The sequence below is a fragment of the Caulobacter sp. LARHSG274 genome, assembly GCF_052871235.1.
On record NZ_JBIXJO010000006.1, the window covers coordinates 57,672 to 113,474 of the forward strand.

Here is a 55,803-nt window from a genome sequence, read left to right on the forward strand (position 1 = left end):
GCCAGCTCGGGCAATCCGATGCTGCGTCCGATCGAGTCCGACAACTATGACCTGACGGCCGAGTGGTACTTCAACGACACCGGCTCGCTGACCGCCGGCGTGTTCTACAAGAAGGTCGACGGTTTCCTGGCCGGCGGCACGGTCCTGGGCTCCTACAACGGCGTGACCTACGACGTCAGCACGGTGGTCAACTCCGGCAAGGGCACTGTCAAGGGCGTCGAGCTCGGCTATCAGCAGTTCTTCGACTTCCTGCCAGGCCTGCTCAGCGGCCTGGGCATCCAGGCCAACTACACCTATGTCGACAGCAGCGTCAGCAACCCGTTCGCGACGGCGGGATCGGCGGCGCCGGCCCAGCTGCCGCTCGAGAAGCTGTCGAAGAACAGCTACAACCTGATCGGGCTCTACGAGAAAGGCCCGGTCAGCGCCCGCGTCGCCTACAACTGGCGTTCGGCCTATCTGGACCAGACCACCGGCAGCGGCGCGAACGGCATCCCGCAATACGCCAAGCCCTACGCCTCGCTGGATGCGTCGCTCAGCGTCGACATCAACGACCACGTGGCGTTCTCGGTGGATGCGGTGAACCTGAACAACCGCATGAACGTGCTCTACATCGGCACGCCCGCCGCGCCGCTGCAGTACCAGCTCAACGACCGCCGTTTCGGCGTCGCGCTGCGCATCACCTACTGATCCTCCCCGGCTGGCCGGCGTGACGCCTCGATGCGCCATGCCGGCCTTTTTTCGACAAAACCCTTCGGTCCGCGAAGCAAGACATGGTTCGATCGATCCGATGCTGACCGAAACTTCGCGCCAGAACGGACCGCTGACCCGCATCGCCATCGTCGGCGGCGGCACGGCCGGCTGGATGACCGCCGCGGCCCTGGCCCGCGTGCTGGGCGCCCAGAACGTCCCCGTCACCCTGGTCGAGTCCGAAGAGATCGGCACGGTCGGGGTGGGCGAGGCGACGATCCCGCTGATCGGCCTGTTCAACGCCATGCTCGGCATCGACGAGGACGACTTCGTCCGCCGCACCCGGGCCACCTTCAAGCTGGGCATCGAATTCGTCGACTGGACCCGCCGCGGGCACAGCTATTTCCACCCGTTCGGGACCTATGGCCTCGACCTGGGGCCGATCTCGTTCCAGGCGCTGTGGCAGAGGCTGCGCCAGGCCGGCAAGGCCGAGGACCTGTCGGCCTATTCGGTCTGCGCCCTGGCCGCCGAGGCCGGGCGGTTCTCGCGTCCGGTCCGGGACCGCGCCTCGCCCCTGTCGCAGCTGGCCTACGCCTTCCATTTCGACGCGGCCCTGTATGCGGACTATCTGCGCGACTACGCCCAGGCCCGCGGCGTGGTGCGGCGGGAGGGGCGGGTCACCGACGTCGTCCTGCGCGAGGGCGGGGGCTTCGTCGAGGCGGTGGTGCTGGCCTCGGGCGAGCGGCTGGAGGCCGACCTGTTCATCGACTGCTCGGGCTTTCGCGGCCTGCTGATCGGCCAGGCCCTGGGCGTCGGCTATGAGGACTGGTCGCACTGGCTGGTCAATGACAGCGCCGTGGCCGTGCCGTCGGTCAATCCGCCAACCCTGGCGCCGTTCACCCGCTCGACCGCCCGCGCCGCCGGCTGGCAGTGGCGCATTCCGCTGCAGCACCGCACCGGCAACGGTTACGTCTATGCCAGCCGGCACGTCTCCGACGACGAGGCCGCCGCGACCCTGATGGCCAATCTGGAAGGCGCGCCCCTGGCCGCGCCGCGCGGCCTGAAGTTCAAGACCGGCCGCCGCGACGCCTTCTGGGTCGGCAACTGCGTGGCCCTGGGCCTGTCGGCCGGGTTCCTCGAGCCGCTGGAGTCGACCAGCATCCACCTGATCCAGACCGGCGTCGCCCGATTGCTGGAAATGCTGCCCGACCGGCGGTTCTGCGCCGCCAATATCGCCCGTTACAATCGGCTGGTGAGCCGCGAATTCGAGGAGATCCGCGACTTTCTCATCCTGCACTACCACGCCACCGAGCGCGACGATTCCCCCTACTGGAACTATGTGCGCACCATGCCGATCCCCGAGACGCTGGCCGAGCGGATCGCGATCTTCGAGGGCACGGGCCGGGTGTTCCGGGACAACGAAGAGCTGTTCAGCAAGAGCAGCTGGCTGGCGGTGATGGAGGGGCAGGGGCTCAAGGCCCGCGGCTTCGATCCGCTGGCGGCCTTCATGCCCGAGGCCGACGCCGTGCGCCGCCTGCAGGCGATCGCCCGCGCCGGCCGCGACGCCGTGGCCGGCCTGCCGACCCACGAGGCCTTCATCCAGAAGTTCTGCGCCGCCCCTTCGGCGGCGACCGCCAGCGCATAGACCACGGGCCTGCGCAACGCTCCCCCGCGTTCGGTGTTTCCTTGATCAATCCTGCGTCGAGGAGCTCTGGCCATGAAACAGGATCACGCGTCGGCGGACGCCAAAGCCTATGGACGGCTGGCCGTCATGATCGGCCTGTCGTTCCTCTGCATGTACGTGCTGATGTACGCCATGGTCGACCGGCTGGGGAACGTCCATCCCAATCTCAACCAGGCCTATATGGCCGGGCTGATGACCGCCCCGATGGCGGTGCTCGAACTGCTGCTGATGGGGATGATGTATCCGCGGCGTGGATGGAACCTGGCCATCCTGCTGGCCAGCATCGTGATCGGCGTCGCCTGCTTCGTCGCGATCCGGCAGCAGTTCCTGATCGGCGATCGCGAGTTCCTGCGCTCGATGATCCCGCACCATTCGGGCGCGATCCTGATGTGCGGCAAGGCGCCGATCACGGATCCGGAGCTGAAGACGCTCTGCGCCTCGATCATCCGCGGCCAGCAGGACGAGATCAACCAGATGGACGCGATGCTGCGGAGGCGTTGAGGACGCCCGAACCCGGGCCGCGTCGCCTTGGAGCGTGATGGGTGAAGACAGGATCCCCTTTTATCCCGTCTCCCCGGCGAAGGCCGGGGCCCAGATTCAGCCGTGGCGCCGGACGCTTATCCCAAACACACAGCCCTACGATCTGGACCCCGGCCTTCGCCGGGGAGACGGAGTGGGACGGATCTTTTCATCCAGGCTCAATCCCACCTCAGAAGAACACCTTGCGGAAGCTCAGTCGGACGCTCCGCCCCAGCGGGTCGAGATAGTCGGGCTGGTAGTTGATCGGCACGGCGCCGGAGGCGTCATGGACGCTCATCTTGCTGTCGAACAGGTTGGTGATCCCGAAGGTCACACGCGAGCCGCGCAGGAACGGATGGGCGGCCACCCAGTCGCGCCGGGCCCCCAGATTGGCGAACAGGCGCAGGTTGATCGTGGTCAGGTCCGAGAACCGCAGGTTCCCGGCCGCCGCGCTGCCGTCGACTCGGGTGGCGCTGCGCCAGCTGGCGGTGAGCCGCGCGCCAAGGCCGTTCTTGGTGATTCCCGCCTGGGCCTCGACCTCGTGCTGCGGCTGGCCGCCGCTGGAATTGAGCGCGTCGCCGTTGAGCAGGTCCAGGGGGAGCGAGCCGTCGCCGATGAACACCCGCTCGCGCAGGTGGACGGTATGGAACAGCGCCAGCTGCAGCCGCGCGGCCCCGCCGCCGGGCGGGCCAAAGCCGCCGAAACCGCCGGGACCGCGTTCGCCGCGCCAGCCGCCCGGGCCGCCTGGCCCATCGGGGCCGCCCGGCGTCTGGCCGGGCCCGGCGTTGGACCTGGTCACGTCGCCGGCGGCCGGAACCGCCGGATCCGGCTGGGCGGAGCGCTCGCCGCCGCCGGGGGGCAGGGCGCCCTGGAGCAGGCCGAGGTTGGGCGTTTGGTCTGTGGCGGCGGCTTGCCCCGGCGTGGGCGTGGGCGCGGGGCGGGTCTGGTCCTGGCCGGACGCCTGGCCGCCGTCGCGCCGTTGCCGCCAGTCGCCGCCGCCGCCGGGCGGCCACGGCCGATCGGGATTGAAGGCCGGGCGCGGCGGGGTCTTGCCGATCTGGCGCGTGAAATTGATCCCCCAGCGCAGCTGGTCGCTTTCCTGGCGGGCGAAGTTCACCGGCCGGGCGTCGACGCGGGTCAGGTCGCCGTCGGCGTCGCGGGTGAAGCGGTCGGGGAAGGCGGCCTTGGTCGCCGCGGTGGCGGCCGGGAACGAGGCGATCGGGTCGTCGATCCGGGTACGGAAATAGTTGGCGTTCAGCGACAGGCCGGTGATGTTCGGCGGCCGCAGGGTCACGCCGATCTTCAGCACGTGGCGCTCCTCGGCCTTGAGGTCGGGGTTGCCGCCGGTGATCCGGGTGACCTGGACGGTCTCGCCGCGCACGAAGTCGAAGATCCGGGAGTCCGGCCGCGCCACGGCCGGCGCGCCCAGCTGCGACATGGTCGGGGCGTTCTCCTGCTGGGTCATCGAGACGATGAAGCTGACCGGCTTGATCGGCGACCAGGTCAGGCCGTAGCCGACGGTGGTCAGGGCGCCGAAGTCCGACAGCCGGTTGACCGCCAGGTTCAGATTGGCCGATAGGTCGCCCATCCCCGCCAGCACGTTGTTCTTGCGGCTGGTGATCGGCAGGTCGAAATTCAGCTGGGCGTTGGCCCCGGTGCGGGAAAGATCGCTGCTGGTCTCGCCGGTCGATCGACGCGACACGGCGTCGAGGCTCGAACCTTCGGCGCCCAGTTTCACCGTCGTCGAAAGGTCTCCCGCCGGCAGGCGCGCCAGAGTCCCGTTGGCCACCAGCTGCAGGTTGCCGCCGTCGGTGATCGTCCGGGCGCGGTCGGTGGTCTCGGCGCTGCGGTCGGTCAGGGTGCGGTCATAGCCGTGATCGTAGTTGCCGGTCAGCGACCAGCGCCAGGTTTTGGCGTCGCCGTCGACGGTGAAGCCCAGGTGTCCGTCGAAGTCGCGGCTGTTCTGCTCCAGCGCGACGTCGTTCCGGGAGCCGAGCAGGGCCGCGCTGCGGCTGAACGAGCCGCTGGCGTTGACCGTCGCCGAGACATTGTGGGGCAGGGCCTTGTTGAACACCGTATTGACCGAGGCCTGGTCGGTGCGGGGCAGCAGGCTCCGGTCGCCGCTGAGGCCGTTGCCGAGATCGGGGTCGGCGATCAGGTCGCGGTCGCTTTCCAGCAGGGCGTCGCTGTGCTGCAGCTTGGCCGCCAGATTGAGCCGGCCGTCGCGGTTCAGGCGCAGGGTGCTGGCGTCCAGCTGCTCGCTGGTCTGGCCGCCGGCGGTCGGCGCCGCCACGCCCAGCTCGCCGGTATTGGCCCGGAAGCGCTGGCGCAGCACGATGTTGACTACCTTCTGCTCGGCCGTATAGCCGTATTTGAGCGCCACCTCCTCGGGCAGGATCTCGACCCGCTGGATCGCTTCGGCGGGGATGTCGCGGATCTCGGCCATGCTGGAGATCCGTCGGCCGTTGAGCAGCACCACCGGCGAGCCGCCGCGGCCGCTCTCGGTCTGCGGCGCCAGTTCGGCCAGCAGCTCGTTGATCGAGCTGACTCCGAAGGCGCGGACGTCGGCGGCGGTGAAGGTCTCCTCCGGCGGGATGTTGCCGATGACCGCCCCGCGCAGGCGCTGGCCGGCGGTCACCACCAGGGCTTCGACCTCGTTGTCGCCGGCGGGATCGGCGGTCTCGGCCGGCGTTGTCGGCCGCGGTTGACGCTCCTGCGCATGCAGGACGGCGGGCGTGATGCAAGCCAGCACGCTCAGCAGCGCCATCTTCCTGGTCATGATGATTCCCGACACCCAGCGCGAATCGATCCCGCGCGGACCCTTGTTTAGCGCAATGATCCTGACCCCAGGCTGAATGAAACCTCCGGGCGTGCCTGAACGCAGAAAGGCGACCGAGGCTGGCGACGCGGCCGCTTTTGCGCTTGAAGGTCATGACGCGGGAGGACGCCGGATGGGATTGATGGGAAGACTTGGCGGCTTTGCGCCCTGGATGGTCATGGCGGCGCTGTCGATGGCCGCGCCGGCCCTGGCCCGCGAACCGCGGCCGGTGCAGTCGCTGAACGCCGACTGGCGGTTCCTGAAGGGCGATCCAGCCGATGCGGCCGCGCCGACCCTGGACGCCAAGGCCTGGCTGAACATCATGCTGCCCCACACCTTCAACGCCGGCGACGGCGAGGACGGCGGCGGCTACTACCGCGGACCGGGCTGGTATCGCCGCGAGCTCGACCTGGCCCCGCAGCCGCCCGGCCGGCGCCTGTTCCTGCAGTTCGACGGCGCGGCGCTCAACGCCGAGGTGTTCCTGAACGGAACCCGGGTCGGCAGCCATGCCGGCGGCTACGCGGCCTTCCGGTTCGACATTACCGACCTGGCCCGGCCCGGCCGCAACCTGCTGGCGGTGCGGGTCGACAACGCGGCCACCCCCAGCGTCGCGCCGCTGGGCGGCGACTTCACGGTGTTCGGCGGGCTCTATCGCGGGGTCTCGATCCTTTCGACCCCGGCCGTGCATATCGACGCCTTGGACCATGGCGGACCGGGCGTCTATGTCACGACGCCCAAGGTCTCAGCCGAACGCGCTGAGGTGGCGGTGCTGACGCGAGTGCGCAACGACGGCGGCAAGGCCCAGCGGGCCAGCGTCACCACGGCGATCCTCGACGCCGAGGGCCGGGAGGTCGCGCGAACCGTCTCACGCGTCGCGGCCCGGCCGGGCGAGGTGGCGCCGCTCACCCAGACCCTGGTCCTGCCGCGGCCCCGGCTGTGGAACGGCCGCAAGGACCCCTATCTCTACCAGGTGCGTACGAAGGTGGCGGCCGTCGGGGCCGCTGGACCGGCCGACGAGGTCAGCGTCCCGCTGGGAGTGCGCACCTTCCGAGTGGACCCGAAGGCCGGCTTCTTCCTCAATGGCCAGCACTTAGCGCTGCACGGCGCCAACCTCTTCCACAGCGGTCGCCCGGGCAAGGGCCTGGCGGTGACCGCCGGCGAGATCGACGAGGACTTCCAGATCCTGGAGGAGATGGGCGCGACCGGCCTGCGCCTGGTCCATTTCCAGCATCCGGCCCACGCCTATGACCGCGCCGATCGCGACGGCCTGGTGCTGTGGACGGAGATCCCGCTCAACAGCAAGGTCGACGCTTCGCTGGCCTTCGAGGTCAATATCGTCGAGCAGCTGCGCGAGCTGATCCGTCAGAACGCCAATCATCCGTCGGTGATGTTCTGGGGACTGGGCAACGAGATCTATGCGTCGGACGCGGCCAGCAACCGCATCCTGGCCCGCCTGCAGGCCGAGGCCAAGGCGGAGGACCCGACGCGGCCCACCGTCTATGCCCACTGCTGCGGGGCCGACGACGCGCCGCACGCGATGCACACCGACCTGATCGCCTACAACAAGTATTTCGGCTGGTACCCCGACCAGGTCGGCGAGATCGGCGACTGGGCCGACCGGGCCCACGCCCTGATCCCCGACCGGGCCATGGCGGTCAGCGAATACGGGGCCGGGGCCAGCATCCAGCAGCAGGAGGACCCGCCCCGTCGTCCCGCCACCGCGTCCGGCTGGCACCCCGAGCAGTACCAGAGCCTGTTCCACGAACGGGCCGGCGCGCAGCTGGCGGCGCGGGACTATCTGTGGGGCCAGTTCGTCTGGGTGGCCTTCGACCTGGCGTCGGACGGCCGCAACGAGGGCGACCGGCCGGGGATCAACGACAAGGGCCTGGTGACCTATGACCGCCGCACCCGCAAGGACGCCTATTACTGGTACCAGGCCCAGTGGTCCGACAGACCCATGGTCCATATCACCAGCCAGCGGATGACCCCGCGCGCCGCGCAGCCGGCGGCGGTCAGGGTCTACAGCAACGCCCCGCGTCTGCGCCTGACGGTCAACGGCGTCGACCAGGGCGAGCGCGAGGTGCTGAACCATGTCGCCACTTGGCCCGGCGTGACGCTGAAGCCCGGCGACAACCAGGTCCAGGCGACCTCGGCCGTCGATCCCGCCGTCCAGGACAGCGTCGTCTGGCGGTATGAACCCTCCAGCGTTCCGCTGCTGACCTCGACCGCAGGACCGCCGACCGCGCCGTGAGGCGTCAGGCCGCCAGCGCTTCGTCCATGGGGCCGAAGACCTCGTAGTGGATGCGGTCAGCCGGCACGCCGGCCCCGACCAGGCCGTCGACCATGGTTCGCAGGAACGGTCTTGGGCCGCACAGATAGACGTCGGCCTCGGCGAGCGGGGTGTTGGCGGCCAGCCAGTCGAGGGTGATGAAGCCGTCGACATCGTGGGTCTCGCCGACCCGGTCGGCGTGCAGCGGATCGCTGTAGAAGGTGGTCACCGACACCCGGCCGTGGTCGTTGGCCAGGGTCCGGACGTGGCTGTCCAGGGCGTGGACGGCGCTGTTGAGCGCCCCATGGACGAAGTGGGCTTCCAGCTCCGGATGAGCCTTGGCGATGTGCTCGACCATGCTGACCATAGGGGTCAAGCCGACCCCGCCGCTGAGCAGCACCACCGGGCGCGGCGGCTGGCTGGCCAGGAAGAAGTCGCCGGCCGGCGGCGTGGCCTGGAGCACGTCGCCCTCCTGGATCTGGTCGTGCAGGAACCGCGAGCTGACGCCGTGGTCCTCGCGCTTGACCGAGATGCGGTAGCTGTCGGCGCTCGGGCCGGCCGAGATCGAGTAGTTGCGCTTGAGGCCCGGCTGGCCCGGAGCGTCGAAGCGGAAGGTCAGGTACTGGCCCGGCTTGTGGGGAATGACCGGCCCGCCGTCCTTGGGACGCAGCACGAACGAGGTGATCACCGCGCTCTCGCGGATCTTTTGGGCGACCACGAAGTCGCGCCAGCCGGTCCAGCCGCCGGCGTCGGCGATGATCTCGTCGCGGATCAGCTTTTCGCGGCCTTGCAGGACGTCGGCCAGGAACCAGTAGGCCGCGCCCCACGCTTCGAGGATCTCGTCGGTCGCCGCCGCGCCCAGCACGTCCTTGATCGCGCCCAGCAGGGCGGTGGCGACGAAGGGATAGTGCTCGGGCAGGATGTGATAGCCGACGTGCTTCTGGGCGATGCGCTCGACCGCCGGGGCCAGGACGGCCAGGTTGTCGATGTTCTGGGCGTAGGCCAGCACCGCGCCGGCCAGGGCCTTGGTCTGCGTACCGCCTTCGCCCTGGTTGGCGTGGTTGAACAGGGCCTTGATGTGGTCGTCCTGGAACAGGCGGGCGTACATCGCCTGGGTGATGGCCGGGCCGTGGGCGGCCAGGGCCGGGACGGTGGCCTTGACGCGCGCGATCACGTCCGCGCTCAGCGCAGCTGCCATTTTCTCTCTCCGTTTCTGGGTTTCGGTCCGGCTAGAGCGCCGCGGCCGTGCGAGGGGCGTCCGTCTCGGGACGATAGTGAAGGGCCAGGTCCAGGCTCTGGGCGATCCGCGCCGCCTTGGCCTGCAGGGCGGCGGCGACCGGCGGCGACAGGATTTCGTCGGTCGCTTGGTTCCACAGCTCCAGCCAGCGGTCGAACATGTCCGGGGTGATGCGGGCGCCGTGGCGCAGGTGGGCTTGAACCGGATGGCCCTTGTAGCGGCCGCTGGCCAGCATCACCGACGACCAGAAGTCGGTCAGGGTTCGCAGGTGGCGGTCCCAGTCCTCCACCGCGTCGTTGAACACCAGACCCAGGCGCCGGTCGGCGCGGACGCGGGCGTAGAAGCGCTTCAGCAGGGTCGGCAGGGCCGCTTCGATCTCGTGGGCGTGGCCGGGGTCCATGGGAGCGCCTAATTGATGCGTTGAAAATGCATCTATTGCGGCGCCCCTAAACATGCAACAGGAATATTGGTTTTACGTAGTCGCCCTTAGGGGCCTGACGGAGCGACGATGCGGCTGACCCGCTACACCGACTACGCCATGCGGGTGCTGCTGCACCTGGCGGCGCGGGACGACGGCCTGGCCTCGATCGGCGAAATCGCCAGCCTCTACCGCATCTCCCAGAACCACCTGATGAAGGTGGTGCAGGACCTGGGCAAGGCCGGCTTCGTGCGCACGGTGCGCGGCCGCGGCGGCGGCGTCGCCCTGGCCAAGCCGGCCGACCAGATCGTCATCGGCCAAGTGGTGCGCCACACCGAGGACGGCTTCCGGCTGGTCGACTGCAGCGACTGCCTGATCGCTCCGGCCTGCAGCCTGCCGCGCGTGCTCAACGAGGCGACGGCGGCGTTCATCGCCGTGCTCGACAAGTACACGGTGGCCGACCTGATGGACCGACGCCACCAGATGCGGCCGCTGTTCGGCATCCTGGAGCCGAGCTAAGCCTGCGCCGAACGCTCCGGCGGATTGATACCGGTTCTCAGCTAGCTCGGCCGGGGGAACTCAGCGAGCGTGGGCCGCCTTAAACCAAGGGTTTCAATCGCTTCAGGAGATTTCCCCATGGTCGCCTCCGCCAAGTCCTCGACCAAGTCCAAGACCAGCGCCAAGTCGCGCCGCACACGCCGCACTGGCCAGCGCGATCCCCTGGCCGTCCGCCTGCTCAAGCAGGATCACCGGGAGGTCGAGGGCTGGTTCGACGAATACGAACAGCTTGAGGACGACGCCGAAAAGCTGGAGCTTTTCAATAAGATCGCCCTGGCGCTCAAGGTCCATACCCAGATCGAGGAAGAGATCTTCTATCCGGAGGAGCGCGGCCAGGTCGAGGACGACATGCTCGACGAGGCCTTCGTCGAACACGACGGCGCCAAGAAGCTGATCGCCGAGATCGAGGCGATGGAGCCGAGCGACGAGTTTTATGACGCCAAGGTCAAGGTGCTGGGCGAGTACATCAAGCACCACGTCAAGGAAGAGGAACAGCCCGGCGGCATCTTCGCCCAGGCCAAGAAGGGCGACGAGGACCTCGACGCCATGGGCGAGCGGCTGAAGATCCGCAAGGAACAACTGATGGCCGAGTTGGAGCCCGAGCGGCCGCACTGACGGCGGCCGCGCGTGGTCCCGGTCTATCCGAACAGGGGCACGGGACCGCGTCCGCCGCCGTTCCAGGTCGACCAGTTGGGGAAGACATAGGGCAGGTCGGCCGAGCTGACGCCGTACCACTGGGCGATGGCGCCGACATATTCCTCGATGGCGATGGTGGGGATCCAGCGACCGTCGCCCGCCGCGTCGTCGGGGCCACCGAAGCTCATGTCCGGATAGAGGCCGTGCACCTTGCGCGAGGCCAGAGCGGCGCCGAGCACCAGGTGGTTCGAGCCCCAGGCGTGGTCGGCGCCGCCATTGGCGTTGGGTTTGAAGACCCGACCGAAGTCGGACATCGTAAAGGCGGTGACGTTGTTGGCCAGACCCAGCGCCTTCATGGCGCTGTAGAAACCGGCCAGGGCCATGGCGAGATCGGCATAGAGGAAGTTGTGCATCCCCAGCTCGTTGGTGTGGGTGTCGTAGCCGCCCTGGCTGACGAAAAAGGTCTGCTTGGCGTGCCCCAGGCTGCCGCGCGCCTCGATCATCCGAGCGGCGCGCAGCAGTTGTCTGGAGATGTCGCTGGTCAGGGCTGCGCCGGTGACGGGATTTTTGAAGTGCTGGTCGACGGTCGAGCTGGCGGCGGTGATGATCGCGTTGGCGGCGCTCGCCTGGGCGTAGGTCGACGACATGCCCCGGCTGGTCAGGTCGGTGACCGCGCCGAACGACGAGGCGTCGGAAAAGGTTTCCAGCGCCGCCTGGCGCGCCACCACCGCGGCGTCGGTGCTGGCGGCGTTGTAGCCGTAGCGGCTGATGGGGCCGGAGGAGGGCAGGACCAGGGGCGACTTCTGGGCGCCGATCAGGGCCAGTTGCGAGCCGGCGATCGAGATCAGCGGCGGCAGGTCGGCTTTCTCTGCCTTGTCGAGGATGCGGCCCATGAAGCCGTCCTTGTTGCTGTCGCGCATGCGCAGGCCCTGCCATTGGTTCTGCTGGTCCTCATGCGACATCAGGTTCAGCGGACGCAGGTCGGGGCGGCTCTGGTAGAGGCTCTTGGTCAGCGGCTGATAGAGCGTTCCGGTGTTGAGCACCGCGCTGAGGGCGCCTTCATCCCAGGCGGTCTTCAGGGGCGCGAAGGCCGGGTGCAGGGCGAAGCCCGTGCCGGTCAGCGGCGTCAGCGTGTCCTGCTTCAGGGCGATGCCGGCGCGCCGGGTCGCATAGGTGGCGTACCGGCCGTCATTGGGCACCACCATGTTCCAGCCGTCGTTGCCGCCGAACAGGAACACGCCGACCATGGCGCGGTAGGTGGAGGTGTCGGCCAGGGCGGCTGAGCGCCCGATCTGGGCGAGGGCGGCGGCGGCCGAGGCGCCGGCGATCAGCCGGCCGAAATCACGACGAGACAGGGACATGGCGGGGCTTACCGGTCGACTTGGAATTGCGGGGAGGTCGCGACGATGTAGAGCGCGGTCTGGGCGCGCTTGTGGGCCTGGACGGTCGGGTCGTTGTTCTTGACCGCGGTGATCGCCGACGACAGGGCGGCGCGCTGGGCCGAAGTCATGGTCTTGTTCAGGAAGACCAGGTCCAGCCGATCGATCAGCTTGTCCGGGTCGGCGGCCAGGGCTTCCCAGTCGGCCCAGGCCAGCTGAGTGCCGGTCGAGCCGGCGAAGAAGGCGGACGGCTGGAACTCGGCGCGGGTCTGCTCGCCGGCCATGGTCCAGTCCCAGACCAGGTTGTGGCGCGCGATCACCGTGGAGGTGGTCATCAGCTTGCTGACCGGGCTGAGCTGGCCGTCGCCGAGCGGCAGGGGGAAGTCATAGGGATAGAAGTTGAAGACCGAAGAGGGGCGGAAGGGCATCTGACCCAGGGCGTTGTCGCGCGTATAGAAGGTGTAACCGTCCGTCTTGAAGCCGAGGGCGCGGCCCAGGCTGGTCAGGAACAGCACTGGTTCCTTGATCTTGCCCGGCGTGGCGGCCGAGCCGCGGGCTTCCGGGTCGGTCAGGATGGCCTTGATCACCGCCTTCAGGTCGCCGCGCACGCCCGCGCCGTTGTTGACGAAGACCGCCGACACCCGCCCGACATAGGCGGGCGACGGATTGCCGATCACCAGCTGCTGGATCAGGCGCTTGGAGACGAAGGGCGCGATGTTGGGGTGATTGAACAGGGCGTCGACCACGGCGTCGACGTTCTGCTGCTGGCTGGCGCCGGCCGGGACCGTGGTTCCCAGGAAACTCTTGGCGCCGGTGTCGAACCGTGCGGCGACCGTCACCATCGGCTTGGAATAGTCGATCTTCTTGTTGTCGGTGGCCGCAGCCCCGTCGAAGCGGGCGTAGGTCCAGCCGCTGAGCGCCCGGGCCACCTCCTTAACGTCGGCGCCGCCATAGGTGGCGATCGGCGCGTTGTCGGCCCCCAGCTGCGGGCTGCTGTCGGGGTTCAGCAACACCGGGCCGACCGAGAACAGCTGCATCAGCTCGCGGGCGTAGTTCTCGTTGGGCGCGCTCTTGTTGCTGTCGGCCATGTCCAGGTAGTCGCCCATGAACGGGCTCAGCGTGGCCTGGGCCAGGATGTCGCGATAGTTGCCGAAGGCGTTGGCCAGCAGGATCTGGTTGAAGGTCGCCAGGCCGGCGGTGGTGTGCACCTCCAGGTCCGAGGCCACCACGATCTGCGACAGGGCGAAGGCGACCCGCTGGCGCAGCTGGTCGTCGGCGCCCAGGGCGTTGGTGTAGAACCGCATCGCCACCGGCGCGGCGCTGAAGTTGTCGCGGTTGCAGTTGGTCAGGTCCTGGCCGGTCAGGCCGCTGGCGCTGCAGAAGTCGGTGGCCACCGGCTTGGCGGCGATGTCGGCATAGCTGCTGTTGCTCAGCGCGAACTGCTCGTCGATCCAGGCCGAGGCGCTCTTGAGCGCCACAATATGGTCGATCAGGGCCGGGGTCGGGCCGAACGTCGCCTGCTTGGCCAGGCGCGCGGCCTCGGCGGCGCTGATGACCACGGGCGCCGGCGGGGGCGCGGCTTCGGGCGTGCCGCCGCCGCCGCCGCCGGAGCTTCCGCCGCCGCCGCCGCCGCCCCCGCCGCAGGCCGCCAGAAACAGGGCGAGAGACAGGCCGGCTCCCGTGCCGAAAGAGTTGATACGCATACGCAAGTCCCCGATCGCGCCCGCCGGGCGGGCGCGCTGTAAAGTCGAAATCAAAGCTGGTGGAGGTCGCCGCTATCGGTCGATGAAGACGATCTCCCTGACGACGCGCGCGCCGCCCTGTCGCTGGAGCTGGACGAAGACATCGACGACGCGCTCGACATGGTCGATGACGTCCTGGCGCCGCAGGTTGGCGCCGGCCTGCAGGGCCATCAGCGCCAGCTGCTCGATCGCCCCGCGCGGATCGTCGGCATGGATCGTGGTCATCGAGCCCGGATGGCCGCTGGCCACCGCGCGCAGGAAGCTGAACGCCTCGGCCCCGCGCAGCTCGCCCAGGATGATCCGGTCGGGCCGCAGCCGCAGCGAAGCCTGCAGCAGGTCCTCGACCCCCACCCGGGCTTCGCCCTGGTCGCCGCGCACGGCCACCAGGCCGACGGCGTTGGCGTGGACCAGTCGGATCTCCGGCGCGTCCTCGATCAGCACCAGGCGCTGGTCGAGCGGGACCTCCTTGAGCAGGGCGTTGAGGAAGGTGGTCTTGCCGGTCGAGGTGCCGCCGCTGACGACGATGTTCTTGCCGGCGCGCACCGCCGCCGCCAGGAAACCCGGCACGTCTCCGGCGTCCAGCTGGGCGCGGAGAGCGGCGTCGGCGCGAAGGCGCGGCTTCAGGACCTCCGCGAAGGCGCCGGCCCGCGCATAGTCGGCCAGCGACAGGTCCGACACCACGTGCTTGCGGATCGCCATGACCACGCCGCCGCGGGTGGCCGGCGCGGCGACGACCTGCACCCGCGCCCCGTCCGGCAGCACGGCCGACAGCAGGGGATGCTCGCGGCTGACGCCCTGGTGCGACAGGGCCGCGACCTGGCGGGCCAGCCGCCAGAGATTGGTCTCGTCAAGAGCTGGGACCTCGATCCGCTCCAGCCCGCCGCCCAGCCGCTCGACCCACAGCTCGCCGGGCCGGTTGACATAGAGGTCGGTGACCGCCGGCTCCTCCAGCCACGGGGCCAGCGGGGCCAGATAGGCCTCCAGATAGACGCCCGTCGCCAGGCTGGATGCGGCCTGGAGGCTCATCGGATGGCGTTCCGCACGCCGGAGAAGTCGAGGTCGCGGGCGACGAACACCGTTACCGGCGCGCCCTGCGCCGTCTGGATGGTCGGCGAGGTCGTGCTCGGCTTGGCCGTGTTGGCGAGGTTGGCGGCCTCGGCGGCCGAGCCGATATAGATCTGCGAATTGGTGCGGACATTGCTGACCGCCGCGACGCCGGCGTTGAGCACCGACATCAGGATCGAGCCGCCGAAGCGGGTGAAGAAGTGGCGGTCGACCTCGCCGGTCAGGCCGCCGCGGCCCAGGGGGTCGGCGGCCGGCGAGCCGATCTGGATCGTCACCCCGTCCGGCCGGATCACCCGCGTCCAGATCACGAAGACGCGCGAGGCCCCCAGGGCGACGCCGGACTTGTACTGGCCGATCACCCGACTGCCGCGCGGAATCAGCACGGTCGAGCCGTCGAAGCTGCGGACGTCGCGGGTGACCATGGCCCGGGCCAGGCCCGGCAGGTCGGAATTGATCGCCGTCTCCATCACCGCCGGGATTACCGCGCCCTGCGGCACGACGGCGTCGAGGTTCTGCAGGGTGGTGGCGCGGGCCGTGGCCGCCTCGTCCAGCGACACCCGGTCGGCGAAGCGTTCGTCGGCGCTGCGGCCGGTATCGGCGGCCGGAACGGCGACGCTGGTTGCCGCCGTGCTGGCCTTGACCAGGACGGCCGATCGTTCGCCGCCGAAGTCGACGACCAGGGCCGGGGCGCGGCGGCGGGCCGACAGGTCGGCGGAGAGGGCGGCGGGCGCAGCGCTCATCGGCGGCAGCGGCGCGGCGACGGGCGTGCTGTTGTCGACGGTGAACTGCGGGGCGGGCACGGCGTAGAGCGGACCCTTGGCGACCGGCGGCGGCGCGGGTGTCGCGACCGGGGCCAGGACGGCGACGGCGGCCCGCTGCGGGCGGTCCTGGGCGTCGGCGCGATGGCTCGACATCCACAGCAACAGGCCTGCGCCCAACACCCCGAAGCCGGCGAGGATGGCGAGATTGGAGACCCCGGCCCCGCGCGCCACCACAGGGCGGGCCTGGGCGTCGGCGGCGGCCAGGTCCTGGACGAGGTCCGGCGCCTGGCGCGGATCGAGATCGGGGGTCATCCGGCCTTCTCCATGCCGTAGCCGCCGTTGACGATGGTGGCGGTGGCCTTGCCGCTGCGCAGCACGAAGCGCGGCGCCAGCTGGTCGACGACCATGTAGCCGTCGCGGACCACGGCGTTGGCCAGGCCCTCGACGCCGTCGGGACCGATCACGAAGACGGCCGGCAGGTCGGCCTGGTCGGGCCAGGCGAAATAGGTGGCGGTCCCGTCGTCGAAGATCCGCACGGGCCGCAGGGCGGCCGCGCCCTGGGTGCTGTAGGCGGTGTTGCGGGCGACCGGCGCGGTCGGCGCCGCCTTGGCGACGACGGCGACCGGGGGCTCGGCCGGATAGCGGAAGCGCACGACATAAGCGGCGTCGGCGGCCGAGGCCTTGGGCTTGGCCACGGCCAGTTCGAACACGTAGCGACCGCGATCGGTGACGACGGTCATGTTGGTGGCCGGAGCCCGGTCGACGGGCTTGAGGAACAGCAGGTTGGCCCGCTTGTTGGGCGTGACCTGCCAGCCCATGGCGTCGCCGATCGAGACGTTCTCGATGCGCTCGTCGGGGCCGAACTCCAGCATGGTCTGGAAGCCCATGAAGCCGGTCAGGCGGATCACCTGGTCGGGACTGTAGGCGAAGGTGCGGATGTGCGGGTCGGTCGGGACCTGCCGGGCCAGGGCCGGGCTGGCCAGGGCCGAGGCGATCGACAGGGCGAGAAGCAGGCGCTTCACGGCGGAAACTCCGGAACGGGAAAACAGGGTCACAGGTCCCTCCGGGCGCCGGCGGCGCCAAGACGCGGGGCGGAAGGGCGGCGGTAGCTGGCGCCGAGCGGCGTCGGTGCGGCGACGGGCGAGGGCTCGAACGACGGCCCCTGGGGGGACGCCACGGCCAGGCGGCGGGCCCCGGCCAGCGAAATCGTCGCCGTCGTGGCGGCGTCGCGGCGCTCCAGCGCCAGGGCCGCGGCGGCGACATGGGCGGCGCGCGAGCGCGGCTCGACCTGGGCGGTTGCATAGCGGCCGGCGGCCGGGGCCTCGGCCGGATCGCTGGAGGCCGGCGCGGGGCGCGGCAGGCGCAGGCCGGCGGCGGTCACGGCGACGGCGATGGCGGCCAGCACCAGCACGGCGGCGAACACCAGGCTGAGCACCAGCACGGTGACGGCCGGGCCGGTGTCGAGCGGCGCGAACTGCTGGGCCTGGCGCATCGCCGCCAGGGCCCTCAGCGACGGCTCCAGCATCGCCAGCTCCAGGGCCAGGGCCAGGGTGGCGACCATCGGCAGGACGGCCAGGGCGATCATCGCCTTCAGCCAACCCTCGACCAGGCCCTTCGTGGTCTCGAACAGCAGCAGGCCTGCGATCAGCGGGGTCAGGGCCAGCAGCACCGCCAGCACCACCTTGCAGGCCAGGACCACGCCCAGGGTCGAGAGCAGCATGACCATGCCGCCGCCATTGACCGCGAAGGCGGCGAAGGCGGGGCCGCCCTGCAGGGCCGAGTCCCGCGCCCCGGCCCGGGACGCGAACGAGGCGGCCGAGGCCTGCAGGGCGTCGAAGACCGATTGCAGGGCGGCGAACGGGTCGGCATGGACGCCGCCCAGCTGGCCCAGCAGCAGGCCGCCGATCTGGGCGGGGGCCTGGAACAGGGCGTCATAGGCGAGGGTCTCGATCAGCGCCCAGTTGGTGGCCAAGGCCACGACCAAGCCCAGCTTGATCACCGAGACGGTGATGTCGCCCATCCGCAGGCCGCCGCGGCCCAGCACCAGCCGGTAGCCGATGAAGGCGACATAGAGGGTCATCAGCACGGTCAGCAGGGTCGCGACCGGCGAGCCCGGGGCGGCCAGGACGGCGTAGCCGGCCTCGGCCAGGCCATGGACCTTGCAGTCGACCGAGCCCATCAGGCCGGCGACGAGGGGAGCGGCGGAGGCGGCGCAGGCGGCGACCATCACGCGGCCTCCTTCAGCAGCCGGGCCATCCAGGCCTCAGGCGCGTCGCCCAGGACCTGGCGCAGGGCGTCCAGTTTCCGCACCGTGCTCTCGCGGCCCGACAGCACGGTCAGCAGCTCGGGCGCGCCGGCCAGGTTCAGGCGGGCGACGACGCTGTCGGTCCCGTGCTTGATCAGGAAGCAGCGGGCGGTGTCGGGCAGGCTTTTGACCAGCTCGAACTCATGCTGGGTCAGGCCGAAGCCGTCGCAATAGTCCCGCGCCTGGGCCTTGGGATTGGCCATGAAGATCTGGGTGGCGGCCTGTTCGATGATGGCGCTGGCGATGCGGCTTTCCAGGGCGTCCTGGGCGCTCTGGGTGGCGAAGCCGACCAGGCCGTTGCGCTTGCGCAGGGTCTTTTCCCAGTCCTTGATCCGGGCCACGAAGACGTCGTCGTCGAGCGCCTTCCAGCCTTCGTCGATGACGATCAGAGTCGGATGGCCGTCCAGGCGCTGCTCGACCCGGTGGAACAGGTACATCATCGCCGGGGTGCGCAGGGTCGGGTCGTCCAGCAGCTGGGTCATGTCGAAGCCGAGCGTGGCCTGGTCGAGGTCGAGCCCGTCCTCGGCGTTGTCGAACAGCCAGGCGTGCTCGCCCGCGCCGTGCCAGGGGGCCAGGCGGGCGGCCAGGTCGGCGGCGTCGGGGCGGCGGGCGCCCTTGAACAGCTCGGCGAAGAACCGCAGCCGGCGCAGCTTGGGCGCCTGGTCGTAATTGGCGTCGACCGCGTCCTTGATCCGGGCCAGGTCGTCGGCCGAGAGGGCCTCGCCGGGCAGGGCGACCAGCCGCGCGGCCCAGTCGGCGAGGAACCGGCGGTTGGCGGCGCTGTCGGCCAGGGCCAGCGGGTTGAAGCCGGTCGGCTGGCCGGGGCGCAGCACCTCGTAGCGGCCGCCGATGGCGCGCAGGAAGATCTCGGCCCCGCGGTCCTTGTCGAAGAACACGGTGCGCGGCCGGTACTTCTGGGCCTGGGCCAGCAGGAAGTTCAGCACCACGGTCTTACCCGAGCCGGACGGGCCGATGATCGTGAAGTTGCCTAGATCGCCCTTGTGGAAGTTGAAGTGGTAGGGACCGGCCGAGGTGGTCTCCAGCAGCGTCACCGCCGGACCCCAGGGGTTGCCGAAGGCCCGTCCGACCGGGAAGTTGTGGCCGCTGGCGAAGCCGGCGAAATTGGCCGTCGAGATCATCGCCCGGCGAGCGATGTCCTTGAAGTTGCCCGGGAACTGGGCCCAGAAGGCCGGCTCCAGATTGATGTCCTCACGCACCGCGATGGCGCCCATCTCGGTGAAGGCCGACAGCACCTCGGCGGTCGACTGGTCCAGGCCCTGAAGGGTCTCGCCGCGCACCAGCACGCTCAGGTGATGCTCGCCGAAGGCGGCGCGGCCGGAGACCACGTCGTCCTTGGCCCGGATCAGGTCGGCGCGCAGGCTCAGGCCGTCGTCATCCGCGGCCCGCATCCGGCGCAGGGCCAGGTTCATCTTCTCCAGGGTCGGCTGGCGGTCGACGAAGCCGAAGCTCTGGGTGACCACCATCTCGCAGGGCAGGCGCAGCAGGTCGTCGAGCAGGCCGGCGCTGGTCTGGGCCGGATAGTCCTTGATCGAGACCAGGGCGCCGAAGCCGCGGGGCAGGGCGCCGGCCCGCGACAGCTCCAGGGTCTCCAGGCCGAAGCTGACCCGGCGATAGGGCAGGTAGTCACCGGCGTCGCCCTGCGGGGCCAGCACTGGGCGCATCTCGCCGTTATAGAGGCAGGACAGGAACTCCAGCGGCTCCGAGCACGGGCCCTGGGCGCCGTCATAGAGTCCCAGCACCCGCGCGCCATAGGGCGCCAGGGCCGAGACCAGGCTGTCGCGGGCTGCGTCGAGTTCGCGGCGGTCCTGGGCGGCGGCCGCCTCGGCCCGGGCCCGGTCGACGCCCTTGAGGACCCGCAGCGCCTTGTCGACCAGGCCGCCATGGCCCTGCAGCGGGCGGCGGACCAGGGTCAGGAACAGGTCGTTGACGTAGAGCTTGCGCGCGCCGAGGCGCTCGCGCCAGGCGGTGTCGAGGTCGCGGGCGAAGCCGGGGCTGAACTGCCCCTCGGCCGCGACCCTGGCCTCGCGGCGGATGACGTGGTGGTAGACGGCGAACCGCGAACTGGACAGGCCGCGCAGCATCACGTCGCGCACCGCCTTGCGATAGTTCAGCTCCTCGCTGTCGGCGGTCTCGAACGGCAGGCCGGCCAGGTGGATGATCTGCAGCAGCTGGCCGTCGCGGGTCTCGAGCGTGCGGGGGTCCAGGTGGCGGGCGTAGGGCAGGCGCTTGCCGGCCGACGCTTCCTTGCGGCGGCTCACGGTCGGTAGCTGTTGCATCGCCAGGCCCTGAAATTGGGAATGCGGGGGCAGCGGCTGACCTTGGTCAGCCACAGGTCGAAGATGCGCGGTTCGCGCAGGCAGGCCGCATAGCCGATCGCGTGGATCACCAGCGCCGCGGCGATCGCCCAGAACGACTTGGTGACCAGGAACAGCTCGGTGGTGACCACGCCGTTGATCACGAAATAGCTGTAGGTCACGCCGGCGAACATCTGCGGGCGGGTCAGCGCCCCGAACACCACGTCGCGATCGAGAGGCGCGGCCATCGGCGGCTACGCCCCCGCCGCGGCGCGGATGCCGCTGACGATGGTGGTGGCGCCGAACAGGATGAAGCAGCCGACGATCACCGTGGCCCCGTAGCGCCAGTTCATCCGGCCGGTCAGCATCATGAAGCCAACGGCGGCCACCGCCATCACCGCCACGACGGTGGCGACATTGCCCAGCAAGGTGCCTTGCAGCCACAGCACGCCGGAAAGGATGGCGCCGGAGCCTTGCGGGTCGGCCTGGGCGACCTGGGCGTGGGCCTGGCTGGCCAGGGCCGTGAGGACGGCGGTCAGGGCGGCGGCCTTGGCGTTGAGGAATTTGCGCATCAGTTCGTGACTCCGAGGGCTGGGGCCGCGAGGACGGCGCCGGTGGCGGCCATGCGGCCGAGGATGGCGGTGACGTAGGCCTGGGTCTCGGCGTAGGGCGGCACGCCGCCGTGTCGGCGGACGGCGGCGGGACCGGCGTTGTAGGCGGCCAGGGCCAGCTTCACGTCGCCGCCGAACTGGCCGAGCATCTGGCGCAGGTAGAGCGCGCCGCCGCGGATGTTCTGGGCCATGTCGCCGGCGTCGACGCCGAGGTCGCGGGCGGTGCCCGGCATCAGCTGCATGACGCCCGTGGCGCCGCGATGGGACCGGGCCGACTGGCGAAAGCCGCTCTCGCGCCAGGCGACGGCCTCGACCAGCCTGGGGTCGAGCGAGAACTCGGTCGCGGCCGCGGAAATGTGTTGGCGGACGTCGCCGCCGTTATCGACCGCTGGGCTGTCCTCCACCGCGGCGAGCGGCTGGGCGCCATCGCGCGTGAAGACGGCCGGGCCGCTGAAGCGGGTCACCTCGCCGTCCTGGCCGATCTCGAGAACCTGGGCCTGGGCGCAGGCCCCGATAGCGAGGACCAAGGCTCCAGCCGCCGCGCCGAGAACGCGAACAAGGATATGCGACAAACCAGCCCCCGACGCTACTGACCAACATGGTTAATCAGTTTCTACGGAGTGATTTCTCCGCCAACGATGTGACAAGTTGGCGCAAATACAATATCGGCCTCAGCAACGCGGCGCGCTGGTTAATTCTTAACAAGCTGGGCCGTTGCGAATTCTGAAGAACAACAATCTTTGAAAAGATAATTTCTTGCTAAGCTGAAGGTCTGGCGGCGACCTTCGCCCCCGGGATTCAGCTCGGGCGGCCATTGGCCATTCGACCGCGACGTCAAAAATGCCCCAAAACATGGGCTCGGTAACTGGCCAGGAATGTCTGGCCCTTTACCGGCAGATCCGATCGAGCGCCGCCAGGTCGACCGGATCGGCGGGAACCGGCAGGCCCTTGGCCCGCAGGGCGTTCTCCAGCGTGGTCGGGGCCGGCGGCAGGCCGGGCTCGACGTCGGTGCGGTAGAAGGGATCGGCCTCGGCCTGGGGCAAGGTCGTGAAGCCAAAGCCCTTGGCGCGATAGAGGGCCAGCAGGCGCGGGGCCATGCGGGCGTCGAAGGCGCCGGCGTGCATCAGCAGCACATAGGGAATGTCGCGGCCGTACAGCGCCTTCGACATCGCCCGCGCGCGATCGGCCGTGGCGGCCGCGCCGTCGAGGAAACGCTGCTCCAGGTCGGCGACGGCGGCCTGGTCGCCCTTGGCCACGCAGCGGGCGTAGGGATCGTTGAAGGCGTAGTCGCCAAAGCCCATGGTGACGCTGGCGATGCGATAGCGGTGGGCCGCCAGCCAGGCGCGGACCTCGGCCCGCTTGGCCGGGGTCTCGCCCTCGGACAAGAACGGATAGCGCAGCCAGCGCCAGTCCTCGTCGCCCATCAGCGCTTGCAGCATCGCCTCGTTGCCGGCGATCTCGGCGGTGAAGTCGGCGGCCGAGAGGCTGGCGATGTTGGGGTGCGACCAGGTGTGGTTGCCCAGGGGCTGGCCGGCGTCGCGCCACAGCTTCAGGGCCGGGGCGGAGGCCGGCTCGCGCAGCGTCTGGACGCCGTTGATGAAGCCGAAGGCGGGAGCCTTGGCCTCGGCGAAGGCGGCGAGCAGGGCCTGGGTGATCCCGACCCGCGTCTCGCCGGGCGGCATCGGGCCGTGGGCCGGCAGGTCGTCGAAGGTCAGGGCGATGACCGGGGCCGGGGCGGCGGCCTGGGCCGAGCCGGCGGCGGCCAGGGCGAGGGCGGCCAGGGGCAGGGCGCGCATGGCGGCTCAGCGTCCGAACAGCGACAGCGGCACGGCGTCGGCCATCGCCTTGTAGCCGGCCATCGACGGATGCAGGCCGTCGCCGGAATCCAGGGCCTTGAGCATGTAGGCGGGCCGTTCAGGATCGCGCATCGCCTGGTCGAAGTCGATCACCGCGTCGAAGTGGCCGGGCGCGCGGATCCAGGCGTTGATCGCCTGGCGATCGGCCTCGCTCTCGGGTCCGGGATGGTAATAGGCCGAGCCGGCATAGGGCAGGATGGTCGCGCCGATGACCTTGACGCCCCGGGCGTGGGCGCGGTCGATCATCTGGCGATAGGCGCCGGTGACATTGGCCACCAGGGCCGCGTGGGCCTCGGCGCTGACCGGCTGGTCGCGGGTCAGGACGCCCAGGTCGTTGACGCCTTCGAGCAGGACCAGGTGGGTGACGCCGGCCTGGGACAGCACGTCGCGCTCGAAGCGAGCCATGGCGTTGGGCCCCGAGCCGTCCTGCAGCACGCGGTTGCCGCCGATGCCCTGGTTCAGCACGCCCAGCGACCGGGTCTTGGAAGAGGCCTGCAGGCGCTGGGCCAGGACGTCGGTCCAGCGCTGGTTGGTGTTGGCGGCCACGCCGTAGCCGTCGGTGATGCTGTCGCCGAGCACGACGATCGCGCCGGCCTTGGCCGCGGCCACGTCGACGCTCGCGATCTGGAACCAGTGGTCGACGGTCCTGGCCCCCGGCAGGTCGGGATCGGCGACATGGTCGCCGGCCAGGACGTAGGAGGTGGCCCGCGATCCGGGGTGGCTGGTCTGGACGGCGGGCGCGGCCTCATAGCGCAGGCTGATCGCCAGGCTGGCCAGCGGCGCGGCCTTCAGGGCGACCGGGTCCGACCAGTAGTCGGCGCCGGCCGGGATCGTCACCTGGGCGCGGCCGGAGAAGGTGAGGGGACGGCTGCTGGCCGGGTCGATCCGGGGGCTGTCGGGCGCGGCCGACAGGGCGACCTGGGCGGCGGCGATGGTCAGGGGCTGGGTTCCGAAGGCGTTCGACAGCCGCACCCGGACGGTGTCGCCGCCGAGGCTGAGCCGCATCACCTGGCGCAGGGTGGCGTCCTGGAAGGCCTCGGCGGGCAGGGCGTTCTTGCTGTCGGCGACCATCTGCGACGAGGCCCATGAGCCGGTCCAGCGCAGGGTTTCGGCCTGGACGGCGCCGGCCAGGGCGGCGGCCAGGGCCAGGGCGATCAGGGTCGGGCGCGCAAGCGATCTCATGGCCATGTCTCTCCCCAGCTCCGTCTTGTTAGATCTCGTTGAGTGTACGGTAGCGGTAACATCTGTAGAGTCGGCGCGCTCCCTTGTAAATCGCCGACCGCGTGACCGGTTGGACCGGAAACAGCGCAGGGCCGGCAGGTCGACATCGCCACAGCCCCCGCGATCGGCGCCGGAAGGCGGCGTGTCCGGGAAACCGGTGTCGCGGGGGCTTGCGCTCGTCATTTGTCCGATTATTGTAGTTATATTATGAGATATATTCCTGACATGTGGGAATATGTCTGTGTAACACAATGGGCCAGACCGGAACAGCCGGCGCTCGGGCGGGAAACAGCGAGGGCCGGCGCACAGACGCGGGCTCATCGTCAGGAGGGATAGGATGTCGTCATTCACGCGTGGCCTGGGCGCCAGTTGCTCGATCATGGCCTTGGCCCTGGGGGCCGCCCTGACGGCGACCGCCGCCAGCGCCCAGACCGCGGCGCCCGCCGCCCCGGCCGGCGACACGGTCGAGGAGGTGGTGGTCACCGGCTTTCGCGAAAGCCTGCGCAGCGCCCTGAACATCAAGCGCCAGTCCTCCGCCGTCGTCGACGTCATCAAGGCCGAGGACATCGCCGACTTCCCCGACGCCAACCTGGCCGAATCGATCCAGCGGGTGCCCGGGGTGTCGATCACCCGGGTGGCGGGGGAGGGGCGCACCATCACCGTGCGCGGCCTGCCGCCGGCCTTCACCCGGGTGCGGATCAACGGCATGGAGGCCCAGTCGACCAGCGGCGCCACCACCAGCGATCGCGGCGCCAATCTGGGCCGCGGCTTCGACTTCAACACCTTCGCCTCGGAGCTGTTCAGCGGCATCACCGTGCGCAAGACCGCCCAGGCCGAGGTCATCGAGGGCTCGCTGGGCGCGACGGTCGACCTGGAGACCGCCAAGCCGCTGGACCGCAAGGGCTTCACCTTGGTGCTCGGCGCCTCGGCCGGCTACAACGACCTGTCCAAGAACTCCGACCCCAAGTTCACCGCCGTGATCGGCGACACCTGGGACACCGGCTGGGGCGAGTTCGGGGCCCAGGCCTCGCTGGCCTACAGCAAGCGCGACTTCCTCGAGGACCAGTGGGGATCGGGCGGCTGGAATCCGGCCACCATCGACGGCGGCTTCTGCACCCCCGTGGGCCGCGCGGCGCAGAACCCGCCCACCAACGCCGCCAATGGCACGGACGCCCTCAACTGCGCGACCGGCGTGGCTCGCCCGGCCGCCAACGACACGGTCTACGACCAGGCCAACCGCGCGACGGTGTTCTTCCCGCGCCTGCCGCGCTACGGTCGCTTCCACCACGACCAGGAGCGCACCGGCGCCACCCTGGCCCTGCAGTGGAAGCCCACCTCGCGCACTTCGCTGAGCTTCGACGCCCTCTATTCCAACTATGACGTCAAGCGCGAGGAGAACTGGCTGGAGGGCTTCTCGTTCGCGCGCCCGATCACCCAGAATGGCAAGCCACAGACGGCGGTGCGTGAGCTGATCCTGCGCGAGGCGGGAACCAGCCACACGGGCGGCGAAAATCTGGGCAAGACGGTCTACGACGTCGACTACGCCCGCTTCGACGGCGTCGACATGCGCTCCGACACCCAGCACGACGAGTTCCAGAACGTTTTCCAGCAATATACCTTGGCCGGAACGCAGGAGCTGACCGACCGTCTGAAGGTCTCCGGCCTGATCGGCTATTCGAAGTCCGACTATGATCAGCCGAAGACGACGACGATCATGTTCCAGCGTCCCAACGCCGGCATGACCATCGACTTCCGCAAGAACCGCGACCAGCCGACCATCACCCACGACTTCGACGTCGCCGACGCCAGCCTCTACAGCTTCGGGGCGCCCAACGCCGAGGTGCGGCTGCAGCAGACCTTCACCACCAACATCTACCGGACCGGCGAACTGAACCTGGCCTGGGCCTATGACGACGCCCTGACGCTCAAGGTCGGTGCGCACTATGACGAGTTCTCGTTCGACACCTCCGCCAAGCAGCGGTCGAACAACTTCCTGGTCCCGACTCTGAGCACGGCCGAACTACAGGCGGTGACCAAGGTGGTCAGCGGTTTCGGCGGCCACGGCATCGACGATGGCGTGTTCCCCACCAGCTGGGCGACCATCGACTACGACAAGTTCGTCGCCAGCCAGAACCTTTACAGCGACACGGGGATGTACGCCCTGATCCCCAACAACGGCGGCATCCGGCGCGTCGACGAGAAGGTCGCCTCGGCCTATTTCGAGGCCGATCTCAAGACCGAGATCGGGGGGCTGCCGGTGCGCGGCGACGTCGGCTTCCGGTTCGCCCAGACCGAGCTGGAGTCGCGCGGCAACCAGATCGGCGGCGTGCAGGTCAACGCCGACAACAAGTATCACGACGTTCTCCCGTCGGTGAACTTCGCGGTCGACATGACCGACGACCTGATGCTGCGCTTCTCGTGGGCCAAGGTCGTCGCCAGGCCGGACCTGGGCTTCCTTACGCCAGGCGGCAGCCTGAACCTGAACGGCACGCCCTCGATCACCTCGGGCAACCCCGACCTGGATCCGATCCGGGCCACGACGGTCGACTTGGGGGCCGAATGGTACTTCGCGCCGGGCGGCCTCCTGGGAGTCGGGGTGTTCTACAAGGACATCGAGACCTACGTTCAGAACCAGTCCCAGCAGATGAGCTTCCGGCAAACGGGGCTGCCGTTGTCGCTGCTCGGATCGTCGCAGCTCGATCCAGACAACAGCTTGTTCACCGTCACCAGACCCGTGAACACGCCGGGCGGGCCGCTGAAGGGTCTTGAGATCAACTACCAGCAGGCGTTCACCTTCCTGCCGGGTCTGCTGCGCCACACCGGCGCGCTGATCAACTACACCTATGTCCATTCCCAGATCGACTACTTCCTGGCCAACGGCCAACTCACCACCAACGACCTCGTCGGCCTGTCCAAGAACGCCTACAACGCCACGCTCTATTACGAGGACGACAAGTTCAGCGCCCGCATTTCGGCCTCCTACCGCGACAAGTCGATCGTCGCCCTGCCGGCCAACAATCCGTTGCAGGACCTGGAGGGCTATTCCCCGAACCTGACCTTCGACTTCGCCGCCTCGTACCAGATCAACGACCACTTCAAGCTGTCGCTGGAAGGGCTGAACATCTTCGACCGCTTCAACCGGCAGTTCATCGACTCCGACCGCGACAGCACTTTCGTCTACACCCACACCGGCCGGCAGTTTAACCTCGGCCTGCAGTACAAGTTTTAGGATGCTTGCCGGATGAGGTTGGTCAGAACTTAAAGGCCGCTCATTCGTTTCTTGTCGTCATCCCGGGCCTTGTGCCCGAGACCCATCTGTCCGCCGCAAGGGCGGTGGGGTGGCGCGCCAGCGCGCCAAGGCGCTTCACGTGTAAGCTGAACCATGGGTCCCGGGCACGAGGCCCGGGATGACGCCGTTGGTGGGGGAACGTCGGAACCAAAGCGGCGTTGACTACCGCCGCTTGCCCCGCCGCACGCCCTTGGGCAGGCCGCCGCGCGGCTTGACCGGGGCGCGGGCCCGGACGCCGAGCCGGGGCCGCGGGGCCTTGGGATCGGCCGGCAGGGCTTCGGTCAGCATCTCGAACAGCAGGCCGCCGGTCACCGGCGTGGCCTCGCGCAGCTTGACCTCGACCGCCAGGCCCAGCGGGAAGCGCTTGCCGGTGCGCTCGCCGACCAGGGCGTGCATGCGGTCGTCATGGACGAAATATTCCTCGCCCAGGGTCGACACCGGCACCAGGCCGTCGGCCCCCGTCTCGTCCAGCTTCACGAACAGGCCAAAGCGCGTGACGCCGGTGATCCGGCCGTTGAAGGTCGCGCCGACCCGGTCGGCCAGGAAGGCGGCGATGTAGCGGTCGGTGGCGTCGCGCTCGGCGGCCATGGCCCGGCGCTCGGCGTGGGTGATGACCTCGGCGGTGTCCTTGATCTGGGCGATGTCCTGGTCGGTCAGGCCGTCGTTCCCCAGGCCGAGGGCCCGGATCAGCGCCCGATGCACGATCAGGTCGGCGTAGCGGCGGATCGGGCTGGTGAAGTGGGCGTAGCGGGCCAGGTTGAGGCCGAAATGGCCCAGGTTATCGCTGGAATAGTGGGCCTGCATCTGGGTGCGCAGGACCACCTCGTTGATGATCGCCGCGTGCGGGCTCTCGCGGGTGTCGTCCAGCAGCTTGTTGAAGCGGGCGGTGGTCGGGGCCTCGCCCTTCGACCACTTGACCTCCAGCGTCTGCAGGAACTCGACCAGGCTCATGACCTTTTCCTGGCTGGGCGTGTCGTGGACCCGGTAGATCAGCGGCGTGCGCTTGGCCTCCAGGCTCTCGGCGGCGCAGACATTGGCCTGGATCATCATCTCCTCGATCAGCTTGTGAGCCTCGAGGCTGGCGCGGCGGGTGATCGACTGGATCTCGCCCTCCTTGATGACGATGCGACGCTCGTCGCTCTCGATGGCCAGGGGCGAGCGCTGCTCGCGGCCCTTGCCCATCAGCCGGAAGGCCGCCCACAGCGGCTGCAGGATCGGATCGAGCAGCGGTCCGGTCTTGTCGTCCGGTTGGCCGTCGATGGCGGCCTGGGCCTGCTCGTAGGACAGCTTGGCGGCGCTGCGCATCAGGCCGCGCACGAACCGGTGGCTCTTCTTGCGGCCCTGGGCGTCGAACACCATCCGCACCGCCAGGGTCGCCCGGTTCTCGCCTTCGCGCAGCGAACACAGGCCGTTGGACAGGGTCTCGGGCAGCATCGGCTCGACCCGGTCGGGGAAGTAGACGCTGTTGCCCTTCTCGCGGGCGTCGCGGTCGAGGGCCGAGCCGGGGCGGACATAGGCGGCGACGTCGGCGATGGCCACCCAGACGACCCAGCCGCCGACATTGCCGGCCTCCGGGTCGGGATGGGCGTAGACGGCGTCGTCGTGGTCGCGGGCGTCGACGGGGTCGATGGTCACGAACGGCAGGTCGCGCAGGTCGTCGCGACCCTCCAGGGTCGGCGGCTGGGCCGCGCCGGCCTCGGCCTCGGCTTCTTCCGAGAAGCCGGTCGGGATGCCGTGGCTATGGATGGCGATCAGCGAGGCGGCGCGCGGGTCATCCTCGCTGCCGACCACCTCCAGCACCTTGCCGAACTTGGGACCGTAGCGGCCCGAGGCCGTGCCCACCTGGGCCAGGACCAGGTCGCCCTCCTTGAGGTCCTTGGCCTCCTGCTCATTGAGCAGCAGGCTTTCCTTGGACTTGCGATCGACGGGCTCGACCCGGCTCTCGCGGCGGTGCTTGCGGATCACGCCCAGAACCTTGTGAGCGCTCTGGCCCAGGCGCTTGATCAGCCGCGCCTCGGTCTCGCCGCTCTCGAGCGTTTCGAACCGGACCAGCAGGCGGTCGCCCAGGCCCGGGGCCCCGCCGGCCGCCACGTCGCCCTTGCCGGGCGCCAGGCGGACCAGCGGCACGTCCTCGGCGGCCTTGGTCAGGCGGACATAGAGATCGCCGTCAGGATCGCGCTCGACCACGTCGGCGACGCCGACGGGGGGCAGGGCGCCGGCTTCGGCGAAGCCGCGCCGTCCGCGCTTGCCCAGGGCCCCCTGGGCCTCCAGCTCGCGCAGCATCTCGCGCAGGCCCCGGCGGTCAGCGCCCTTGAGGCCGAAATGGCGGGCGATGTCGGCCTTGCCCGCCTCGCCGGCGTCGCGAAGGAAGGCGATCAGCGTCTCGCGATCGGGTAGGCCGGCGGGCGGCCTGGCGCCTGCGGCCTTGGCGGCGGCTGGGAATTTCGACGATTTGGGCGAGCGCGGTTTGGCCATGTCCTGGCTTAACCCGGCGAGGGGGCGAATGGCCAAGGGAAAGCGTTCGAGGCGGCCCGCCCCGAGCATCCTTTGAGGCTCGCCTGCGGCTCGCACCTCAGGAAGAGGCGTTTTGTTGCTGAATTCCTCATCCGACCCGCCGGGCAGCTGTCAGCAGGTCTCAGTACAGATCCTCGATCCGCTGCGGGAGCGACTGCGGCGGCGGTTCTTCCTTCTTCTTCTCCGGAGTCGGCGTAGCCGGCGGGGTCTCGATGACCGGCGGCTCGTCGGCGGCGGGGGCCTCGATCGTTTCGACCGGCTTGGGCGGCGGCGCGGCGACGGGCGGCGGGGGCGCGACCTCGACCGGGGCCGGCGTGGCCTCGCGCACCGGCACGCCGGAGACCTCGGCCAGGGGCGCGGTCGAGGCGGTCCGGTCGCGGCTGTCGTCGTGCAGGGCGTTCTTCAGGCCGAAGGCGAAGCCGCCGACGCTGATCGCGGCAAGGATCATCACCACGACAGGCAAGGGCAGGGGGCGTTCGAGCGACGTCATGCGCCTAGCCTAAACCCAGGGGCCGAGGCGCGTCACGCCTCGGCTGTCACTTTCTTGCTGGCGGGCTTCTTGGCCGCCGGTTTCTTGACGGCCGGTTTCTTGGCCGGCGCCTTCTTGGCGGGCGCCGCGCCGTCGGCCGCCGCGGCCTTGGCCGGAGTCTTCTTGGCGGCGGCCTTCTTGGCCGGTTTCTTGCCGCCGCCGCCCTTGGCGACCCTGTCGGCCAGCAGGGCCACGGCCTCGTCCAGGGTCAGGGCGGCCGGATCGGCGCCCTTGGGGACATTGGCGTTGGTGTCGCCGTGCTTGATGTAGGGCCCGAACCGGCCCGACAGCACCCGCACCGGCTTGCCGTCCTCGGGGTGGTTGCCCAGCTCCGCCAGGGCCGCGGCCTGGCCGCGTTGCGGACGCCCGCCGCCGGCCCGCTTGTCGGCCAGCAGGGCCACCGCGCGGTTCAGGCCGATGTCGAAGACGTCCTCAGGGTTTTCCAGGTTGGCGTAGGTGCCCTCGTGCAGCACGAACGGCCCGAAGCGCCCCAGGCCCGCGGTGATGGTCTTGCCGTCATCGGGATGCTTGCCGACCTCGCGGGGCAGGGACAGCAGGCGCAAGGCCTTTTCCAGGTCGAGGCTTGCCGGCGTCCACCCCTTGGGCAGGCTGGAGCGCTTGGGCTTGTCGCCGCTGTCGGCCGCCGCCAGTTCCTCGACATAGGGGCCAAAGCGGCCGTTCTTCAGCCACACCGCGCGACCGGTCGCCGGGTTGATCCCCAGCTCCTTGTCGGCCGCCTCGGCCTCGCCGTCGCCCTCGGCCGTGGCCAACTGGCGGGTGAAACGGCATTCGGGATAGTTGCTGCAGCCGATGAAGGCCCCGAACTTGCCGGTCTTCAGCGACAGCATCCCCGTGCCGCAGGTCGGGCACAGGCGCGGATCGGAGCCGTCGCCCTTGTCGGGGAAGATGTGCGGGCCCAGGGCCTCGTTCAGCGCGTCGAGCACGTTGGTGGTGCGCAGCTCGGCGATCTCGCCGACGGCGGCGTGGAAGTCCTTCCAGAAGTCGCGCAGGAACTGCTTCCAGTCCAGCTTGCCGTCCGACACCAGGTCCAGCTGCTCTTCCAGGGCGGCGGTGAAGTCGTATTCCACATAGCGGCGGAAGAACTGCTCCAGGAAGGCGGTGACCAGGCGGCCCTTGTCCTCGGGGATGAAGCGCTGCTTGTCCATGCGGACATATTCGCGGTCGCGCAGCACGGTCAGCACCGAGGCGTAGGTCGAAGGCCGGCCGATGCCCAGCTCTTCCATCTTCTTGACCAGGCTGGCTTCCGAATAGCGCGGCGGCGGCTCGGTGAAGTGCTGGTCGGCGCGGGCCTCGATGACCTTGGCGGTCGCGCCTTCCTCGATCACCGGCAGGCGGGCGCTGTCTTCGCCCTCCTCGTCGTCGCGGCCTTCCTCGTAGACGGCCAGATAGCCGGGGAACAGCACCACCTGGCCGGTGGCGCGCATCCCGGTCTGGCCGTCGGCGCTTTCCAGGTCGACGGTGGTGCGCTCGATGCGGGCGCTCTCCATCTGCGAGGCGATCATCCGCTTCCAGATCAGCTCGTAGAGGCGGCCAAGATCCGGCTCCAGCCGCAGCGAGCCGGGATTGCGCTTCAGGCTGGTCGGGCGGATGGCTTCGTGGGCCTCCTGGGCGTTCTTGGCCTTGGCCTTGTAGTAGCGCGGGGTCTCGGGGACGTAGGTCTCGCCATAGACATTGCCGATCACGCTGCGCGCCTCGGCGATGCCCTCGGGCTCGACCGACACGCCGTCGGTCCGCATGTAGGTGATCAGGCCGACGGTCTCGCCGCCGATGTCGATGCCTTCGTACAGCTTCTGGGCCGCCTGCATGGTGCGCTGGGCCGAGAAGCCCAGCTTGCGCGAGGCTTCCTGCTGCAGGGTCGAGGTGGTGAAGGGCGGGGCGGGCGAGCGCTTGCCCGGCTTCTTCTCGACGGCGGCGACCTTGAAGGTCGCCTTCTGCACCGCGGCCTTGGCCGCCAGGGCCGAGCCCTCATTGCCCAGGTCGAACTTGGTGAGCTTCTTGCCCTCGTGCTTGACCAGGCGGGCCAGGAACGGGTCGGCGCCGGCCGTGACGTCGGCCTCGACGCTCCAGTATTCCTGGGTCTTGAAGCGCTCGATCTCCAGCTCGCGGTCGACGATCAGCCGCAGGCAGACCGACTGCACGCGGCCGGCCGAGCGGCTGCCCGGCAGCTTGCGCCACAGCACCGGCGACAGGGTGAATCCGACCAGATAGTCCAGGGCGCGGCGGGCCAGATAGGCCTCGACCAGCTCCATGTCGATGTCGCGCGGATGGGCCATCGCCTCGAGCACCGAGATCTTGGTGATGGCGTTGAAGGTGACGCGCTGGACGGTCTTGTCCTTGATCGCCTTCTTCTTCTGCAGCACTTCCAGCACGTGCCAGCTGATGGCTTCCCCTTCGCGGTCGGGGTCGGTGGCCAGGATCACGCCGTCGGCGCCCTTCACGGCGTCGACGATGTCGGTGATCCGCTTGGCGCCCTTGGCGTCGGCTTCCCAGTGCATGGCGAAGTCGTTGTCGGGCTCGACCGAGCCGTCCTTGGACGGCAGGTCGCGGATGTGGCCGTACGAGGCCAGAACCGTGTAGCCGGACCCGAGGTACTTGTTGATGGTCTTGGCCTTGGCCGGGCTCTCGACGACGACGACGATCATTAGGACCTTGATGCCTGGAAATTGGGTTCGTCCCCCGGGCGAACCCCGGCGACGAGGGCCGGAAAGTGGGGGCGGCGCCGGGGGTCTGTCAACGGCGGCCGTTGCGAACGGCGCATTTGGCGCGCGGCTCTCTCTATAGAGAGAGGAAATATGCACCGGCCGGCGGCAGGCGGGGCCCGGCCGGGTGGCGCTCTGCCAGGTCGAGGCTCAGGCGGGCCTCAGGGCCGCGACGAAGAGGTCGGCGTAGTGTTCGCTGATCTCGCGAGGGGACGAGGGACCCGTCTCCTCGAACCACAGGGCGGCGGCGTTGAGGGCGCCGGCGATGGCGAAGGCGGTCATCTTGGTGTCGGTGGGCGCCAGGGTCCCGTCGCGGGCCCCGTCCAGCAGGACGCCCCGGATGCGGTCGTCGACCGTGCGCTTGATGGCCCGAAGCTCCTTGCGCAGCGGCGGCGACAGGCTGTTGTCGGGCACCCGCGTCAGGCAGCGGCCATAGATCGACAGGATCGCCTCGCCATAGGCGACGATCAGAACATGCAGGCGGGTGCGGGCGTCGGCGGCCTCGCCTTCGGAGCGGCGGGTCACGTCGTCGAGGGTTTCCAGGGCGCGGCGATAGCAGGCGGCCAGCAGGGCCTCCTTGCTTTCGCCGTAGTAGTAGATGGTCGGCTTGGTGACCTTGAGGGCCGCGGCCACGTCCTCCAGCGCCGTGTTGTGGAATCCGCGCTCGTTGAAGGCCCGCGCCGCCGCCAGCAGCACGGCCTCGCGCTTGATCTCCCGCTCCTTGAGGCGGTCGTCGGGCGTTTTCCAGGGCGAGGCGGGCGGTGCGGGCATGGACAGGTCTTCACTGACGACGAAGCGGCGTATGCAAAGCTAAAAATCGAGCCGACGCCAAGGGATAAGATCCTAGAGAGCCGCCGCGGGCGATGCATCCGCATTCGCCAATGGGCCGCAGATCCTTTCCAGTCCGTTAGACGGGTCGCGTTCGCGGGACGGGAACCATCGCCCGGTCGCTAACCGGGCCACGCGCGGCGGGAACGCCAAGCCCCGTCTTGGCGGGCCCGAACGCCGTCGGCTAGTTTCGAGGCCCCGTGACGCCCGCTCAAGGAGACTGTTCGTGATGCAGCCGCTGACGTTCGAGGTGGAGGAAGGGGTCGCGATCCTGACGCTCAACCGGCCGGCCCAGGGCAATGCCCTGAATCCCGAGCTGCTGCTGGCGCTTGAGGCGGCCTGGGCCCGGGTCAACCAGGATGCGGCCATCGTCGCGGTCATCCTGACCGGCGCCGGCGAGCGGCATTTCTGCACCGGGGCGGACGTGGGGGCGCTGGAGGTCGGCGTCGGCGGCTTGCAGAACCAGCCCTATGCCGCGGCCAATCGGTTCTCGCCGCGCATGTGCCAGGTGACCAAGCCGGTGATCTGCTGCGTCAACGGCCTGGTCAATGCCGGCGGCCTGCACTTCGTCGCCGACAGCGACATCGTCGTCGCCTGCCAGGGCGCGCAGTTCATGGACACCCATGTCAGCGTCGGCCAGGTCTCGGCCCTGGAATCGATCGGCATCGCCCGGCGGGCCGGCCTCGGCGCGGCCCTGCTGATGGGATTGGCGGGCAAGTCCTATCGGATGCCGGCCGAGCGGGCCTACGCCCTGGGCATGGTCGATCTCCTCGAACCCACCGCCGCCGAAGCCCTGGCCCGGGCCAAGGTCCTGGCGCGGGCCATGTGCGCCAACTCGCCCCAGGCGATGGCCCTGACCAAGCGGGCGATCTGGAGCGCCACCGAACTGAGCGATCCCGCCGCGCCGGTCCATGGCTGGGAACTGCTGAAGTCGCAATGGTCGCATCCCGACTTCGAGGAAGGCCCCAAGGCCTTCGCCGAAAAGCGCGAGCCCCGCTGGAATCCGGATCCCAACGCCCGCCGCTAGGCCTGTACGCAACGCCGTCGCGGTATCGCCGCCGCGATCGGCGACGGGCGATCGCCCCGTGCTAGGACGGGCGAAATCCCCGCCCAGACGGCCGTCGTGCGCGGCCTTGCCAAAGGTGACCAAGCGATGCGGCATCTGTTGAACGATCCGGCCCTGCTGCGCGAGCAATGCTGGATCGGCGGTGCCTGGACGGGCGAGCCCAGCCTTGCCGTCACCGACCCGGCCAGCGGGGAGACGCTGGGCAGGGTTCCCAGTCTGGGCGCCGAGGCGGTGGCCGAGGCCATCGCGGCGGCCGAGGGGGCGCTGGCCGGCTGGCGAGCCAGGACCGCGGGCGATCGCGCCCGCATCCTGCGGCGCTGGTACGAGGCCGTGACCGCGGCCCAGGAGGACCTGGCGCTGATCCTGACCCGCGAGCAGGGCAAGCCCCTGGCCGAGGCGCGCGGCGAGATCGCCTATGCCGCCAGCTACATCGAATGGTTCGCCGAGGAGGGCAAACGTCTCTATGGCGAGGTGATCCCCAGCCACCGCGCCGACAGCCGGCTGGTCGTCATCCGCCAGCCCGTCGGCGTGGTCGCGGCCATCACCCCCTGGAATTTCCCGGCGGCCATGGTGACGCGCAAGATCGCGCCGGCCCTGGCGGCGGGCTGCACCGTCATCCTCAAGCCGGCGTCTCAGACGCCGCTGACGGCCCTGGCCCTGGTGCGGCTGGCCGAGCAGGCCGGTGTCCCCGCGGGCGTCCTCAATGTGGTGACGGGCTCGGCCCGGGTGATCGGGGCGGAACTGACGACCAGCCCCGTGGTGCGCAAGCTCAGCTTCACCGGCTCGACCGAGGTCGGAAAGACCCTGATGGCGCAATGCGCGCCCACCATGAAGAAGATCTCGATGGAACTGGGCGGCAACGCCCCGTTCATCGTCTTCGCCGACGCCGATCTGGACGCCGCGGTCGAGGGCGCGATCGCCTCGAAGTACCGCAACAACGGCCAGACCTGCGTCTGCGTGAACCGCATCCTGGTCCACCAGGATGTCGCCGCGGCCTTCGAAGCCAAGCTGGCCGTGGCGGTGGCAGGGCTGAAGGTCGGCCCCGGCAGCGAGGCCGGCGTCGTTCTCGGCCCGCTGATCGACGAGGCCGCGGTCCTGAAGGTGGAGGAGCACATCGCCGACGCGCTCGACCATGGCGGACGCCTGGTGACGGGAGGCCGCCGCCACGCCCTGGGGCAGGGCTTTTTCGAGCCCACGGTGATCGGCGGCTGCACGCCGGCGATGCTCGTGGCCCGCGAGGAGACCTTCGGCCCCGTCGCCGCCCTGTTCGCCTTCGAGACCGAGGCCCAGGCCCTGGCCATGGCCAACGACACCGACGTCGGCCTGGCCGGCTATTTCTACACCCGCGATCTTGCCCGGGTGTGGCGGGTGGCCGAGGCGCTGGAAGTCGGCATGGTCGGAATCAATACCGGCCTGATTTCCACCGAGGTCGCGCCGTTCGGCGGGATCAAGGCGTCGGGCACGGGCCGCGAAGGCTCGCGCCACGGCCTGGAGGACTATAGCGAACTCAAATACCTGTGCATGGGCGGCCTGTAGAGGACCGTCCGATCGCCTCGGATCCCCCTTGCACAGGGCTGGAGGTTTGGTGAAACCTCTGGCCATGAGGCGGCGTGATGGACGTTAGCGAACGGCTGATCGATCCCGCCAAAGGCTGGCCGGACGCGCATGACTCTTCATGGCCGCTCGGCTTCATCCGTCTGGAGACCTGGCCAGACCCAGCGGCGACTGGCGCGCCGCCGTTTCCGCTGATCGGGCTGGGGTCGCCGATCGATCCGCGGGCGTCCTGGGTCGACGCCGTGCTTGAGCCGCCGGTCTCGGCCGAAGGCTTGATCCGGCAGGTCGCCGCCAATTCCACTGCGGCGGCGGTTGCGGTCCAGTTGCTAAGGGCGCTCGAAGACGTCGGCGTCGAACAGGCGCTGACGCTGGAGTCCCTGGCCTACGGCCTGCTGCAGGGCGGCGCCGAGCATGGCCGCTGGCTGCAGGGGCGCGCCGTCCGCCCTTCGCCGCCGGGACGCGTGCGGTTGACCCGCGACGACGCGGTGTTGCGGATCACGCTCGATCGGCCCTGGGCGCGCAACGCCATCGACCGGACGATACGGGACGGGCTGTTCGAAGCCTTCACGGTCGCGGCCAGCGATCCGGACATCGCCCGGGTCGAACTGCGGTCCGTCGGCCCGGCCTTCAGCATCGGCGGCGATCTCGACGAGTTCGGCGTCACGCGCGACCCGGCCACGGCGCACCGGATCCGAAGCCTGACCCTGCCGGCCCGGCCGCTCTCGCGCCGCGCCGACATCGTCGATGTCCACGTCCAAGGCGCGTGCGTCGGGGCGGGACTGGAGATGGCGGCGTTCGCCGGGCGGGTCACCGCCTCGCCCACGGCCTGGTTCCAGCTGCCAGAACTGGCCATGGGCCTGATCCCCGGGGCCGGCGGCTGCGTGTCGCTCGCCCGGCGGATCGGCCGGAGTCGGACGGCGCTGATGGTGCTGTCGGGTCGCCGGATCAACGCGACCACGGCGCTAGACTGGGGGCTGATCGACGCCATCGAAGATCGTCCGCCCCTCGACCCAGGCGGCGCGGACCCGGACCGCGGCTAGCGCCTGGCGGGCCTGCGCCCACGGACGATCGATCAGGCACAGGTCGGCCGCCGCCCCGACCGCCACGCGTCGCCGCCGCTCCAGCGCCTCCGGCGCGCGCAGATAGAGGTCGAGCGCCTGTTCCGGCGTCAAGGCCTCGGCCTCGCCGATCGGCGCGCCATCCCGGGTCCGCCGCGAGACCGCCGCCGCCATCGCCGCCCACGGATCGGGTCCTCCGAACGGCGCGTCGCTGCCCGCCGCCAGGGTCACACCGGCGTCGCGGAAGGCGCTCAGGCGGTAGAGCAGGGGCTGCAGATCGGGCTCCACGTCGGTGCGATAGATGTCGCCGCGCTCGGCCACGAAATGCGGCTGGCTGACCACCGCCAGGCCGAGGCGGGCGATCTCGTCCACCGCGGAATCGGGCGCGATCGAGGCGTGCTCGATACGGTCGCCGGCCTCGACGCCCGCGGCGTCGAAGGCGGCGAGGGTGAACACCAGCTCGACCTCGGTGGCGCAGTGCACGGCGACGGCGCGGCCGCGGGCGTGGGCGGTGCGGACGAAGCGCACGGCCTCGTCGAAGTCCGGAAGGTCGGCTTCGTGCAGATGCAGCTTTGCGGGACCGAGCCTGACCCGGCCGGCCATGTCGGCCGAGGTCAGGTCCATCCGTCCGGCCAGCAGCACCCGCTGTGGCAGGGATCCGTCGGCGCCCTGGGCGGCGAAGTGGCGGGCCATCACCGCGTCGTTGGCCGGCGACATGTCGGTCAGGCCGGTGACGCCGGCGCGCGCCAGGATCGCGCCCACCGCCGCCAGGCAGGGCGGATGGCTCCCCAGCGCCCGCTTCATCCAGGCGTCCTCGTCGAACAGGCGTCCGGTGAACCGGCCGTCCTGCCGCTCCAGCCCGGGCGGCGGCGCGTGGTCGGCGAGGAGGATGTCCAGCGCCGCGGAGTTGAGGAACCACATCCGCCCCGAACGGTGCTGCACCCGGACCGGGCGGTGGGCGACGAGCGCGTCCAGCCCCGCCGCGTCGAGCAGGCCGGCGACGCTCTCGTGATAGCCTGTTCCCCGCAGCCAGCCGCCGCCGGGCGCGGCTTGCAGCGCGGCGGCGAAGGTCTCGGCGTCGGCGACCTCGGGCGGTCCGCAGCGAACCGAGGTCAGGGACGCGGCCAGGGCGGCGGCATGGATGTGGTGGTCGTGCAGGCCCGGCAGCAGCAGGCCGCCGGCGGCGACCACGGTCTCTTCCGGCAGCGGTTCCAGCGTTCCGATCGCGGTGACCAGGCCCCGCTCGACGCGAACATCGCGCACCTGCCCACCCTCAAGCTCGGCCCGGGCGATCAGCATGGGGCGAGGCTCGCCAGGCGTGAGCTTGTGTCGGCGCCAAGCGCGGGAAGGGGGCCCGCCTCGCGGCGGCGGACGATGGGGAAGGGGCGTCCGGCCGCCCGGCGCCAGGCCTTGAGCTCCGCCGCAAGGCCGAGGGGATCGGCGGTCCGCGCCTGGGTCAGGGCCTCGGCCGCCACGCCGCGCATCGACAGGCCGAAACGGCCGCCCCGCCCCTGGCGCCAGGCGTCCCAGGCGACCTGGGCGGCGAAGATACCGGTCAGCGGATCGGCGATGGCGTCGCCGACGAAGCCGGGGCGACCGCTCGCCGCCCGCAAGGCCGCGCTGAGCCCCGCCGCGACGCCGCAATCGTCGCCGAACCCGATCCAGTCCGCCGCCGGCCCCTCGGCGCCGTGGCCGGTGATGGTGATCCAGACGAGCCCCGGCCGCGCCCGCACCAGCCCGCCGGCCGCGATCCCGAGCTGGGCCAGCGCGCGGGGGCGGGCGGCTTCGATAACGATGTCCGACTGGGCGATCAGGGCCAGCAGCGCCCGGCGGCCCTCGGGCGTACGGAGGTCGAGCCCCACGCTCGCCTTGCCCTGGTTGAGCAGGGCGAACAGGGCCCCGTCGCCGTCGCGCATGGCGTCCGGGCGGGCGAGGCTCTCGACCTTGGTCACCTCGGCGCCGGCCAGCCACAGCAGGTGCCCGGCCAGCGGACCGGCCCACAGGGCCGAGAGATCGAGAACCTTCGGCCGATGCGCGGGGGGCGGCGCGGGAACGGCTTCCGCAAGGGTCGTGCAGGGCGGACCCGGCGGGTCTTCCTCGTCCTCGGCGGCGATCGCCAGGCCCATCAGCCTTCCGCGGGCCACCAGGGATCCGGCGTCGGACCGGGCGATCCGGGCGGCGATCGCCTGATTGTCGCCGGGGTCCAGCCCCTCGGCCTCGAACAGGGCCGGCAGCAGTTCACGGTCGGCGGGACGCGCCAGGTTGAGGGCGACGGCGCCGTCGCGCGCGGCGTAGAGGTGAGATCCGCCGCCGGCCGAGACGTCGCCCGGTATGCGGAAGCCGCCGAGCATGGCGCGTTCGCCCAGCAAGGTCGCGCCGTCGAGCTCGGCCAGGCGCGCGCCGCCGGTCGCCCGGGCCAGCGCCTGGACCCAGAGGTCGGCGACGCGGCTCAGCGGGATCGGGGGGGCGGTCATCGCGCCGGGTTTCAGAAGAGCTTGCGTACCTCGCGCCTCAGCAGTTTGCCCATTTCGTTATAGGGCAGGGCGTCGACGAAGACGATGCGCTCGGGGACCCGCGACGAGCGCAGCCGCCCGCGGATGAGGCCGCGCAGCTCGTCCTCGCTCGGCGCCGCCTGGCCGGCCTTGGCCGCCAGGGCGACGCCGACCGCCTCGCCCCATTCGACCGAGGGGATCGCGACGGCCGCCGCGTCGGCCAAGGCCGGGTGGGTCATCAGCACGTCCTCGATCTCGCCCGGCGAGATGTTCTCGCCGCCGCGGACGATCACGTCGTCGGCCCGGCCGGCCAGGAACAGGTAGCCGTCGGCGTCCAGCCAGCCGGCGTCGCGGGTCGGAAACCAGCCGTCGGCGTCCAGCGCGCTGCGCTCGCGATATTCGCCCGACACCTGGTCGCCGCGGACATAGATCTCGCCGCGCTCGCCGGCCGGCAGCGGCCGCCCGTCCTCGTCGCGAATCTCCAGTTCGATGGTCGGCAGCGGGCGGCCGACCGACGCCAGCCGGGCGCGCACGGCCTCGTCGGCGGACCGGTGCGCCGCACGATGTTCGTCGGGACCCAGCAGGGCGACCGTCGAGCTGGTCTCGGTCAGGCCGTAGGCGTTGGTGAAGCCGCAATCGGGGAACAGGTCGAGCGCCCGATGGATCAGTTCCAGCGGCATGCGCCCGCCGCCATAGGCCAGCGCCTTCAACGAGGCGACGTCGGCCGGGGCGCCGGCGTCCACCCGCGCGATGATCCGCGACAGCATGGTCGGCACCACGAAGGCGTTGGTCGCCCGCTCTGCGGCGACCAGGGCCAGCCAGGCGTCGGGATCGAAGGCCGGCAGCAGCAGGATGCGCCGCAGGGCGTAGATCGAGCTCAGCAAGGCCGCGATCCCGGCGATGTGATAGGGCGGCACGCTGACCAGGACCGCGTCCTCCTCCGGCGCCGAGGCGAACTCGACCGTGCCCAGGATGTAGGACAGCAGGTTCGAATGGCGAAGCACGGCGGCCTTGGGCGCGGCGGTGGTGCCGCTGGTGAACAGCTGGACGGCGATCGTCTCCTCGCCTTCGTCCAACTCCGGTCCTTCGGCCGCGGCCTCGGCTTGGGCGACGAACTCGGCGCGCGAGCGCACGACATGGCCAAGGCCCGGGCTCAGCCGCTCGATCTGCGCGGCGTCGCCGACGACATAGGCCGGCGCGATGCGGCCCAGCAGGGCGGCGAGGTCGGCGCCGGCGAGCCGGTAGTTGAGCGGCACATAGGGCACGCCGGCGATGGCCGCGCCGAACAGGGCGATCGCCGCGGCTTCGCTGCTTTCGTCGAGCAACGCGACATGGCTGCAGCCGCTGTCGCGAATGCGCCACGCCGCGCCTTGGGCCGCGGCGTGCAGCGCGGCGTAGGACCAACGTCGTCCATCGCAAACCAGACCGACGCGATCAGGCTCCGCGTCGGCCGCCATCTGCAGGATGAGCGAGATGTTCATGAAGCGTGACTCAGTCGGAGGAGGGCAGCGGCTTGGCTTCTTTGGTCTGCAGCGCGACGCCGTCGAGCGACAGGGAGCCCTGTCCGGCCTTCACGCACAGGAACTCGACCGTGCCGGCTGCGTCGACATAGCGCTTGCCGATCTGGGACCCGCCGGCGAAGGCCGGATCGACCGCGCCGCGTTCGGCGGGGCGCTTCTCGACCATCGGCGCGCCGCCGCATTCGACCGTTCCCGCGCCGGCGCGGATCACCATCACCTCGGTGTCGCAGACGCTGCTGGCTAGCTTCATTCCGGGTTTCATGGCCATCCTCGATATTGAACAGGCGATCGCGCTGGCGTCGCGGGGCCAAGGTTAGGCTCTTGTTCCTATTATTTCGCCCGAGCGTATCAAGAGCCGCGGCGTTCCTGGTCAAAGGCATCGCCGCGACGATGACAACATCGGCCAGGCGCTCTGGCGATATTACGGCCTTTGCCGAGCATCGGTCGGTGCGAGAAGGATACGCCGTTTGACGCTGAACAGCAGGAGCAAGACATGAGCCGAACAGTCGCGGTTACCGGCGCCGCGGGCGCGCTCGGCCGGAAGACGGCCGAAGTCCTGGGACAGGCCGGGTGGACGGTGGTCGGGATCGACCTCGCCGAGGGGCCGTTCGAGGGCGCGGCCCTGGCGCTGGGGGGCGTCGACCTGACCGACGAAGCAGCAATGACGGCGGCCGCCGGCCGGATCGAGTCGCAGTTCGGCGGTCTCGACGGCCTGGTCAACATCGCCGGCGGCTTCCGCTGGGAGCCGATTCTCGACGGCGATCTGGCGACCTGGGACCGGCTCTATGCGATGAACGTCAAGACCACCCTGGTGGCTTCGCGGGTCCTGACGCCGCTGCTGCTGAAGTCGGCCGGCGCGATCGTCAATGTCGGCGCCGCGGCGGCGACCAAGGCGGCGATGGGCATGGGGGCCTATGCGGCGTCGAAGGCCGGGGTGGCGCGGCTGACCGAGGCCCTGGCCGAGGAGCTGAAGGACGCCGGCGTGCGCGTCAACGCCGTGCTGCCCAGCATCATCGACACGCCGGTCAACCGCCAGGACATGCCCGACGCGGAATTCTCCCGCTGGGTGACCCCGGAGGCCCTGGCCAACGTCGTGGCCTTTCTGCTGTCGCCGCAGGCCTCGGCGGTCACCGGCGCGCTGATCCCGGTCACCGGCCGGGTCTGACCCGCCCTGCGACCGCGAACTGCGGTGTGGCGATATCTTGCCGTTCGAGGCGCCGTTCCCGGGCGGAACCGGCGCTGTCGTCTTGTTTGCGACCTTGGCTTGGTGCATCGGCAAGGGCTGTGCTTGCGTCTGCGGCCGAGGCCGTCGTGTTCCATCGGAGATTTCCATCGTGCCAAAGCTGATCGTCGTCACCCGTGAAGGCGAGGAACGGGAGATCGAGGGGCAAGCCGGGCTGTCGGTCATGGAACTGATCCGCGACGCCGGGTTCGATGAACTGCTGGCCCTGTGCGGCGGGTGCTGCAGCTGCGCGACCTGCCACGTCCATGTCGATCCGGCCTTCGCCGACCAGCTGCCGGCGATGAGCGACGACGAGAACGACCTGCTCGACAGCTCGTCGCATCGCGACGAACGCTCGCGGCTGTCGTGCCAGCTGCGCTTCAGCGCCGCGCTCGACGGCCTGAAGGTGCAGATCGCCGAAGAGGACTAGCGCCAGGCCGGCGTAACCGACGAAGACCATGGGACCGTCGAATGCGTAACGATACGGATGTCTTGATTGTCGGCGCCGGCCACGCCGGGGCGGCGTGCGCGATCGCGCTCCGGCACGGAAAGTTCGACGGCCGCATCCTTGTCGTCGGCGCCGAGCCCGACCTGCCCTATGAGCGTCCCCCGCTTTCGAAGGAATACCTGGCCGGCGACAAGCCGTTCGAGCGGCTGCTGATCCGCCCCGAAGCCTTCTGGACCGAGCGCGACGTCCATTTCCAGCTGGGCGTGACGGTGGCTTCGGTCGACGCCGCCGCCCATTGCGTGACGACGGAGTCCGGCGCGGTGATCGGCTATCGCCATCTGGTCTGGGCGACCGGGGGCGCGCCGCGGCGCCTGGGTTGCGAGGGCCACCATCTCGCCGGCGTCCACACGGTTCGCACCCGCGCCGACGCCGACCGGATGATGGCCGAACTGCCCGAGGTCTCCCGCGTGGTGGTGATCGGCGGCGGCTATATCGGTCTTGAGGCGGCGGCGGTGCTGGCCAAGTTCGGCAAGACGGTCGTGGTCCTCGAAACCCTCGACCGGGTGCTGGCCAGGGTCGCGGGCGAGCCGCTGTCGCGGTTCCTGGAAGCCGAGCATCGCGCGCATGGCGTCGACGTCCGGCTCGGCGACACCGTCGACTGCATCCTGGGCGAGGACCGCGTCACCGGCGTGCGGCTGGCCGACGGCCAGGTGCTGGAGGCCCAGATGGTCATCGTCGGCATCGGCATCATCCCGGCGGTCGAACCCCTGATCGCGGCCGGCGCCGAGGGCGGCAACGGCGTGGCGGTCGACAGCCATTGCCGCACCAGCCTGCCGGACGTCTTCGCGGTCGGAGACTGCGCCCGCCACGCCAACCGTTATGCCGACGGCGCCCAGGTGCGGCTGGAATCCGTCCAGAACGCCAACGACCAGGCGGCGGTGGCGGCCAAGGCGATCCTGGGCCAGCCGGCCGACTACGACGCCACGCCGTGGTTCTGGTCCAACCAGTACGACATCAAGCTGCAGACGGTGGGGCTGTCGATCGGCTACGACCAGACCGTGGTGCGCGGCGACAGCGCCAGCCGCAGCTTTTCCCTGGTCTATCTGAAGGCGGGCCGGGTCATCGCGCTCGATTGCGTCAATGCGGTGAAGGACTATGTCCAGGGCCGCAAGCTGGTCGAGGCCGGCGCGCGCGTCGACGCGGCGCGCCTGGCGGACGCGGCGACGCCGCTCAAGGACCTGGCGCTCGAAGTTCTGGGCTAGGTCCGTTGGGCGGTGATCCCGCGGCCGGTCAGCGGCCTTTCCAGTCCGGCTTGCGCTTGGCGGCGAAGGCGGCGGGGCCTTCGGCCGCGTCCTCGGAGTCCAGCATGCGCCGCACCGCGGGATAGGCCCACTGGGCCTCCAGGGCCGCGGCGAGCGGTTCGTTCAGGCCCTGGAGCGCGATCTGCTTGGTGGCGCGCACCGACATCGGGCTGCAGGCGATGATCTCCTCGGCCCAACGCAGGGCGGCGGCCAGGGCGTCGGTCTCGACCACCTCGTTGACGAAGCCCAGCGCAAGGCCTTCGGCCGCGCTCAGCCGGCGACCGGTCAGCATCAGGCCCATGGCCCGCTTCAGGCCGATCTCGCGCGGCAGCCGCAGGACGCCGCCGCCTAGGGCGGCCAGGCCGACGCGGACCTCGGGCAGGGCGAAGGCGGCGTTCTGCGCAGCGACGACGATGTCGCAGGCCAGGGCGATCTCGAAGCCGCCGCCCATCGCGATACCATTCACCGCTGCGATCACCGGCTTGGTGGGTTGCAAGCGCGAGGTGATCCCGCCGAAGCCGGACGGCGGCAGGTCGGCGCTGCTCAGCGGCATCGGCGACTTGAGGTCATGGCCGGCGCAGAACGCCTTGGGCCCCGCGCCGGTCAGGACGGCGACCCACTGCTCGTCGTCGGCCTCGAAGGCGTCGAAGGCTCGGGCCAGTTCGACCTGGGCCTGCGCGTTGAGCGCGTTGTGGGCCTCGGGTCGGTTGATCGTGACGACGGTCACGCGCCCGGCCTGCGCGACGGTGATGAAGGCGTAGGTCATCAGGCGGCCAGCAAGCCGGCCAGCCGCCCGCGGATGATCGCCTCGGCGTCATGCATGATGCGGCCGATCAGCTGCGCGCAGGTCGGAACGTCGTGGATCAGCCCCTGGACCTGGCCGGCCCAGATCAGCCCGGCGTCGACGTCGCCGGTTTCCAGCGCCGTCCGGCCTCGGGCGCCCGAGACTAGCGGGCGGACGTCCTCGAACACCGCGCCCGGACCGCCGCCGAGCGCCACGACCTGGTCGGAGACCGAGGTCTTGGCCACCCGGCCGGTGTTGCGGAAGGCCCGGAAGATCAGGTTGGTCGCGCGCTCGTCGTTCTGGACCAGCAGCTGCTTGATGTTGTCGTGGATGGGGGCCTCGACCGTGGCGCAGAACCGCGTGCCCATGTTGATGCCCTCGGCGCCCAGCGCCAGGGCCGCGGCCAGGCCGCGCCCGTCGCCGAAGCCGCCGCTGGCGATCATCGGGATCTTGACCTGGTCGGCCGCGGCCGGGATCAGGACCAGGCCGGGAATGTCATCCTCGCCCGGATGCCCCGCGCATTCGAAGCCGTCGATCGAGATCGCGTCGACCCCCATCCGTTCGGCCGACAGCGCATGGCGCACGGCCGTGCATTTGTGGATCACCTTGACGCCATGGGTCTTGAAGTCGTCGACGTGTTCCTGCGGCTTGTGACCCGCGGTCTCGACGATGGTGACGCCGCTGTCGATGACCGCCCGGCGATATTCGGCATAGGGCGGCGGCGACACCGAGGGCAGGATCGTCAGGTTCACGCCGAACGGCTTGTCGGTCAGGGTCCGGCAGCGGGCGATCTCGCGGCGCAGGTCGTCGGGCGTCGGCTGTGTGAGGGCGGTCAGCAGGCCCAGGCCCCCGGCGTTGGAAACCGCCGCCGCCAGCTCGGCCCGGCCGACCCACATCATGCCGCCCTGGACGATGGGATGCTCGATGCCGAGAAGCTCGGTAAAGCGCGTGCGGATCCCCATGTTTCAGTCTTCCCGATTTGCCGTCGCCAGGGCTGGCGGCTCGATCTTGCGCCCTACCCGTGGGTAGGTGATCGGGGCTCGGAATCTTGTCAATATGGTCCTGGGCCAAGCATCGCCGCCTTGATCTTGTCGGACCGGCAGAGGCTTCGCGCCTTGACGAAAGACCCGCAAGACGCGAAATCTACCCTTGAGTAAATTTCAGACTTTCGGGTTTTCATGATCCTCACCGCGACGCAATCGGCCATTCGCGACGCGGTGCGCGACTTCGCGCATGAGCGCATCCGGCCGCACGCGACGGCGTTCGAGGCGGCGGGGGCGTATCCGCAAGCCCTGTTCGAGGAGGTCGCGGGCCTCGGCCTGATGGGCATGACCGCCCCGGAGGAATTCGGCGGCGCGGGCGCCGACTATGTCTCCTACGCCCTGGCCCTGATCGAGATCGCGGCGGGCGACGGCGCGCTGTCGACGATCCTGTCGATCCAGAACAGCCTGATCGTCTCGGCGCTGCTGCGTCTGGGCTCGCCGGAGCAGAAGGCCCGGTTCCTGCCCGACCTCGTCGCCGGCCGCCTGATCGGCGCCTTCGCCTTGACCGAGGCCGACGCCGGTTCGGACGCCGCCGCCATCCGCACCCGGGCGACCCGCGTCGACGGCGGGTGGCGGCTGAACGGCGCCAAGCAGTTCATCACCTCCGGACGCATCGCCGGCCTGGCGATCGTCTTCGCGGTCACCGATCCCGCCGCCGGCAAGAAGGGCCTGTCGGCCTTTCTCGTGCCCACCGATCGTCCCGGCTACGCTGTGGACAAGGTCGAGCACAAGCTGGGCCAGGCCGCCTCGGACACCTGCGCGATCCGCTTCGACGATCTCTTCGTCGAAGATGGCCTGATGCTGGGCGGGGAGGGCGAGGGCTACCGCATCGCGCTCTCCAACCTGGAGGTCGGCCGGATCGGCATCGCGGCCCAATGCGTGGGCATGGCCTGGGCGGCGCTCGACATCGCCGTCGCCTACGCCAAGGACCGCAAGAGTTTCGGCAAGCCGATCATCGAGCATCAGGCGGTCGGCTTCCGGCTGGCCGATCTCGCGACCCGACTGGAGGCCGCGCGCCAGATGGTGCTGGCCGCCGCCGCGCTCAAGGAGGCGGGCGAGCCCTGTCTCACCCAGGCCTCGATGGCCAAGCTGTTCGCCTCCGAAACCGCCGAGGCGGTGGTGTCGGGGGCGATCCAGACCCTGGGCGGATATGGCTATCTCGAGGAATACGGGCTCGCGAAGATCTATCGCGACGTCCGCGTCTGCCAGATCTATGAGGGCACGTCCGACATCCAGCGGATGGTGATCGCCCGTGCCCTTTGAGGAGACCGTCGTGCCCATCACTGACCATGCCGCCGATCCCGTCGTCATCGCCGGCTATGCCCGGACCCCCATGGGCGGGTTCATGGGCGAGCTCTCGGGCCTGAAGTCCACCGAACTGGGCGCGGCGGCCGTCAAGGCGGCGGTCGAGCGCTCGGGGGTGCCTCCGGACGCGGTCCAGCGGATCTTCATGGGCTGCGTGCTGCCCGCCGGCCTTGGCCAGGCCCCCGCCCGCCAGGCGGCGCTGGGTGCGGGCCTGTCGTTGTCGACCCAGGCCACCACGGTCAACAAGATGTGCGGCTCGGGCATGCAGGCGGCGATGATGGCCTATGACGCCCTCGCCGCCGGCAGCGCCGACGTCATCGTCGCCGGCGGCATGGAGAGCATGAGCAACGCGCCCTACGCCCTGCCCAAGCACCGGTCCGGCGCCCGCATCGGCCACGGCCAGGTAATCGACACCATGATGATGGACGGCCTCGAGGACGCCTATACGCCCGGCAAGGCGATGGGCGCCTTCGCCGAGGACGCCGTGCAGGCCTACCAGTTTAGCCGCGAGGACCAGGACGCCTTTGCCATCCGCTCGCTGTCGCGCGCCAATGCGGCGATCGCCAGCGGCGCCTTCGCGCGCGAGATCGTCGCGGTGACCGTCCCCGGCCGCGGCGGCGCGGTGACGGTCGCCGTCGACGAGCAGCCCGGCAAGGCCAAGCCCGAGAAGATCCCGTCGCTGAAGCCCGCCTTCCTCAAGGACGGCACGATCACCGCCGCCAACGCCTCGTCGATCTCCGACGGCGCGGCGGCCCTGGTGATGACCCGCGCCAGCGTGGCCGAGAAGCTGGGGCTGAAGGTCGTGGCTCGCGTCGTCGGCCATGAGGGCCATGCCCACGAGCCGGGTCTGTTCACTACCGCTCCAGTGCCTGCCATGCGCCGGTTGATGGAGCGGATCGGCTGGACGATCGACGATGTCGACCTGTTCGAGGTCAACGAGGCCTTCGCGGTGGTGGCGATGATCGCCGCCCGCGACCTGGGCATTCCCGACGACAAGCTCAACGTCAACGGCGGGGCCACCGCCCTGGGCCATCCGATCGGCGCCAGCGGCGCGCGCATCCTGGCGACCCTGCTGGGCGCGCTGGAAAACCGCGGGCTCAAGCGCGGGGTCGCCAGCCTGTGCATCGGCGGTGGCGAGGCGACGGCGATGGCGGTGGAGCTGGTCTGACCTTCGGTCGAGTCGGGGAACTTGGCTGGACGACGCCTGGGGCGTCGGGCTGACGGCGGTGAAATCGGGCGGGATCCGATTTCGCCGCTTCGCTTGAGGCGACTTGAAGTCGATCTTGCGCAACAAAATGAACGACGGGACGACGTCCTGCGACGGGAGAGGGACAGGCCGATGAACGTGAACGGGATGGGCGCGATCGTGACCGGCGGAGCGTCCGGGCTGGGCGCCGCCACCGCCAGGCTGCTGGCGGCGCAGGGCGCGCGCGTGGCGATCTTCGACCTCAATGAGGAGGTCGGCCTCGCCGCCGCCAAGGACATCGGCGGCGTCTTCGTCAAGGTCAACGTGTCCGACGAAAGCAGCGCCAATGCGGGCTTCGCCGCCGCCGAGGCGGCCCATGGCGTCGCCCGAGTGCTGGTCAACTGCGCCGGCGTCGCCCCCGGCGCGCGCATCGTCGCCAAGGATGGGACGCCGCATTCGCTCGACCTCTATCGCAGGACGATCGAGGTCAATCTGATCGGCACCTTCAACATGATCTCCAAGTTCGCCGCCCGCGTGGTCGCCGCGAGCCTGGACGGCGAGGAGGCCGGGGTGATCGTCAACACCGCCTCGGTCGCCGCCTTTGACGGCCAGATCGGCCAGGCCGCCTATTCCTCGTCGAAGGGCGGCGTGGTGGGCCTGACCCTGACCGCGGCGCGCGACCTGGCCCAGCATCGTATCCGGGTGACGACCATCGCGCCCGGCATCTTCCTGACGCCGATGCTGATGGGGCTGCCGCAGGCGACCCAGGATTCGCTGGGCCAGCAGGTTCCGCATCCCAGCCGGTTGGGCAAGCCGGAGGAATACGCCCAGATGGTCGGATCGATCATCGCCAATCCCATGCTCAACGGCGAAGTGATCCGCCTCGACGGCGCGATCCGCATGGGTCCACGCTAGCCATGACCGACACCGTCCTCCTCGAGCGCGACGGCGCCGTCGCCCGCATCATCCTCAACCGACCCGAGGTCGGCAACGCCCTCGACATGCCGACGGCCCAGGCCCTGATGGCGGCGGTGATCACCTGCGACGAGGACGAGGCGATCCGTTGCGTGCTGCTGACCGGCGCCGGGCGGCTGTTCTGCGTCGGCGGCGACGTCGCCGCCTTCTCCGCGGCGGGCGACCAACTGCCGGCCTTCCTCAAGGAGATCACCGTCTACGTCCATGCGGCGGTGGCGCGGCTGATGCGGATGAACAAGCCGGTGATCACGGCGATCAACGGGGCGGCCGCCGGGGCGGGCGTCGGGCTGGCGATCCTGGGCGACATCGCGCTGGCCGGTCCGCGGGCCCAGTTCGCCCTGGCCTACGGCGCCCTTGGCCTGTCGCCCGACGGCGGCAGCACCTGGCTGCTGCCCCGCCTGATCGGCCTGCGGCGCGCCCAGGAGCTTTGCCTGCGCAACCGGCGGCTCACCGCCGAGGAAGCCGCCGCCATGGGCCTGGTCACCCGGGTGGTCGAGGGCGAGCTGATGGACGAGGCGATGGCGGTCGCGCACGAGCTGGCGCGTTCGGCCACGCCCGCGCTCGGGGTGACCCGCCGGCTGCTGCTCGACAGCGCCACCGCCTCGCTCGAGGCGCAGCTGGACGCCGAGAGCCGGGGCATCGCCGGCCTGGCGCGCACGCCCGAGGGCAAGGAAGGCGTCGCCGCCTTCATCGCCAAGCGCGCCCCTGATTTCACCGGAGACAAGTGACCATGGCCGAAGCCTATATCGTGGAGTCGCTGCGCACCGCCGGCGGCAGGCGCAAGGGCGCGCTGTCGAGCGTCCATCCCGCCGACCTGGGCGCGACCGTGCTCGACGCCCTGGTCGCCCGCACCGGCGTCGATCCGGCCGCGATCGAGGACGTCATCGTCGGCTGCGTGACCCAGGCCGGCGAGCAGGCCTTCGCCTTCGGCCGCAACCTGGTGCTGGCCTCGTCCCTGCCCGACAGCGTGCCGGCGGTGACGATCGACCGCCAATGCGGCTCGTCGCAGCAGGCGATCCAGTTCGCCGCCCAGGCGGTGATGTCGGGCACGCAGGACGTCGTGATCGCGGCCGGGGCCGAGAGCATGACCCGCGTGCCGATGGGCTCGAACTTCGCGCTCCACGCCCAGGCCGGAGTGGGCGAGGGGCCGTGGTCCCGGAAGATCCAGGACCGCTACGGCGTCACCGAGTTCAGCCAGTTCCAGGGCGCCCAGAGGGTCGCCGACAAGTACGGCCTGACCCGTGAGCAGATGGACGCCTTTGCGCTGCAAAGCCACCAGAAGGCCGCCGCGGCGATCAGGGCGGGCGCGTTCAAGGCCGAGATCGTGCCGGTGCAGACGGCGGAGGGCCTTTTCGACCAGGACGAGGGCGTGCGCTTCGACACGTCCCTGGAAGCGATGGCCGGCGTCAAGACGATCCTGGAGGGCGGCACCATCACCGCCGCCAACGCCAGCCAGATGTCGGACGGCGCCTCGGGCGCGCTGATCGTCAGCGAAGCCGCGCTGAAGCGCTTCGACCTGACGCCGATCGCCCGCATCGTGAACCTGACGGTCACCGCCGGCGATCCGGTCATCATGCTGGAAGAGCCGATCGCCGCGACCCGCAGGGCGCTGGAGCGGGCGGGGCTGAAGCTCGATGACATCGACCTGTTCGAGGTCAACGAGGCCTTCGCCTCGATCCCGATGGCCTGGCTGAAGGCGCTGGGGGCCGATCCGGCCAGGCTCAATGTCAATGGCGGCGCGATCGCCCTGGGCCACCCGCTCGGCGCCAGCGGGGCCAAGCTGATGGCCACTCTGCTGCACGCCCTGAAGGCGCGCGGCGGCCGCTATGGCCTGCAGACCATGTGCGAAGGCGGCGGCCTGGCCAATGTGACCATCGTCGAGCGGCTGTAGGGCCGCTAACGCCGGTTCAGCGAAAGATGCCCAGGCTGCGGGGCGGTGGGACACTGGTTCGACGGGTGGTCGAAAGGTTGCGAATCTGGCCGACGGCGTCGATGGCGAGGATCTGGCCGTTGACGACTACGACGCCGTCGTCGGCCCGGCGCAGGCTGGTCGGCCGCGCCGCGCCCTGGGTGCGCAGCCACCGCCCTACGCGCCACAGGACCTGCTGCCGGCGGTCCCCGGGCGCAGCAGCGCCGTCATAGCCGCCCTGCAGCACGGCGATGTCGCCTTCGGCGCGAGGGTCGATGAAGGGGACCGGCCTGCTCATCTCAGGATCTTTTCGCCGGCGATGACCTGCATCTCGGGTCCGGCTTCGGACGCGGCGGCGGCTTCGACGTCCAGATGTTCGGCCAGGCCCTGCAGGGCGGCGTGACGGAGAAGCCGCAGGGCGGCCGCCCGCGAGGCGCGCGACCCGCTCAGCAGACCGCCCGTGCGGCGAACGACCTCTTCCAGGAAGGCCGGGTCGCGCTTGTCGATGCAGTCCTGCACCAGTTTCAGCTCGCGGGCCTCGCCGCCGGTGATCGTTCGGCCGGCCAGGACCAGGTCGGTCGCGCGCGATCGGCCCAGCTTGCGCGACAGGAACCACAAGGCCCCCAGATGGACAGGGCCAGAGGGCTTCAGGGTCGCATGCGGACGGGCGAAGGCGATGTCGCAGGCCAGGACCAGGCCGAGGCCTGGGCCGACCGCTGCGCCATTGACGGCCGCCACCACCGGCACGTTCAGGGACTGGAAGGCCAGCAGGGCTTCGCGAAGGGCGGGCATGGCCAGGACGTCCGCCGCGCTGGGTTCCGGCGCGCAGAAGACGGACCCTGCGCCCGTCAGGATCAGCGCCAGGGCGCGGTTCTCGCCCGCCAGCCTGTGCGCGGCCTCCAGCAACCCCGCCGCCAGGTCCGCCAGCCTGGCGGTCGGCCGCGCCAGCGTCACCACGGCGATGTCGCCCAGATAATCGACGCCGACGGCCGTTTCACGGGCCGCCGAAAGGGTGGGGGGAGAGGAGATCATGGCGTTGCTCCCGGATCCGCCGCCTATTTCATCGTCGGTATGACGAAGGCGTTGTCCTCGACGGCGCCTTCGGGCCAGCGGGCGGTGACGGTCTTGAGCTTGGTGTAGAACTTCACGCCCTCGGTGCCGTACTGGTTGGTGTCGCCAAAGCCCGAGCGCTTCCAGCCGCCGAAGCTGTGATAGGCCACCGGCACGGGGATGGGCACATTGATGCCGACCATGCCGACATTGACGCGGGATGCGAACTCGCGGGCGGCGCGGCCGTTGCGGGTGAAGATCGCCACGCCGTTGCCGTAGGGGTGCTCGGACGGCAGGGCCAGCGCCTCCTCGAAGCTGTCGGCCCGGACGATCTGCAGCACCGGGCCGAAGATCTCCTCCTGGTAGGTCTTCATGGTCCGGGTGACGCCGTCGAACAGCGACGGGCCGATGAAGAAGCCCTGCTCGAAGCCCTGCAGCGCGAAGTCGCGGCCGTCGACCACCAGCTCCGCGCCCTCGTCGATCCCGATCTGGATGTAGTCGGCGATCTTGCCGCGATGGGCGGCGCTGACCACCGGGCCGTAATGGGCGGCCGCGTCGGTGGAGATCCCCACCTTCAGGGTCTCGATCTCGGCCACCAGCCGCTCGCGCAGGTCGTCGGCGGTCTTGCGGCCGACCGGCACCACCACCGGCAGGGCCATGCAGCGCTCGCCGGCCGAGCCGAAGGCCGCCCCCGACAGGTCCTTGACCACCTGGTCAAGATCCGCGTCCGGCAGCACGATCCCGTGGTTCTTGGCCCCGCCCATGGCCTGGACGCGTTTGCCGTGCGCCGTGCCCGTTTGATAGACGTACTGGGCGATGTCGGAGCTGCCCACGAAGCTGACGGCCCTGATCAGCGGGTGGGCCAGGATGGCGTCGACGCAGGCCTTGTCGCCATGGACGACGTTCAGCACCCCGGCCGGCGCGCCGGCCTCCATGAACAGCTGGGCCAGCATCACCGGCACGGTCGGATCCTTCTCCGACGGCTTGAGGATGAAGCTGTTGCCGACCGCGATCGCAATCCCGAACATCCACATCGGGATCATGGCCGGGAAGTTGAACGGGGTGATCCCCGCGCAGACCCCCAGCGGCTGGCGCATCGAATAGACGTCGATGCCCGGGCCGGCGCTTTCGGTGTAGTCGCCCTTCAGCACGTGCGGGATCCCGCAGGCGAACTCGATGACCTCCAGGCCGCGCTGGATGTCGCCCTTGCTGTCGGCGACGACCTTGCCGTGCTCGGACGACAACACCTCGGCCAGGGCGTTCATGTCGCGCTCGATCAGCCGCTTGAACTCGAACATCACCCGCGCCCGGCGCTGAGGATTGGTCGCCGCCCAGCCGAGCTGGGCCCGGGCGGCGACCTGCACCGCCGCGTCCAGCTCCGCTTCGGTGGCCAGCTGCACGCGGGCCTGCACCTGGCCGGTGTTGGGGTTGAAGACGTCGCCGAAACGGCCGGAGGCGCCGGGCGACGATGCGCCCGCTATGAAATGGTCAATGGCCCGCACTGGGTCCTCGTCTATTGTTCAGAGCGACCCGCGCGCCAACTGCGCGACAAGGCCCGGCCGACTATGCAAAGCCTGGCGGCAAGTTCCCATAGCGATCAGGCGCTTATCGCCGGAGCGATGCGGCCGGAGGCCTATCGCCGCAGCGATGGTTGACGGGGCGGGCTTGCGTGTTCGCCGACCCAAATGGCGTGATCACACCTCGAAGCGGCGACCCGATGCAGGCGCCCGGGCGCCGTTGGGACGCCGTTGGGGAGACGCGATGTACCGGCGGATTGTTCTGGCGTTCGACAGCACCGTGGCGGGGCGCTCGACCTTGCGCGAGGGCGCCTTGCTGGCCAAGCGCTGCGGCGCCGAGGTCTTCCTGCTGTCGGTGGTGGCCGACAGTTCCGGCGTGACGCTGGTGGAGGGCTTCCAGGCCGGCGTGACCGAGATGCACCTGGACGCCCATCGGCTGATCCTCAAGGAAGGGCTCGAAAAGCTCGAACAACTGGGCTTCCAGCCGGTCGGCCGGCTGGTGCGCGGCGATCCCGCCCAGCAGATCGGCGACTTCGCCCGGGAGATGAAGGCCGACCTGGTGGTGGTCGGCCACCGCAGGCGAAGCTTCCTCGAACGCTGGTGGACCGGCGGCGGCTACATCGTCGACAACCTCGACTGCAGCCTGCTGGTGGCGCGCACCGAGATCAGCGACGCGGCGTTCGAAGCGGCGTTCGCACAGCTGGCGTGACGCCAGGATCGACCGTCCCCTGACCAGGAGAATGATCCGATGACTGATTTTATCGCCGCCGACTGCGGCATCCGCCAATTGCATGCGCGCTTCGTCGACGCCGTCTGGCGCCAGGACGCCAGGAGCTTTTCCGAATGCTTCGCCGCGCAAGGCGAATGGAAGATCGCCGGCCTGCGCCTGCGCGGCCGCGACGAGATCGCCGAGGGCTGCCGCAACCTGCTGGGCCGTTGCGAGCGGATCCAACTGGTCTCGGGCCAGCCGATCCTCGAGGTCGGCGACGGCGCGGCGATCGGACGGTTGCAGATGACCGAATTCGCCAAGAAGAAGGACGGCGGCACGGCCATCACCTTCGGCGTCTATTACGACCGCTATGTCGAGGAGGACGGCGCCTGGCGGTTCCTGTGGCGTCACTGGAGCATGGCCTATCACGGGCCCACCGACCTGACCGGAACCTTCATCGAACCCGTCGACTACGGCGCCTTTCCGGGCATGCCGGGCGCGGACGATCCGACCTTCGTGCGCAAGGCCTGAGCGGCGTTTTCAGCTCGCGCGAAGGCCGCGGACGACCCGCCGCCGCACTCATCGCTCCGGCGGATTCTTGCGCCCGCCCCGGCGTGCTAGACGCTCGGACAAGCGAATAGACGGCCCTGTTGATTAAGGGGCGGCGAGAAGATTGCGGGAGTGGAAATGAGCTGCGAGCCGA

At 70.1% G+C, this 55,803-nt stretch carries 49 protein-coding genes (2 of these 49 running past the window's edge); 21 read left to right on the forward strand and 28 right to left on the reverse strand.

Translation table 11 applies throughout. The features are described 5' to 3' along the window. The 3 genes from ACIPQB_RS12850 to ACIPQB_RS12860 form a co-directional block, all read left to right on the forward strand. Positions 1-687, forward strand: the end of a protein-coding gene (locus ACIPQB_RS12850; RefSeq protein ID WP_446485629.1) for a TonB-dependent receptor. The gene continues 2,109 nt to the left of window position 1, outside the view; 687 of the gene's 2,796 nt are visible here — the last part of the coding sequence; the start codon falls outside the window, past its left edge; it ends in the stop codon at positions 685-687. 100 nt (positions 688-787) lie between these two features. After that, positions 788-2,332 carry a tryptophan halogenase family protein gene (locus tag ACIPQB_RS12855; protein WP_446485630.1) on the forward strand — a complete coding sequence of 515 codons (1,545 nt, stop codon included), beginning with the start codon at positions 788-790 and terminating at the stop codon, positions 2,330-2,332. Positions 2,333-2,404: 72 nt separating this feature from the next. Further along, positions 2,405-2,872 (forward strand): DUF305 domain-containing protein, encoded by a 468-nt coding sequence (locus tag ACIPQB_RS12860; protein ID WP_446485631.1) that lies wholly within the window; start codon positions 2,405-2,407, stop codon positions 2,870-2,872. A 208-nt stretch (positions 2,873-3,080) separates the two neighbouring features. Here the strand turns inward: ACIPQB_RS12860 and ACIPQB_RS12865 are convergent, their stop codons facing one another. After that, complete coding sequence (locus ACIPQB_RS12865; protein ID WP_446485632.1) at positions 3,081-5,669, reverse strand: TonB-dependent receptor plug domain-containing protein; 2,589 nt, start codon at positions 5,667-5,669, stop codon at positions 3,081-3,083. A 181-nt stretch (positions 5,670-5,850) separates the two neighbouring features. Here ACIPQB_RS12865 and ACIPQB_RS12870 point away from each other — a divergent pair, with 181 nt between their 5' ends. Continuing rightward, positions 5,851-7,959, forward strand: coding sequence for a glycoside hydrolase family 2 protein (locus ACIPQB_RS12870; protein WP_446485633.1), 2,109 nt, complete (start codon positions 5,851-5,853; stop codon positions 7,957-7,959). A 4-nt stretch (positions 7,960-7,963) separates the two neighbouring features. On the opposite strand, the gene hmpA is transcribed toward ACIPQB_RS12870, so the two are convergent. Both hmpA and ACIPQB_RS12880 read right to left on the reverse strand, forming a co-directional pair. After that, the gene (gene hmpA / locus ACIPQB_RS12875; protein WP_446485634.1) at positions 7,964-9,175 is read right to left on the reverse strand and encodes an NO-inducible flavohemoprotein; all 1,212 of its coding nucleotides are present in this window, start codon (positions 9,173-9,175) and stop codon (positions 7,964-7,966) included. A gap of 31 nt (positions 9,176-9,206) precedes the next feature. Further along, positions 9,207-9,614, reverse strand: coding sequence for a group III truncated hemoglobin (locus ACIPQB_RS12880; protein WP_446485635.1), 408 nt, complete (start codon positions 9,612-9,614; stop codon positions 9,207-9,209). 108 nt (positions 9,615-9,722) lie between these two features. On the opposite strand from ACIPQB_RS12880, the gene ACIPQB_RS12885 reads away from it, so the two are divergent. Next, the gene (locus ACIPQB_RS12885; protein ID WP_446485636.1) at positions 9,723-10,151 is read left to right on the forward strand and encodes an Rrf2 family transcriptional regulator; all 429 of its coding nucleotides are present in this window, start codon (positions 9,723-9,725) and stop codon (positions 10,149-10,151) included. A 117-nt stretch (positions 10,152-10,268) separates the two neighbouring features. Continuing rightward, the gene (locus ACIPQB_RS12890) at positions 10,269-10,805 is read left to right on the forward strand and encodes a hemerythrin domain-containing protein (protein ID WP_446485637.1); all 537 of its coding nucleotides are present in this window, start codon (positions 10,269-10,271) and stop codon (positions 10,803-10,805) included. Between the two features lie 23 nt (positions 10,806-10,828). Here the strand turns inward: ACIPQB_RS12890 and ACIPQB_RS12895 are convergent, their stop codons facing one another. The 12 genes from ACIPQB_RS12895 to ACIPQB_RS12950 all read right to left on the reverse strand — a co-directional run bounded on the left by ACIPQB_RS12895 (position 10,829) and on the right by ACIPQB_RS12950 (position 24,042). After that, a complete protein-coding gene (locus ACIPQB_RS12895) occupies positions 10,829-12,187 on the reverse strand; it encodes a DUF1501 domain-containing protein (protein WP_446485638.1) in 1,359 nt (452 codons plus the stop codon). An 8-nt stretch (positions 12,188-12,195) separates the two neighbouring features. Continuing rightward, positions 12,196-13,908, reverse strand: coding sequence for a DUF1800 domain-containing protein (locus ACIPQB_RS12900; RefSeq protein WP_446485639.1), 1,713 nt, complete (start codon positions 13,906-13,908; stop codon positions 12,196-12,198). Positions 13,909-13,980: 72 nt separating this feature from the next. Beyond that, on the reverse strand, positions 13,981-14,973 hold the full coding sequence (gene virB11, locus ACIPQB_RS12905) for a P-type DNA transfer ATPase VirB11 (protein WP_446485640.1): 993 nt from the start codon (positions 14,971-14,973) through the stop codon (positions 13,981-13,983). Beyond that, complete coding sequence (locus tag ACIPQB_RS12910; RefSeq protein WP_446485641.1) at positions 14,970-16,085, reverse strand: TrbI/VirB10 family protein; 1,116 nt, start codon at positions 16,083-16,085, stop codon at positions 14,970-14,972. The genes virB11 and ACIPQB_RS12910 overlap by 4 nt, the downstream gene beginning before the upstream one ends. Beyond that, positions 16,082-16,795, reverse strand: a complete 714-nt coding sequence (locus ACIPQB_RS12915; protein ID WP_446485642.1) for a TrbG/VirB9 family P-type conjugative transfer protein — start codon at positions 16,793-16,795, stop codon at positions 16,082-16,084. The genes ACIPQB_RS12910 and ACIPQB_RS12915 overlap by 4 nt, the downstream gene beginning before the upstream one ends. A 29-nt stretch (positions 16,796-16,824) precedes the next feature. Next, positions 16,825-18,000, reverse strand: a complete 1,176-nt coding sequence (locus tag ACIPQB_RS12920) for a type IV secretion system protein (protein ID WP_446485775.1) — start codon at positions 17,998-18,000, stop codon at positions 16,825-16,827. After that, positions 18,000-20,375, reverse strand: a complete 2,376-nt coding sequence (locus tag ACIPQB_RS12925) for a VirB4 family type IV secretion/conjugal transfer ATPase (protein WP_446485643.1) — start codon at positions 20,373-20,375, stop codon at positions 18,000-18,002. Before ACIPQB_RS12925 ends, ACIPQB_RS12920 begins: the two co-directional genes overlap by 1 nt. Continuing rightward, positions 20,354-20,641 carry a type IV secretion system protein VirB3 gene (locus ACIPQB_RS12930; protein ID WP_446485644.1) on the reverse strand — a complete coding sequence of 96 codons (288 nt, stop codon included), beginning with the start codon at positions 20,639-20,641 and terminating at the stop codon, positions 20,354-20,356. The genes ACIPQB_RS12925 and ACIPQB_RS12930 overlap by 22 nt, the downstream gene beginning before the upstream one ends. Before the next feature lie 6 nt (positions 20,642-20,647). Next, complete coding sequence (locus tag ACIPQB_RS12935; RefSeq protein WP_446485645.1) at positions 20,648-20,965, reverse strand: TrbC/VirB2 family protein; 318 nt, start codon at positions 20,963-20,965, stop codon at positions 20,648-20,650. Beyond that, the gene (locus tag ACIPQB_RS12940; protein ID WP_446485646.1) at positions 20,965-21,531 is read right to left on the reverse strand and encodes a lytic transglycosylase domain-containing protein; all 567 of its coding nucleotides are present in this window, start codon (positions 21,529-21,531) and stop codon (positions 20,965-20,967) included. Before ACIPQB_RS12940 ends, ACIPQB_RS12935 begins: the two co-directional genes overlap by 1 nt. A gap of 360 nt (positions 21,532-21,891) precedes the next feature. Then, complete coding sequence (locus ACIPQB_RS12945) at positions 21,892-22,800, reverse strand: polysaccharide deacetylase family protein (protein ID WP_446485647.1); 909 nt, start codon at positions 22,798-22,800, stop codon at positions 21,892-21,894. 6 nt (positions 22,801-22,806) lie between these two features. Next, positions 22,807-24,042 (reverse strand): SGNH/GDSL hydrolase family protein, encoded by a 1,236-nt coding sequence (locus tag ACIPQB_RS12950; protein WP_446485648.1) that lies wholly within the window; start codon positions 24,040-24,042, stop codon positions 22,807-22,809. Positions 24,043-24,418: 376 nt separating this feature from the next. On the opposite strand from ACIPQB_RS12950, the gene ACIPQB_RS12955 reads away from it, so the two are divergent. After that, entirely contained in the window at positions 24,419-27,310 is a 2,892-nt protein-coding gene (locus ACIPQB_RS12955) for a TonB-dependent receptor (RefSeq protein WP_446485649.1), read from the forward strand. Between the two features lie 222 nt (positions 27,311-27,532). On the opposite strand, the gene rnr is transcribed toward ACIPQB_RS12955, so the two are convergent. The 4 genes from rnr to ACIPQB_RS12975 all read right to left on the reverse strand — a co-directional run bounded on the left by rnr (position 27,533) and on the right by ACIPQB_RS12975 (position 33,904). Further along, the gene (gene rnr, locus ACIPQB_RS12960; RefSeq protein ID WP_446485650.1) at positions 27,533-29,845 is read right to left on the reverse strand and encodes a ribonuclease R; all 2,313 of its coding nucleotides are present in this window, start codon (positions 29,843-29,845) and stop codon (positions 27,533-27,535) included. A gap of 160 nt (positions 29,846-30,005) precedes the next feature. Continuing rightward, positions 30,006-30,374 (reverse strand): hypothetical protein, encoded by a 369-nt coding sequence (locus ACIPQB_RS12965; protein WP_446485651.1) that lies wholly within the window; start codon positions 30,372-30,374, stop codon positions 30,006-30,008. Positions 30,375-30,406: 32 nt separating this feature from the next. Then, positions 30,407-33,076 carry a type I DNA topoisomerase gene (topA, locus tag ACIPQB_RS12970; RefSeq protein ID WP_446485652.1) on the reverse strand — a complete coding sequence of 890 codons (2,670 nt, stop codon included), beginning with the start codon at positions 33,074-33,076 and terminating at the stop codon, positions 30,407-30,409. 207 nt (positions 33,077-33,283) lie between these two features. After that, entirely contained in the window at positions 33,284-33,904 is a 621-nt protein-coding gene (locus ACIPQB_RS12975; RefSeq protein WP_446485653.1) for a TetR/AcrR family transcriptional regulator, read from the reverse strand. Positions 33,905-34,190: 286 nt separating this feature from the next. Between ACIPQB_RS12975 and ACIPQB_RS12980 the strand changes: the two genes are divergently transcribed. The 3 genes from ACIPQB_RS12980 (at position 34,191) to ACIPQB_RS12990 (ending at position 37,621) form a co-directional block, all read left to right on the forward strand. Next, complete coding sequence (locus ACIPQB_RS12980; protein WP_446485654.1) at positions 34,191-34,988, forward strand: enoyl-CoA hydratase/isomerase family protein; 798 nt, start codon at positions 34,191-34,193, stop codon at positions 34,986-34,988. A 126-nt stretch (positions 34,989-35,114) separates the two neighbouring features. After that, entirely contained in the window at positions 35,115-36,563 is a 1,449-nt protein-coding gene (locus ACIPQB_RS12985; protein WP_446485655.1) for an NAD-dependent succinate-semialdehyde dehydrogenase, read from the forward strand. A 77-nt stretch (positions 36,564-36,640) separates the two neighbouring features. Beyond that, positions 36,641-37,621 (forward strand): enoyl-CoA hydratase/isomerase family protein, encoded by a 981-nt coding sequence (locus tag ACIPQB_RS12990; RefSeq protein WP_446485656.1) that lies wholly within the window; start codon positions 36,641-36,643, stop codon positions 37,619-37,621. Here the strand turns inward: ACIPQB_RS12990 and ACIPQB_RS12995 are convergent. Genes ACIPQB_RS12995 through ACIPQB_RS13010 form a run of 4 tightly spaced genes read right to left on the reverse strand, consistent with a single transcriptional unit; the run spans position 37,544 to position 41,901 of the window. Beyond that, on the reverse strand, positions 37,544-38,938 hold the full coding sequence (locus ACIPQB_RS12995; RefSeq protein WP_446485657.1) for an amidohydrolase family protein: 1,395 nt from the start codon (positions 38,936-38,938) through the stop codon (positions 37,544-37,546). The genes ACIPQB_RS12990 and ACIPQB_RS12995 overlap by 78 nt on opposite strands. Beyond that, entirely contained in the window at positions 38,932-40,113 is a 1,182-nt protein-coding gene (locus ACIPQB_RS13000; protein ID WP_446485658.1) for a CoA transferase, read from the reverse strand. The genes ACIPQB_RS12995 and ACIPQB_RS13000 overlap by 7 nt, the downstream gene beginning before the upstream one ends. Before the next feature lie 11 nt (positions 40,114-40,124). Continuing rightward, on the reverse strand, positions 40,125-41,612 hold the full coding sequence (locus tag ACIPQB_RS13005; protein ID WP_446485659.1) for a class I adenylate-forming enzyme family protein: 1,488 nt from the start codon (positions 41,610-41,612) through the stop codon (positions 40,125-40,127). A 10-nt stretch (positions 41,613-41,622) separates the two neighbouring features. Beyond that, positions 41,623-41,901, reverse strand: a complete 279-nt coding sequence (locus tag ACIPQB_RS13010) for a hypothetical protein (RefSeq protein WP_446485660.1) — start codon at positions 41,899-41,901, stop codon at positions 41,623-41,625. Positions 41,902-42,144: 243 nt separating this feature from the next. Between ACIPQB_RS13010 and ACIPQB_RS13015 the strand changes: the two genes are divergently transcribed. From ACIPQB_RS13015 to ACIPQB_RS13025, 3 genes are all read left to right on the forward strand, one after another. Further along, positions 42,145-42,816 (forward strand): SDR family oxidoreductase, encoded by a 672-nt coding sequence (locus tag ACIPQB_RS13015; RefSeq protein WP_446485661.1) that lies wholly within the window; start codon positions 42,145-42,147, stop codon positions 42,814-42,816. 169 nt (positions 42,817-42,985) lie between these two features. Then, complete coding sequence (locus ACIPQB_RS13020) at positions 42,986-43,303, forward strand: 2Fe-2S iron-sulfur cluster-binding protein (RefSeq protein ID WP_446485662.1); 318 nt, start codon at positions 42,986-42,988, stop codon at positions 43,301-43,303. 41 nt (positions 43,304-43,344) lie between these two features. Beyond that, entirely contained in the window at positions 43,345-44,583 is a 1,239-nt protein-coding gene (locus ACIPQB_RS13025) for an NAD(P)/FAD-dependent oxidoreductase (RefSeq protein WP_446485663.1), read from the forward strand. A gap of 28 nt (positions 44,584-44,611) precedes the next feature. Here the strand turns inward: ACIPQB_RS13025 and ACIPQB_RS13030 are convergent, their stop codons facing one another. Both ACIPQB_RS13030 and ACIPQB_RS13035 read right to left on the reverse strand, forming a co-directional pair. Then, positions 44,612-45,388 carry an enoyl-CoA hydratase-related protein gene (locus tag ACIPQB_RS13030; RefSeq protein ID WP_446485664.1) on the reverse strand — a complete coding sequence of 259 codons (777 nt, stop codon included), beginning with the start codon at positions 45,386-45,388 and terminating at the stop codon, positions 44,612-44,614. Then, the gene (locus ACIPQB_RS13035) at positions 45,388-46,368 is read right to left on the reverse strand and encodes an NAD(P)H-dependent flavin oxidoreductase (RefSeq protein WP_446485665.1); all 981 of its coding nucleotides are present in this window, start codon (positions 46,366-46,368) and stop codon (positions 45,388-45,390) included. The genes ACIPQB_RS13030 and ACIPQB_RS13035 overlap by 1 nt, the downstream gene beginning before the upstream one ends. A gap of 216 nt (positions 46,369-46,584) precedes the next feature. Here ACIPQB_RS13035 and ACIPQB_RS13040 point away from each other — a divergent pair, with 216 nt between their 5' ends. The 5 genes from ACIPQB_RS13040 to ACIPQB_RS13060 all read left to right on the forward strand — a co-directional run bounded on the left by ACIPQB_RS13040 (position 46,585) and on the right by ACIPQB_RS13060 (position 51,806). Further along, the gene (locus ACIPQB_RS13040) at positions 46,585-47,712 is read left to right on the forward strand and encodes an acyl-CoA dehydrogenase family protein (protein WP_446485666.1); all 1,128 of its coding nucleotides are present in this window, start codon (positions 46,585-46,587) and stop codon (positions 47,710-47,712) included. A 10-nt stretch (positions 47,713-47,722) separates the two neighbouring features. Next, positions 47,723-48,922: an acetyl-CoA C-acyltransferase gene (locus tag ACIPQB_RS13045; protein ID WP_446485667.1), complete on the forward strand. Its 1,200-nt coding sequence runs from the start codon at positions 47,723-47,725 to the stop codon at positions 48,920-48,922. Positions 48,923-49,093: 171 nt separating this feature from the next. Continuing rightward, positions 49,094-49,855 (forward strand): SDR family NAD(P)-dependent oxidoreductase, encoded by a 762-nt coding sequence (locus tag ACIPQB_RS13050; RefSeq protein WP_446485668.1) that lies wholly within the window; start codon positions 49,094-49,096, stop codon positions 49,853-49,855. Between the two features lie 2 nt (positions 49,856-49,857). Continuing rightward, complete coding sequence (locus tag ACIPQB_RS13055; RefSeq protein WP_446485669.1) at positions 49,858-50,643, forward strand: enoyl-CoA hydratase/isomerase family protein; 786 nt, start codon at positions 49,858-49,860, stop codon at positions 50,641-50,643. A 2-nt stretch (positions 50,644-50,645) separates the two neighbouring features. Then, positions 50,646-51,806, forward strand: coding sequence for an acetyl-CoA C-acetyltransferase (locus ACIPQB_RS13060; protein WP_446485670.1), 1,161 nt, complete (start codon positions 50,646-50,648; stop codon positions 51,804-51,806). A gap of 16 nt (positions 51,807-51,822) precedes the next feature. Here the strand turns inward: ACIPQB_RS13060 and ACIPQB_RS13065 are convergent, their stop codons facing one another. The 3 genes from ACIPQB_RS13065 to ACIPQB_RS13075 are packed head-to-tail and all read right to left on the reverse strand — an operon-like array spanning position 51,823 to position 54,376. After that, a complete protein-coding gene (locus ACIPQB_RS13065; protein WP_446485671.1) occupies positions 51,823-52,122 on the reverse strand; it encodes a hypothetical protein in 300 nt (99 codons plus the stop codon). Beyond that, positions 52,119-52,856 (reverse strand): enoyl-CoA hydratase/isomerase family protein, encoded by a 738-nt coding sequence (locus ACIPQB_RS13070; protein ID WP_446485672.1) that lies wholly within the window; start codon positions 52,854-52,856, stop codon positions 52,119-52,121. The genes ACIPQB_RS13065 and ACIPQB_RS13070 overlap by 4 nt, the downstream gene beginning before the upstream one ends. A gap of 23 nt (positions 52,857-52,879) precedes the next feature. Then, positions 52,880-54,376, reverse strand: coding sequence for a CoA-acylating methylmalonate-semialdehyde dehydrogenase (locus tag ACIPQB_RS13075; RefSeq protein WP_446485673.1), 1,497 nt, complete (start codon positions 54,374-54,376; stop codon positions 52,880-52,882). Positions 54,377-54,635: 259 nt separating this feature from the next. On the opposite strand from ACIPQB_RS13075, the gene ACIPQB_RS13080 reads away from it, so the two are divergent. The 3 genes from ACIPQB_RS13080 to ACIPQB_RS13090 all read left to right on the forward strand — a co-directional run. Beyond that, positions 54,636-55,100: a universal stress protein gene (locus ACIPQB_RS13080; RefSeq protein ID WP_446485674.1), complete on the forward strand. Its 465-nt coding sequence runs from the start codon at positions 54,636-54,638 to the stop codon at positions 55,098-55,100. Positions 55,101-55,139: 39 nt separating this feature from the next. Then, a complete protein-coding gene (locus ACIPQB_RS13085) occupies positions 55,140-55,631 on the forward strand; it encodes a nuclear transport factor 2 family protein (RefSeq protein ID WP_446485675.1) in 492 nt (163 codons plus the stop codon). Between the two features lie 156 nt (positions 55,632-55,787). Beyond that, positions 55,788-55,803: the 5' portion of a flavin-containing monooxygenase gene (locus tag ACIPQB_RS13090; protein ID WP_446485676.1), read on the forward strand. It continues 1,811 nt past the right edge of the window; the window shows 16 of its 1,827 coding nt (coding positions 1-16); its start codon is at positions 55,788-55,790; the stop codon falls past the right edge of the window.

What these genes read in the sequence shown, in the direction of transcription:
- ACIPQB_RS13050 (WP_446485668.1), top strand. Translation starts at nt 49,094, where the DNA reads ATGAACGTGAACGGGATGGGCGCGATCGTGACCGGCGGAGCGTCCGGG.
- ACIPQB_RS12990 (WP_446485656.1), top strand. Translation starts at nt 36,641, where the DNA reads ATGGACGTTAGCGAACGGCTGATCGATCCCGCCAAAGGCTGGCCGGAC.
- ACIPQB_RS12985 (WP_446485655.1), top strand. Translation starts at nt 35,115, where the DNA reads ATGCGGCATCTGTTGAACGATCCGGCCCTGCTGCGCGAGCAATGCTGG.
- ACIPQB_RS13085 (WP_446485675.1), top strand. Translation starts at nt 55,140, where the DNA reads ATGACTGATTTTATCGCCGCCGACTGCGGCATCCGCCAATTGCATGCG.
- ACIPQB_RS13030 (WP_446485664.1), bottom strand. Translation starts at nt 45,388, where the DNA reads ATGACCTACGCCTTCATCACCGTCGCGCAGGCCGGGCGCGTGACCGTC.
- hmpA (WP_446485634.1), bottom strand. Translation starts at nt 9,175, where the DNA reads ATGGCAGCTGCGCTGAGCGCGGACGTGATCGCGCGCGTCAAGGCCACC.
- ACIPQB_RS12910 (WP_446485641.1), bottom strand. Translation starts at nt 16,085, where the DNA reads ATGACCCCCGATCTCGATCCGCGCCAGGCGCCGGACCTCGTCCAGGAC.
- topA (WP_446485652.1), bottom strand. Translation starts at nt 33,076, where the DNA reads ATGATCGTCGTCGTCGTCGAGAGCCCGGCCAAGGCCAAGACCATCAAC.
- ACIPQB_RS12925 (WP_446485643.1), bottom strand. Translation starts at nt 20,375, where the DNA reads ATGCAACAGCTACCGACCGTGAGCCGCCGCAAGGAAGCGTCGGCCGGC.
- ACIPQB_RS12945 (WP_446485647.1), bottom strand. Translation starts at nt 22,800, where the DNA reads ATGCGCGCCCTGCCCCTGGCCGCCCTCGCCCTGGCCGCCGCCGGCTCG.
- rnr (WP_446485650.1), bottom strand. Translation starts at nt 29,845, where the DNA reads ATGGCCAAACCGCGCTCGCCCAAATCGTCGAAATTCCCAGCCGCCGCC.
- ACIPQB_RS12930 (WP_446485644.1), bottom strand. Translation starts at nt 20,641, where the DNA reads ATGGCCGCGCCTCTCGATCGCGACGTGGTGTTCGGGGCGCTGACCCGC.
- ACIPQB_RS13055 (WP_446485669.1), top strand. Translation starts at nt 49,858, where the DNA reads ATGACCGACACCGTCCTCCTCGAGCGCGACGGCGCCGTCGCCCGCATC.
- ACIPQB_RS13005 (WP_446485659.1), bottom strand. Translation starts at nt 41,612, where the DNA reads ATGAACATCTCGCTCATCCTGCAGATGGCGGCCGACGCGGAGCCTGAT.
- ACIPQB_RS12995 (WP_446485657.1), bottom strand. Translation starts at nt 38,938, where the DNA reads ATGCTGATCGCCCGGGCCGAGCTTGAGGGTGGGCAGGTGCGCGATGTT.
- ACIPQB_RS12895 (WP_446485638.1), bottom strand. Translation starts at nt 12,187, where the DNA reads ATGTCCCTGTCTCGTCGTGATTTCGGCCGGCTGATCGCCGGCGCCTCG.
- ACIPQB_RS13010 (WP_446485660.1), bottom strand. Translation starts at nt 41,901, where the DNA reads ATGAAGCTAGCCAGCAGCGTCTGCGACACCGAGGTGATGGTGATCCGC.
- ACIPQB_RS12935 (WP_446485645.1), bottom strand. Translation starts at nt 20,965, where the DNA reads ATGCGCAAATTCCTCAACGCCAAGGCCGCCGCCCTGACCGCCGTCCTC.
- ACIPQB_RS12855 (WP_446485630.1), top strand. Translation starts at nt 788, where the DNA reads ATGCTGACCGAAACTTCGCGCCAGAACGGACCGCTGACCCGCATCGCC.
- ACIPQB_RS12900 (WP_446485639.1), bottom strand. Translation starts at nt 13,908, where the DNA reads ATGCGTATCAACTCTTTCGGCACGGGAGCCGGCCTGTCTCTCGCCCTG.
- ACIPQB_RS12865 (WP_446485632.1), bottom strand. Translation starts at nt 5,669, where the DNA reads ATGACCAGGAAGATGGCGCTGCTGAGCGTGCTGGCTTGCATCACGCCC.
- ACIPQB_RS12890 (WP_446485637.1), top strand. Translation starts at nt 10,269, where the DNA reads ATGGTCGCCTCCGCCAAGTCCTCGACCAAGTCCAAGACCAGCGCCAAG.
- ACIPQB_RS12885 (WP_446485636.1), top strand. Translation starts at nt 9,723, where the DNA reads ATGCGGCTGACCCGCTACACCGACTACGCCATGCGGGTGCTGCTGCAC.
- ACIPQB_RS12870 (WP_446485633.1), top strand. Translation starts at nt 5,851, where the DNA reads ATGGGAAGACTTGGCGGCTTTGCGCCCTGGATGGTCATGGCGGCGCTG.
- ACIPQB_RS12975 (WP_446485653.1), bottom strand. Translation starts at nt 33,904, where the DNA reads ATGCCCGCACCGCCCGCCTCGCCCTGGAAAACGCCCGACGACCGCCTC.
- ACIPQB_RS13025 (WP_446485663.1), top strand. Translation starts at nt 43,345, where the DNA reads ATGCGTAACGATACGGATGTCTTGATTGTCGGCGCCGGCCACGCCGGG.
- ACIPQB_RS13080 (WP_446485674.1), top strand. Translation starts at nt 54,636, where the DNA reads ATGTACCGGCGGATTGTTCTGGCGTTCGACAGCACCGTGGCGGGGCGC.
- ACIPQB_RS12980 (WP_446485654.1), top strand. Translation starts at nt 34,191, where the DNA reads ATGCAGCCGCTGACGTTCGAGGTGGAGGAAGGGGTCGCGATCCTGACG.
- ACIPQB_RS13065 (WP_446485671.1), bottom strand. Translation starts at nt 52,122, where the DNA reads ATGAGCAGGCCGGTCCCCTTCATCGACCCTCGCGCCGAAGGCGACATC.
- ACIPQB_RS12955 (WP_446485649.1), top strand. Translation starts at nt 24,419, where the DNA reads ATGTCGTCATTCACGCGTGGCCTGGGCGCCAGTTGCTCGATCATGGCC.
- ACIPQB_RS12880 (WP_446485635.1), bottom strand. Translation starts at nt 9,614, where the DNA reads ATGGACCCCGGCCACGCCCACGAGATCGAAGCGGCCCTGCCGACCCTG.
- ACIPQB_RS13015 (WP_446485661.1), top strand. Translation starts at nt 42,145, where the DNA reads ATGAGCCGAACAGTCGCGGTTACCGGCGCCGCGGGCGCGCTCGGCCGG.
- ACIPQB_RS12860 (WP_446485631.1), top strand. Translation starts at nt 2,405, where the DNA reads ATGAAACAGGATCACGCGTCGGCGGACGCCAAAGCCTATGGACGGCTG.
- ACIPQB_RS13035 (WP_446485665.1), bottom strand. Translation starts at nt 46,368, where the DNA reads ATGGGGATCCGCACGCGCTTTACCGAGCTTCTCGGCATCGAGCATCCC.
- ACIPQB_RS13070 (WP_446485672.1), bottom strand. Translation starts at nt 52,856, where the DNA reads ATGATCTCCTCTCCCCCCACCCTTTCGGCGGCCCGTGAAACGGCCGTC.
- ACIPQB_RS12950 (WP_446485648.1), bottom strand. Translation starts at nt 24,042, where the DNA reads ATGAGATCGCTTGCGCGCCCGACCCTGATCGCCCTGGCCCTGGCCGCC.
- ACIPQB_RS13000 (WP_446485658.1), bottom strand. Translation starts at nt 40,113, where the DNA reads ATGACCGCCCCCCCGATCCCGCTGAGCCGCGTCGCCGACCTCTGGGTC.
- ACIPQB_RS12920 (WP_446485775.1), bottom strand. Translation starts at nt 18,000, where the DNA reads ATGGTCGCCGCCTGCGCCGCCTCCGCCGCTCCCCTCGTCGCCGGCCTG.
- ACIPQB_RS13040 (WP_446485666.1), top strand. Translation starts at nt 46,585, where the DNA reads ATGATCCTCACCGCGACGCAATCGGCCATTCGCGACGCGGTGCGCGAC.
- ACIPQB_RS13060 (WP_446485670.1), top strand. Translation starts at nt 50,646, where the DNA reads ATGGCCGAAGCCTATATCGTGGAGTCGCTGCGCACCGCCGGCGGCAGG.
- virB11 (WP_446485640.1), bottom strand. Translation starts at nt 14,973, where the DNA reads ATGAGCCTCCAGGCCGCATCCAGCCTGGCGACGGGCGTCTATCTGGAG.
- ACIPQB_RS12965 (WP_446485651.1), bottom strand. Translation starts at nt 30,374, where the DNA reads ATGACGTCGCTCGAACGCCCCCTGCCCTTGCCTGTCGTGGTGATGATC.